We start from the raw sequence: 57671 nt of genomic DNA, 5'->3' as shown, positions 1-57671 counted from the left end.
GCTGGCCAGCGCCACACGCGCCTGCACTTCACCCGTGGCCGGGTTGAACACGTTGCTGAACCGTTCGCTGGCGCTTTCTTGCACCTGACCGTCGATGTAATGACCTAAAACCGGGGCGTTGCTCATTGTTATTATTCTCCGTGCAAAGGTTGAAATTCAGATATCCAGAAGCCAGCTGTGCTGCGGATCGTTATGGAACTGCCAGACACGTTTCGGGCCAGCCATCACGTTCAGGTACCAGGACTCGTAGCCGTACGGCACGCTGACAGGGTGGTAACCCTTGGGCACCACGACCAGGTCGCTGTTTTCTACGGCCATGGCCTGATCGATGCTGCGGTCGTCGGTGTAGACCCGCTGGAACACAAAGCCCTGGGGTGGGCTGATCTGGTGGTAATAGGTTTCTTCGAGAAAGCTCTGGTGCGGCAGATCGTCGGTGTCGTGCTTGTGCGGCGGGTAGCTCGACGAATGCCCGGAGGGCGTGCGTACCTCAACCACGAGCAGCGAATGCGCGGGCTCGGTGTCCGGCAAAATATCGCAGACATAGCGGGTGTTGGCCCCCTTGCCGCGCACGCTGCGCTTCATGTTTTCGGGTTTGATCAGCCGCGGGCCAAGGTTGGCGGTGCTGGAGCCGGGCGCGGCACACACTGCGATTTGCACATCGCTAAGGGCAACCACCTGCGCCTGGCTGCCGGGAGGGAGATAAGCGGCAAACGGCGATTTGTCTTCGAACACCGACTGCCGGTCACCGATGTTGTCCCAGTCGAACGCACCCTGCCCCGGCGCTTCGCCCTTGATGCTGACGCGGCCGCTGAGCAGCACCAGACACAGCTCCTTGTCACCCGCCGACACCGGCAACGTTTCGCCCAGGCTCAAGCGATAAGCTGCAAAACCGACGTATTCCAATTCATCTTTGCCCAGTTCGACCATGGTCCGGCCGCAAGCATTGCTTTTGACTAGCAGGCTCATCACTTAGTCCTCTCGTCGAGTAGCGTACGCAGGGTTTCGTAGCCTTTTTTGGCGAAGATATAGCTCGGTGCGACGGCGGGATCCTGCTCGGCTTCGACCACCAGCCAGCCGTGGTAATCGGCGGCCAGCAGCACGTCGAGCAAGGCGCCAAAGTCGATATCACCATCGCCCGGCACGGTGAAGGTGCCGTTGATGATGCAATCCGGGAAGCTCCACAGGTTATTGCGTGACAGCTGCACCACCGGTTTACGCACGTCCTTGAAATGCACGTGGCAGATCCGCTCGATGTGCTTGCGCAACACCTGCAACGGTTCGCCGCCGCCCATGTAGCAATGCCCCGAATCGAACAGCAGGCCGACCTCGCTGCCGGTCAGGGCCATCAACGTGTCGATATCGGCTGGCGATTCAACGTAAGCCCCCATGTGGTGGTGATAGGCCAGGCGCACGCCCTTGGATAGGGTAAAACGCGCCAGCTCGGTGAGTTTGTCGGCGTATTCCTGCCAGGCTTGCGGGGTGTGGAAGCGCGGGCGCTCGACCAGCGGGATGCGCTGACCCTGAATGGAATCCGCGACTTCACCATAAACCAGCACCTTGGCACCGTTGTTGGCCAGCAGCTCAAGGTGGCTGCCGATGGCGTCGATCTCTTCGGCCACCGAACGGCGGGCCAGACGACTGGAATACCAGCCGGAGACGAGCGCCAGCTCGTACGGCCGCAGCACGTCAGCGACGCCTTTGGCATCTTTGGGGAATTTACCGTTGAGTTCAAAACCTTCATAGCCGATCTCCTTGCCTTCGCTTAGCGCGGTGCTCAGCGGCGTTTCGCCACCGAGGGCCGGGAGGTCGTCGTTGCTCCAGGAGATCGGGTTGATGCCAATTCGGATAGCGGGCATGGCTGCACCTTTTATTGTTGTCTGAATGTCCGTTGCGGCTCAGGCGGCCTGCGCGGTCTCACGTCACGCCCGGGCTGTGCGCCAGGCGTTGATCAGTTCGACAAACGTGGCCTGCACTTGGCGGATCAGGGTTTCATCATCGATTTCACCGGCCATCCAGGCGCGGCTCGGCTCTTGGAAAATCGTCCGCCCCACAGCAAACCCGCGGCAGGTCTGGCTCTCGCGCGCTTGCTGAAAGCCTTCGGCCAGGGCTGCTGCCGGGGCGTTCAGGCCCAACAGCACCACCCCACGGCAGTACGGGTCACGTTCCTGGATCAGCTCGTCGAGCTGTTTCCATTGCTCGGCACTTTGCGCTTCGATCTTCCACCACGCAGGGTAGATACCCAGGTTATAAAGGCGTTTGAGCGAGCGATACAGCACGTCCGGGTAGGTCGAGGGGTGATCCTTGGGCGGGATGATTTCCAGCAGCAATTCGTGACCGCTGATTTGCGACGCCTGGTACAACCCCTTGATCTGCGCCTCCTGCTCCAGCCGCAACAGAGGCTCGTCGTCCGGGTGAAATTGCACCAGGCACTTGATGATGTGCTCTTGCGGCCAGGCAATCAGGTTACTGCCCGCCGAGCGGCCATGCTCGAAGGCCAGCGGACGCGACCCCTGGACCTCCACCGGCCGCGCTATCCACCAGCCGCGGCCGGTGGCGGCGTTGAGCGAGTCCTGACCAAAGCGCTGGTCGGCCAGCAGCCCGACATCCGCCTTGATGCCCTGAGTGCGTAAATCTGCTTCGACCCGCTCAACCGCCTTGATAAAGAGCTGCTTGAGCTCACTGATGGCGCTCAGCTCGCGGCCGCTCTTGTGCGCCAGCTCGACCAATTGCCCGCGATGATCAAAGGCGAAGACGAACAGTTGCTTCCACTGTTTACGCGGCACGCTGACCTGATGCAGGCGTTGCAAAGTGACATCCTGATCCGGCCGGGTAATGGGCACCGGGCTGCTAAAGAGATACTCGAGTTCAGCACGGGTCGGCATCGCCGGGGCGCAGGCATGGCGTGACACCACAAGGCCGCCGCAGGCATTGGCCAACTGGCAGCAACGCTCGTCGCTGGCGTCTTCCAGCCAACCGGCAAGGAAGCCCGACATGAAGGCATCACCGGCACCCAGCACGTTGAGCACTTCCACCTGTACGCCAGGGTAAATCGCGCCGTCTTCGAGCCGTACCGGAATATCCCCATGAATCACTGTGCAACCCTGCGGCCCCAGCTTGACCACCAGGGTCGCCGCGCTCACACGCCTTACTTTACGCAAAGCCGTAAGCAAATCTTCGGAGCCGCCAGCAATCAAAAACTCTTCTTCAGTGCCGACGATCAAATCGAAACGCGGCAAGATTGTCTGCACATGCAGGCTGACGTTCTGGTCGGCAACAAAACGGGTTTCGCCGTCGGCCTTATTAGCAAGGCCCCAGAGCACCGGACGATAGTCGATGTCCAGAACGCGCTTGACGTTGTGCTTCGCGGCATAGTCCAGCGCCTGGATGCTTGCCTTGTAGACCCCGTCAGTGGAGAAATGGGTGCCGGTGATCAGCAAGGCTTTACTGGAGGCAATAAAGGTTTCGCTGATGTCTTCTGCCCGCAACGCCATGTCGGCGCAGTTCTCGCGGTAGAACACCAACGGAAAGGTCTCGCGGTCCTTGAGCCCCAGCAGGACCATCGCCGTCAGGCGTTCGGAATCGACTTTGATAGCGCTGACATCGCAACCTTCGCGGGCCAGGGATTCGAGCAGAAAACGCCCCATGTGGTCGCCCCCCACCCGGCTCAGCATCGCCGACTTGAGGCCTAGCCGTGCGGTGCCGAACGCGATATTGGCGGAAGAACCGCCGAGGTATTTGGCGAAGCTTGAGACATCTTCCAACCGTGCGCCGACTTGCTGCGCATAGAGGTCGACGCCAAGGCGTCCCAGGCAAATCAGATCCAATTGACGTCCACTGGCAAAACGAGTCTGGCCCATGCTGGCTCCTATTATTTTTATCAGCCTGCGTTCGACACGATGGAGGTGCCGAACACTCTTGGTGGGCACAGACTAAAACGTCTCGGACCGAACAATCAATATTTATTCTATAAAATATTTACGTGGAATATTTTTTCTAGAATGCTTCGTACGAGTGTTCCAGATAGAGTGCATCGTGCAGCAGGGCACACCGCAATGCGCTGCCGAGGATTTTATCCCGGCCTACCCTGTAGACTGCGCACAGCCATCTATTGTCAAGGGATGAGCGATTCGTCATTCCTGCAAGAACAAGCCAGAAGGATTTCTTATGTCCCGCACCGATCAGCCGGCTACGACCGAGAGCACGCCGGAGAGCGACCTCCAGAGCCCACCGATCAATGCCGAGCGTTTGCTGCAATTGATCACTGACGAATACGAAAGCCTGCCGCGCCAGCTCAAACGCATCGCCAGCTACATGAGCCAGCAGAGCGACCGGATCATGGTTGACCGCATCAGCGACATCGCCAGCGAATGCGAAGTGCATCCCTCGGCCATCGTGCGCTTCTCCCAGCGCTTCGGCTTCAGTGGTTTCAGCGAAATGCAGGCGTTGTTCCGCGAGGCCTACACGCACAAGACCACACCGGTGCAGAACTACCAGCAGCGCATCCGCAGCATGATCGCCAACAAGTCGCAGAAGGCCAGCGGCGGCGACCTGGCGCGCGAATGCATCAACGCGACCCTGTCGGGTATCGAACGGCTCGGCATGGAACTCGACGACGAAGCATTCGACAAGGCTGTGGATCTGGTCGTCAATGCAGACAACATCTACGTGGTCGGCGTCCGCCGCTCGTTCGCGGTGGCCGATTACCTGGTCTACAACCTGCAGCACACCAACAAACGCATCCATCTCGTTTCAGGTCTGGGCGGCAGCTATCGCGAGCAAATGCGCAGCGTGCGTGCGAATGACCTGGTGATCGCAATCAGTTTCACGCCCTACGGCAAGGAAACTCAACACTGCCTGCGCATTGCCCAGCACCATCAGGCGAAAACCCTGATCATCACCGACAGCAACCTCTCGCCGCTGGCCAAACGTGCCAGCACTGTACTGCTGGTCAATGAAGGCAGCTCGTTTGCCTTCCGCTCATTGAGTGCGACCCTGTGCCTGTGCCAGGCGCTGTTTATCGCCGTGGCCTATCGACTGGAATTGAAGGTCGATGAAATTCACGAGCAGGTCGGGTTCGACGATTGAACGCAGTACCAGCGGTGCTCCGTGCGCCATTTTAAATATTTATTCCGAAAAATTACTAAAAAGAATTTTTATTCTATAAACTGGATTTCCTAAAACAAGAACGTCAAGGATCCTTTCATGCGTGAACTCGGAATCGGACTTATCGGCACGGGTTTCATGGGCCGTGCCCATGCCCTGGCCTTTCGCAACGCCAGTGCGGTATTTGAACTGCCCTTCACGCTGCGCCTTGCCGCACTGGCCGACGCCGACCCGGTGCGGGCCCAGGCCTGCGCTACCGCCTGGGGCTTTGAGCAGGCCCATACTGACTGGCAACAATTGATCGACGACCCCAGCGTCAACCTGATCGCCATCACCACCCCCAACCACCTGCACTACCCGATGGCCATGGCCGCTATTGCCGCAGGCAAGCCGGTGTACTGCGAAAAACCGCTGGCGGTGAGCCTTGCAGAGGCCAGCGCCATGCACCTGGCCGCCAGAGACGCGGGCGTGGTTACGCGTGTGGGTTATAACTACCAGCACAACCCGATCATCGGCCTGGCGCGTGAGCTGATCCTGAAGGGCGAACTCGGTGAGATCATCAGCTTTCAAGGTGAATTCAGCGAAGACTTTATGGCCAATCCTGCGTCCCCCTGGTCGTGGCGCTGCGAGACCGAACACGCCGGTGGGGCGCTGGCGGATCTGGGCAGCCACTTACTCTCAATGGCGCGTTACCTGCTCGGCAATGTCGAAGCCGTGTGCGCTGATGTCCAGACCGTGCATCGCCAACGTCCGGCCACCGCTGGCAACACAGAACTGCGCCACATTGCGGTCGACGATCAGACCCACGCCTTGCTGCGCTTCTCCAGCGGCGCACGGGGCACCTTCAGCAGCAGTTGGCTCAAGCACGGTTACAAGAACCATCTGAGCTTCGAAATCAGCGGCACCCAAGGCACCCTGATATTCGATCAAGAGCGCTTGAATGAACTACGCCTGTGCCGCGCTGGGCAAGACGGTTTCCAGCGTTTATTGGCCGGGCCGAATTTGCCGGGTTACGCAGCCTTCAGTCCCGCAGCCGGGCATCAGTTGGGCTACAACGAACTCAAGACCCTGGAAGTGCATGAACTGATCATGGCCCTGGCTGGGGAAGGACAGACCGGCACTGATTTCGAGCAAGCCTTTGAAGTCGAGCGCTTGGCCACGGCCATTCGCCTGGCGGCACGGGAACAGCGCTGGGTTAATGTCAACGAGGTGTGATCGCTTACTGAGCGCACGGCACACCGCGCCGGGCTTCGATGCTGCCCGGCGTGGTTTATCCCTCTCAAAGCTCAGGGCCCGAGCGAAACACGTCGGCACTCAACCCAAACCGATTCATTTTGTTGTATAGCCCGCCACGGGACACATGCAACTGCTTGGCGGCCAGGCGAATATTGCCGTGGGTCGCCTTGAGTGCGGTGATAATCGCGTTCATTTCTTGGGTACCAAGGTCCGGCGCGGCCTGGAGCTCAGGCACGCCTCCTGGCGCCGAAGGTCGCAGCCTTTGCCTGATTTCGAGCGGTAGATCCACAAGCTGGATTCGCTCGGTCATAGCCAGATTGGTTGCGCGCTCAATAATGTTTTCCAGCTCTCGAACATTGCCGGGCCAGTGGTAAGCGCAGAGAACATCCAGTGCCTCCGGCGAGATGCCCTGCACCGACTTGCGCAGCGAGCGAGCGCAACGGCCCAGAAAATGCTGCGCCAGTAGCGGAACATCTTCGCGGCGCATTCTGAGCGGTGGAACCGTCAAACTCAGTACTTTGAGCCGATAGTAAAGATCCTCACGGAACGCCCCGTCAGCCACTGCCTGACTCAGGTTGCGGTGGGTGGCTGCGATGATGCGGACATTCACTTGCCGGTTTTTTTTTGCCCCTACCCGTGTCACTTCACCTTCTTGCAAGACACGTAACAGGCTGACCTGGGCATCAAAAGACATGTCACCGATTTCGTCGAGAAAGATCGTGCCGCCATCGGCCAATTCGAACTTGCCGGCCGAACCACCGCGGGCCGATCCGGTGAACGCGCCTTCAACATGACCGAATAATTCGCTCTGCACTAAATCTCGCGGAATGGCCCCGCAATTGACCGCCACAAACGGACCTTCGCAACGGTCACTGGCGTTATGAATCGCTTGGGCGAACAACTCCTTGCCGGTGCCGCTTTCGCCCAGGATCAGTGTGGTCGAGTCACTGCGACTGGCGATTCGCGCCAGGTGCAACGCATCCTGAATCGCCCGGGAACTGCCCTGAATGGTTTCAAAGGTGTAGCTGGCCTGACTACCAATGATGCGCCGGGTAATTTCCCGGATACGCCGGTTCTCGCGCAGCGAAACAATACACCCGCCCTGCGCCAGTGAGCATACGGACACCAGGCACGCCAGATGGCTACGGTCATGCAGTTCAAACGTGCAATCCAGATCGCGCAGCCCTTCCCCGCCGCGCAGCAGAATTTCATCCGTGAGTTCGCTCTGGCCCAGGCGCTGGAACGGGCTGCCCAGCAGGTCGCGGCCCACGCGAAACAATTGCCGGGCATAGCGGTTGAGGGCCTTGATACAGCCGCGTTCATCCAACACCACCAGCCCTTCGTTGAGCACTTCAAGCACGGTCTGCTGCTCTTCCAGCAAGGCCTGCAACGCCATCTGTCGCGAAACCGCTTCTGCAGCGGCCTGCACAGTGCCCAGCGTGTGGAAATGAAACCAGCCAGGCTCGGCGGTCAGGGTCAGCATGGCCAGTGTCCGGCCCTGGGCATCGCGGATAGGTGCGGCCGCGCAATGCATGCGACGCTGACGCAGGTCGCTGCCAAAATTTTCCTCGGCCAGCACATACACTAACCGGTCTTCGGCCAATGCCAGCCCGGTGCAATTGGTGCCCTGTACCGACTCCAGCAAGCGGCTGCCAACGGGTGTGAGATCGAGCCCACAGAAATACAGCGTCGTGCCTTCGGCATCGGTCAGGTTGATATGGCCCCTGGGGTTGTACGCCAGCAGGCCTCGCATGACCTCCGCCGCTGCGCCGATCAAGACTCGATTGGCCGCCAGCGTTGCAGCCAAATCAGTTGGCGCAACAAAGCGGTACTCACCGTCTTTAGGGTCTAGCCCTGCGCTGACGCTGCGTCGCCAGGAATCCCAAATCACCTGTCGCACCCCGGCAGGTTGATCGGTACGCCCGCTCAGGCACGCCAGCCAGGCGTTCTCCAGCGCCACAATCGGCCCTTCGCTCAACGACGCCGGGCCGAGTGCCGTAAGGTAATCAAGGTCTTGCACTCTGAAAGCCATTGGCTGTGGGTTCACTGGCCGCACCTATGTTCATATTTTTGACATGTCAGTATAGACATGTCATTAGAATGAACACTTAATTTGGAATTTTTTTATTAATCTCTTTATTATCAACAAGTTAAAAATTGGCACAGGCTTTGCTCCCTTCGTTATAGCAGTGGAAACGCTTCTACTGAACAACAATAAAAGGGAGTCATTTCATGAATACATCCAAGACCCTGCGCCTCGGCCTGATCGGCGCTGGCCGTATGGGCAGCTTCCACGGCCAGACTGCCGCCCTGCACATCCCCGGTGCCTGCCTGGCCGCGATCGCCGACCCGACACCTGGACAGGCCGCTCGACTCGCCGCTGAGCTGGGTGTCGAGCGGGTTTACGCCGATGCACAGCAATTGCTCGATGACCCGGATATCGACGGCGTACTCATTGCCGCCCCCGCCCGCAGTCACGCCGATTTAGTGATTAGTGCGGCGCGTGCGGGCAAAGGCGTGTTTTGCGAAAAACCCATGGCCATTACCCTGGACGAAGCCGACCGCGCTATCGCAGCCGCTGCCGACGCGCAGGTGGCGCTACAAGTCGGCTTCAACCGTCGCTTTGCCAAAAGCTTTCGCACTGCCCACCTGGACGTGGTCGCCGGGCGTATCGGTACACCACAACTGCTGCGTTCGCTGACCCGCGATCCGGCCTTGAACAATCCCGCTGCCTCGCCGCAGTGGGTGATCTTCCTCGAAACCCTGATCCACGATTTCGATACCCTGCGCTACCTTAATCCCGGTGCCGAAGCCGTCGAAGTGTTCGTGATGGCCGATGCCCTGATTGCACCGGACTACAAAAGCAAAGGCTTTCTCGACACTGCGGTGGTCACGATCCGCTTCGACAACGGCGCTATCGCCACGGCCGAAGCGAATTTCCAGGCGGTCTATGGCTACGATGTTCGAGGCGAAGTGTTCGGCAGCGCAGGCATGCTGACCATGGGCAGCGTCAATGACTCAGACCTGGTCCGCTATCTGGCCAATGGCATCCAGGGCGATACCCAGCGCCTGGACACGGACCTGCTGCGTGATGCTTATGTGGCCGAACTGAACCACTTTACAGACTGCCTGCGTACAGGCGCAAAACCACTCGCCAGCGGCGAAGATGCCCGGGCGGCGCTGGCAATTGCCCGTGCGTGTATCGAGTCGTTCCAGCAAGGTAAAGCGGTGCGCGTCGAAGGAGGCCGGTCATGAGCTTCACGCCGTTCAAACTGGCCGTCAGTGCCGAAATGGTCTTTCTCGAATTGCCCTTCATCGAGCGGGTCAAACGCATTCATGCACTCGGCTTCAGCGCCGAAATCTGGGGCTGGACAACCAAGGACATTGCCGCACTCGCCGCCACCGGCGCGGACTTCACCTCGATGACCGGCTACATCTCGGGCAACCTGACCGACCCCGACGGCATTCAGCAATTGCTCGACAGCGCTCGGGAATCACTGGCCGTCGCCACGCAACTGAATTGCCCAAGCCTAAACCTGCACGGCACCGGCCTGGACGACCAGGGCTTGCCGGTCAAACCCGTGGCCCATGCCACTGGCCGCATGTGGTTGAGCGCCTGCAAGACCCTGGAAAAAATCGCCCGCCTGGGCGAAGACGCCGGTCGCGTGTTCCTGCTGGAAAACCTCAATACCGAGGTGGACCATCCCGGCACGCCGTTCGCTAGCGCCGACGATACGTTGGCGCTGATCGAGGCCGTCGACAGCCCTTATCTCAAGATGAATCTGGATCTTTACCATGCGCAGATTGGCGAAGGAAACCTGATCGAGTTGATCCAGCGTGCGGGCAGCGCCATCGGCGAAATCCAGGTGGCTGACGTTCCCGGACGCATGGAACCGGGCACCGGTGAAATCCACTACCCGGCCATTGCCAAAAAGTTGTTCAGCATGGGATATAGCGGTGTCGTCGGGCTCGAAGGCTGGGCCAGCAGCGACAGCGAAGCAGCACTTGAACGTTTTCGACAAGCCTTCACGCTGAATTGAGGACCAATGGCGCGCCGGGACGTTGCTCCAAAACGCGCCAGCGGCCCTCAGGTTTTTTCTTGATCAGTTTCATCTCATAACAATAAAAGGAAAACTATCATGCGTCGCTGCACACTGCTTTTTGCCACCCTGCTACTTGTCTTCAGCCAATGGGCCACCGCCAGCTATCGCATCGGCGTGAGTATTGCCAAAGTCGACGATAACTTCATGACCTACGTGCGCAGCGGCCTGGAGGACGCTGCCAAAAAGGAAAACGTACAGATCCAGTTCGAGGACGCCCAGGGCGACGTGGTGCGCCAGCTCAATCAGGTCCAGGGCTTTCTCAATCAGAAGGTCGACGCAATCATCGTCCTGCCCGTGGACACCGCCGCCACCGCCAACCTGACCCGCGCCGCCGTCGAGGCGAAGACGCCGCTGGTCTACGTCAACCGCCATCCGGACGAACGCGTGCAGCCTAAAGGCGTCGTCACCGTGGCGTCCAATGACATCGAGGCCGGGCAACTGCAAATGCGCTACCTGGCGGAAAAGCTCGGCGGCAAAGGCACCCTCGCCATTATCATGGGCGACCTTGCGCAAAACGCCACGCACGACCGCACTGAAGGCGTCAAACAGGTGCTCAAGGATTATCCCGGTATCAAGATCGTCGAACAACAAAGCGCCGAATGGCAACGCAACAAAGGCATGGACCTGACCAGCAACTGGCTGCTGGCAGGCACCAAGTTTGATGCCATCGTCGCCAACAACGACGAGATGGCCATCGGCGCCGCCATGGCTCTGCAGCAAGCTGGCAAAACCAAGGGCGAAATTGCCATTGTCGGCATTGACGGCCTGCCCGACGGCCTGAACGCGATCAAGCGCGGCATGCTAGTCGCCTCAGTCTTCCAGGACCCAAAAGCGCAAGCCAACGCCGCCGTACAAGCAGCCGTAAAAATGATCAACGGCGAGCCCGTCGAAACGGATGTGTGGGTGCCCTTTGAACTAATCACCCCAGAGAAAGTTGCGGCGTACGAGCAGCATTATAAGTAGTCGCCAACGCTAACCAGCGGCATGCCGGGAGCAGATACGGCGGCGCATGCAGGGCAAGCATGCGCCGATATATGTCAAGCCAGTCTGGAAGATACCGCTGAGAATGGGTGCTCCGGCAGCACCGCATGGTCGCTTCGACGGACCTGCATCTTCATCGGTTCCCAACGACCCGTATCTGGTGAAAGCACGCAAGGTGACTTGGCTGCACGCTTACTTAGCAGTCCTGTGACTGAAAACCGGGCTGGGTAGGTGACGTCACTGGACGCATACGATTTACTGCCTGCTGCCACTAGCCGTGGGTTCTGACTGACCGAAGCAGCTTGCATGCCGGGAAGCTGATGAGGGCGGCCAATTCCTCACCCAAGCATGGGGCGAAGAAAACTTCTTTCGTAGCTCACGATAAACTTCAACGCCGTCGCCTCTTCCACCAGGCGCACACACTCCTCATCCTGCGCAGCCTGGTCGCGATACCGTTCGTAATCCGCGAGAGTAGCAAAACTGAACAAGCAATAGGCGATGTTGTTGGCACCCTCGGCGGGCAGAAAGTAGCCGTGGTGCTCGCCTCCCAGACGGGTCACCAGACAGATCCACTGGCGCGAATAGCGTTCGAATGCAGCGAGCTGGTAAGGATCGATGACGTATTTGACGTGACAGGTAATCATGCAATCAGTCCTTTGAGTTCAGGGCTGATCATTCTACCTGCCTGATCAGCACCTGTCCGAATACCACCCTGCCACCCCGCCACCCTGTACAGGTTGTCACTCTCGCATCCTGGCATCAAAGCGCAATCACGCAAGGTGTGCTGGGCGGATGCTTACCAACTACTGGAGGAGTTGCTGGGGCATTGTGTGGGCGCAGAAGGCTTCGTTGGCATCATTCATCCAACCTGAAGCCAGGGCCAACTTAAATCAACTCATTGTTCACACTGCTCGCTTATCACTGCGGAGCGGCCTTCACCCCTTCCTGGAGACCCGTGTCGAAACGGAACGAGGCGCCATAAGCCGAAGCGGGTAAATGACTTGAACCATCCGCTCTTAACCGCGAACGGAAGGTACCGCTTTGTGGTTTGGTGCGGTATAGGCCACGCTTTTGCAATTCCGGGATGACCAGCTCGACGAAGTCTTCAATACTGCCAGGGCTGATCAGGGGATTAAGCATGTAGCCGCTGGTGCCAGAAATACGTGCGTGTTCCTCAATGCGTTCGGCCACTTGTTGCGGGGTACCCACAAGGATAAGGTCGCTTCCTCGAGTTACATTGGCAAAGCGCTGTTTCACGTCACCGGCGGTCAAGGGTTTGCCACTGCCATCAGGACGCATCACATAGGAAGTCATGCCTTCTGTGTGAGTAGACAGCGCATCACTGTCGGCATAGCGGCTGATATCGATACCAGTGTCACCGGCGTAGCTCACCAATTGTGCCTGCAAGTGATAGTTGCTTTGCAGCTCATCATATTTGCGCTGAGCTTCGATTTCAGTTTTGGCCGTGACAATACGCAGCACCGTTAGAGACTTCACGTCCTCAGGCTGACGGCCACGCGAATGGGCTTGGGCCCAGATTTCTTCAAGCCCTTGACGAATTTCCAGTGGGTTGGATTTCGCAATGAAGATCAGTTCAGCGTGCTTGGCCGCGAACTCCCGGCCACGCCCTGACCAGCCCGCCTGGATCAATAAGGGTGTGCGCTGGGGCGATGGAGAGGTCAGGTGCGGTCCGGCTACCCGGTAGTGTTCGCCAACATGGTTGATTGGTCGCACACGATCACCCCGCGCGTAGAGCTGGCGAGTCTTGTCCGCGACCACAGCGTCGTTGGCCCAACTGCCTTCCCAGAGTTTGTAGACCACATTGAGAAATTCTTCAGCACGCTCGTAGCGATCATCGTGCTTGATCATCTGCTCAAGACCGAAGTTGCGGGCGGCGCTGGACAGGTATGAGGTGACGATGTTCCAGCCCACCCTGCCATTGGTAAGGTGATCCAGCGTGCTGAAGCGTCGGGCATGGGTAAAAGGATGTTCGTAGCTGGTAGTCACCGTGACGCCAAAGGCCAGGTTTTCCGTCACGGCTGCCAATGCCGGAATGATCATCAGCGGGTCATTGGCCGGTGCTTCCACTGCCCACTTTATCGCCGCATCGGCGTTGCCACCGAACACGTCGTAGAAGCCCAGGACATCACCAAAAAAAAGCATGTCGAGGTGAGCCTGGTCGGCAATGCGCGCCAGGTTCGACCAATAACCCAGAGAATTGATGGCCAATCGTTCGTCAGCCGGGTGCGTCCAAAGGCTTGGCGCGCCGCCACAGCCCACACTGGCTTGTTCATAGAGCGCAAATAAAAGAGGTTTTGGATCGGACATCGTAGTTCCTGCAAATAAGTCATTAAACAGGGCGGATCACCGCTGATTCTTGAAACCTTTGCCGTAGTGGCGTTCAAGTCGGTGCTGTATCAATTCAAGCCCGATGGACAACAACCAATAGATGACGGCTGCGGTAGTGAGCATTTCGATGTAGCGATAAGACGAGCGGCCATAGGACTGCGCCAGGAACATCACCTCCCAGACTCCCATCACCGAAATCAGCGATGAGTCCTTGAGCATTGAAATGAACTGACTGGTTGTCGGGGGAATGATCGTGCGCATGGCTTGCGGCAAAATAATGTGCATAAAGGTCGCCGTCGGCCTAAGGCCCAGAGCCATCGCTGCTTGACGCTGACCGGAAGCCACAGCCAGGATGCCAGCGCGAAAGATCTCACTGAGATAGGCACCATAATTGAGCGAGAGCGCAATGATTCCGGCGCTGATAGCGCCAGGCACAACACCCAGCTGCGGCAACCCCAAATAGATCAGCAGGATCTGGATTAGCAACGGAGTACCGCGAAAAAAAGACGCATAAAAACTGGCGATACCAAAAGCCACTGCGCTGCGTGACAGACGCGCAAGTGCTGTCACGAAGCCTAGGAGCAATGACAACCAGATCGAACAGAAGCACAGAAACAATGTCAGCGCAGCGCCTTGCAGGAAACCGTTGGGCCCTAGATGCAGGCCGACCAGATTCGGCCATTTCTCCAGAATGATCGAGAATTTCAGATCAAAACTCATGAAAAACATGACGCACAATCCGAGCAACCCTAACCACGTTAAATACAATCGAGTGCGAAAGCCAAAGAGCTGGCTCAATCGACGTGGCTCGGTTTCGGGTCTGACAACCGCCTTGGCCGAGTGTGGGGTGAGGTCTGTCATTGGCTGATATCAGAGCCGATCCACTTCTGCGAAATCTTGCTAAGCGTACCGTCAGTCTTAAGCTGCGTGATGACCTCGGTGACTTTGGCATTCCATTGCGGATCGCCCTTTTCAATCGCCACTACGTTCGGTTCGGCATAGAGCGTGTCGCCGGCAATTTTGAAGCGAGGATCCTGAGCAATACGGTCGCGGGCAGTGATGAGGTTGGTAACCATGGCATCAAGACGCACGCCCGTACCCAGTGCCAAATCCTGAAAAGCCACTGTTTCGTTGTCGTAAGGCGCGACTTGAACATTATCGAATGGATAACTCAAAGGCTTGTCCTCGGCGCCCTCGATCACAAGATTTTTGTTCAAGTAAGCTTCGTAAGTCGACGCACTGATCACGCCAACTTTTTTTCCGGACAAGTCTTTGCCTGCCGTAATGTCGTTGTCCTTGGCATTCACCACGATGACCGCTGGTGACTGGTAATACTCGACGGGGAAATCGAACACTTCGGCGCGGGCCTTGCTGGGAGTCATCGAGCAGACGCAGATGTCATAACGTCCACTCCAACGGCCAGCAGCGATCACATCCCAGGACGGTGTCTCCAATTTGAGTTTCACCCCAAGCCGTTGCGCGACGGCCTTCGCCACATCCACATCAAAACCGTCCAGTTGGTTTTGCTCATTCAAAAAAGAGAATGGCGGATAGTTTTCCATCAACACGCCAGTCAATTCCCCTTTCTTCGTCACCCGATCCAGCGTGGGCCCAGCGAAAGCCGTTGAGCAGGTCGCCAGTATCGCCATGCCAACAGGTAGAAGCGCCGTAATTTTCAAAACCAAGTACTCCAATCAATTCAAAAGCCTTCAAATGGAACAGCTGCTACCACCATGCTTTTCCAGATGACGTTGCTGTTCTTCATCCGCTCGTTGAAACTTGACCAACGGCGCAATTACCGTGACTACGGGCTGCCCCCACTGCCCCGACGCATCTAGCCGCTGTTTCGCCACAAGCGCTAACCGGGCCTACCGGGCAGAGTTGAAAAATATTGAAGATCATTCATGTTCCAGCAACCTCTGCGCGCGGTAATAAATGCAGGTGTAATTTCGCGATATGTTCTGGCCCAATACCGCAGCAGCCGCCAACGATACTGGCGCCTGCCGCAACCCAGGCTCTGGACCACTGGAGGTAAGACTCAGGGCCCAGATCGCGACGAATCTCCAGCAACGTGCTATTAGCCTTGGCCTCTGTGCTGACGGGAGGAAATGCGTTGGCGTAAACCCCCAGCTCAATGTTTTGGCCAAGGTCCTGAATGACATGCCGAGCTTCGGCCAGTGCCGCGGCCATGACTTCCGGCTGACTGCAATTGAACAGGACCGCTTTTGCTCCCAACTCAGCCGCTACCCGTACCGCATCGGCAACCGCCTCAGTGGAGCGCAGCCGTGGTTGCCCGCTGGCTTCATCAAGGAGCGTAAACGACACCCAAAGCGGCTTGGGGTCCGCGTCCAGAGCCTCGACGACGGCCCGGACTTCTGCAATGGAACTTTGGGTTTCCGCCAACCAGACATCTACATGCGCCTGTAGCCCGGCGATCAACGCTCGATGGATCGCCACCGAGCGCTGGTGATCGAACAGATCCGGTCGATAGGAGCCCAAGGCTGGCGGCAGCGAGGCGGCCACCGTGACGAGTTCGGTGCAGGCAGATGCGGCTTGACGCGCGAGCTGTCCCGCGCGCTCGGCCAATGATCGTCCCTGGTCGGCAAAGCGCACATCGCCAATATGAAAAGGCACTACCGCATAACTGTTGGTGGTGATGATTCGGGCACCCGCCGCAATGAACGCCTGATGCGCCTGAAGCACATAATCAGGTGCGTCGATCAACGCGAGCGCTGACCATTCAGGCTGACGAAACGGCGCCCCGATACGCTGCAATTCGCGGCCCATGCCGCCATCGAGCAGGCGCAAGGAAGCATGGTTCATTGGCTTGAACTCACTTTCGGCGCCGACGCGGCGAGCCACTGATCAACCGTGGCGCTGTTCGCCTGGACCCATTCCTTGGCGGCGACGTCAGCTGGGATTTTTTCCTTCTCGATCTTCAGGATCAGCCCGTTGAGCTGCGCAGGGTCAATGGCGACGTTGCGCAGGAACTCAGCAATTTTCGGTGCCCGGCTCTGCAACGCAATCGAGGCCAGGACATGGACCTTGGCATCCGGGAATGCGCAGGTAATCTGGCTCTTGTTCAGCCAATCCGGATCGACTGTCGGACTGATGAATTTCCAGCAGCCATCGGCCTTGTAAAGCGGGTCGTCCTTTTTGTTGTCCTGGGCATAACCGTCGAACGCAGGCTCTTCCAGGCGACGCAGGTCAAAGGCTGAGAAAATCCAGTCCGGGGTATAGGCATAAAACACGACGCCGCGTTGTGCCTTGTATGCGGCTGACAGTTTGGCGTAAGTCACGGACGCCTCGGTGGACACCGCCTCGAATTTATCGGCAAATCCGTAATCCTTAGCCTTGATCTGGCCAATGTAGGTTGACTCCCAGCCTGCAGGACCTACCAGCAACTGAGCCTTGCCGCCACCCAGCGGTTCGAAAAGCTTGGCGACTTCAGGTTTTTTAAGATCGTAGATGGATTTGACCCCGTACTTGTCTTGCAGATACCCCGGAATATAAAAGCCTTGTTCGCCCGCATAAGGGGTGACGTTCGGGACCAATGACCGGGTGCCGCCAGTGACGTATCTGGCCCAGGCTGCCGACTGGTTTGGTAGCCAGATGTCGGTCAGTACATCGACCGAGCCATCGCCCTTTGCGGCGGCACTGAACAACACCGGGACATCTCCAGCCAGATACGACACGTCGCCATCCAATCGGCTTTTGATCACTTCCCCGAGGATGTGTTGGATGGCGATAGCCCCCGTCCAGTTCTGCTCACCAATGACAATTTTGTCTTTGGCGAATACGGTTGCCGGGAGAATCAAGGACGCCAGCAAGGCGGCCGCACCCAAGGTACGCGACAGATGTGTCTTCACGATAAGTCTCACAGTTATTAGTTGTGCAGGTGATATTGCTTGCGCAAGCTCGATTGAATGATTCGGTCAGGGATCAGCGCGCACAGGACGATGGCCACTCCGGCAAGCATGCCCTCGCCGCCTTTGATATTGCGCAGCGCCGTCATCACGTCATAACCCAGGCCGCCGGCACCAATCAGGGCGGCCACGACGACCATCGACAAACTCATGACGATGGTTTGGTTGATCCCTAGCAATAGCGAGCGACGAGCGAGCGGTAGCTGTACCTTGAGCAGGGTTTGCCATGGGCTGGCCCCGTGTGCGACTGCCGCCTCTACGGCATCTTTTGGCACTTCCTGTATACCCAGCGACGTCAGGCGGATCATTGGAGCCAGCGCGAATATCACCGTTGCGATCACGGCAGGCGTCTTGCCGACGGAGAAGAACGCCACGGCAGGTATCAGGTAAACAAATGTCGGCAGCGTCTGCATGACATCCAGCAAAGGCGTGATCACCTTCCGCACCAGCGGACGCTTCGCCAGCAAAATTCCGCTGGGCACGCCAATGATGAGGGCGATCAGTACCGACGAGCCAACCAGCGCCAGGGTGGCAATGGTTCGCTCCCAAAAGCCGAACAATCCGATATACAACAATGCAGCGCTGCTAGTCAGCGCCAACCCCAGGCCAGCCGAACGCCAGGCCAACAACACCAGCGCCAACGCGCAGACGGACCAGGGCAGCCAGCCCAGTATGTTTTCGATGCCTTCGATGACCGTTCGAACGGCAACAATCACACCGACAAATGCCCCTTCTAACGTCACTTGCGACCAGCCAATAAATTGGTCGATACTTTCCGCGGCCAGCAGCAGGGCTTGTCGATTCGCCGGAAACTGCAGCAGTGCATTGCCGGTGTCTGGCGTTATGACTCGCCAAATCACCAAGGCGTGACTGACCATTAGCACTGCCAGCGGCAGCACCCAACCCAATGCGTTTTGCCGCAAGGGTTGACGACTGAGAGAGAGTGCAGTGAGTCGGCTGGCAGCAATCACAGCCACTGCCACTAATATCGCCAGCCACGAAGAATTGGCAATGCCCTGACCCAGAGTGGCCACTGCCCCTAATTCACTGGCAAACGTCAGCCAGAATAAACCGTCCTTCCCTCGGGCCGCCAAGGCTGCTGGTCCGAGCAGAAGCACTTGCCAACCGCGCAAACCGGAGGTGATGGACTGCTCACGCGGTTGCCGACCGGGCACAGCAAAACTGACACTGTCGGCACTGCGCAATAGGGAGGGCGTTGGGCTGCATTCGCGAAAGAAGTCCGCCACTTCAGCGTCAGCGGGATATTCAAGCAACTGTTCTGGTGTGCCCACCTGTACCAGCCGGCCATTGCGCAGCACGGCAATTCGGTCAGCCAGACGTATAGCTTCGGCCGGATCATGGGTAACCAGCAAGGTACTGATTCCACGCTCGCGAACCAGAGCCAGGAAATGACTTTGCAGGTCGCGGCGGATGGTCGGGTCCAGCGCACTGAACGGCTCGTCCATTAGCAAAATGTCGGGCTCCGTCACCAGCGCTCGTGCCAAACCGATACGTTGCTGCATGCCACCGGAAAGTTCATGGGGGTAATGTTCACCCCATCCGTCCAGCCCTACCGCTTGTAACTGCGATGTGGCTGCCGCATGACGAATCGGCTCGGGTACGCCGCGTAATTCCAACGGCAACGCGACGTTATCCAGCACCGTGCGATGAGGTAGCAGGCCAAAATGTTGAAACACCATGCCGACACGTCGCGACCGCAAGGTACGCAACGCCTTGGGATTCAACCCACTGATGGCTTGGCCTTCAATCAGTACTTCGCCACTCGTAGGCTCGATCAAGCGGTTGATATGCCGCAGCAACGTAGACTTGCCGCTCCCGGAAGTCCCCATCAGGCACAGAACTTCACCGCGGCGCACCTTCAAGCTGACATCGCTGACGGCGGGCAGAATCGATGAATCTTTGCGCAAATAAGCCTTGGTGACATTTCGCAGCTCCAGCATCACATCACCGTCTTCTGCGGGATCGCCGCCAGGGTGCGCAAATCCTTGAGGAGCATCGATGCGGGCAGTCGCCAAAGAGGTTTGAATGATTGTCACAGCAGCTCCGGCAATTGGCTAAGCCCCAGGCCATCACGTGAACATGCTTAGCCTGACGCAAAAAAAAGCACCCCGCTTGAAGCGCAGCACTTCCTGTCGACATAAAGCTAAACGATCTTAAAAACTATAAATAAATACTTTTTAGGAATTAGCTTAAACCCTTGGGCAACATCTTCTAACAGCCGATCACATCGCTTCATTCGTGACTTCAACGCTGTGCACCGCACATTGATTGCGTTGCACCTAAGGAACCAAGGGAAATTACCTATCAGCTGATTTTTTTGCGCTTGCGTGGATGATTTTCCTGCGAGGCCACTGTGAGCGGAAACTCGCCGACAACGTGCTCTTCGTTCATCAGCCAGCGTTTGTCGACGATTTGAGAGCCCATGCTCCGCCGATTATTTCCTTGGCTTAGGTATCCCCAAACCTACTAGGTCTACGAACAGTGCCTAATTGACGCTAGGTTTATTATTGATACCTTGTCAACTGTCCTCACTTGAGGGAATCGGCCCTTCGTTCGCGACTCTTGCCGGCGGGTTGCCGCCAGCCAATCGAGCAACCGACAGCAAGCATTTCTCTGGTCAAGCCACACTCGAGAAATCGTTAAGCGCGGGGGACATTCAATGAAATTTATTCTGAGGAAAATATGCAAAATTCTAAGCTTCTAACCCCCTTGAGCAACGAAGAACTCACTTTCAAGAATCGGGTGTTCATGGCGCCGATGACAAGAGGTCGATCCAAGGATCAGGTGGCCAATAAATTGACTGCGACGTATTACGCACAGCGCGCATCGGCCGGCCTTATTTTTACCGAAGGCACCCAGATCAGCGCCCAGGCTGTCGGCTGGACGAATACCCCCGGAATCTATACCCCTGAACAGATTGCGGGCTGGAAGACGGTAACCCAGGCAGTTCATGAAGCCGGTGGTCTCATTTTCGCCCAGCTCTGGCACACCGGGAGAGCGTCTCATCCTGATTTTCACGGTGGAGAACTTCCGGTTGCGCCATCGTCAGTTCCCTTCAATAGCCAGGCGTTCACGCCAGAAGGCATCAAGCCCTCGGTGACCCCACGCGAAATGACCATTGATGAAATCAAATCCACCATTGCAGACTACGAAAAAGCTGCACAGGCCGCGAAAGATGCGGGTTTTGACGGTGTAGAGGTGCACGGTGCCAATGGTTACCTGCCCGCGCAGTTTCTAGAAGACGGCTCAAACAAACGCACCGACGAGTATGGCGGAACGATTGAGAAGCGGGCGCGGTTCCTGCTTGAAGCCACTGACGCGGCAATCAAGGTCTTCGGACCAGCCCGTACCTCGGTCAGACTGTCGCCACGCATTCCGTACAATGACATGGGCGACTCCAATCTCGAGCAGACCTACATGTACGCGGTAGAAGCGCTGGAAAAGAAAAATGTTGGAATTCTGCATTTCATGGAGCCGGCGACCCTGCCGGAAGGCGTGAAACCCTTGGCACCCGGCGCTCGCAAGCGGTTCTCAGGGATTTTCCTGTTGAATGTTGGTTACGATCAGAAGTCTGCGGAACAGGCCCTGCAAACCGGTCTGGCCGATGCAGTCACATTTGGCACGCTGTTCATCAGCAACCCTGATCTGCCGGAACGCTTCTTCCTCGACGCGCCGCTGGCCACTGCGGATACCTCCACTTTTTACAGTGGTTCGGAAGAGGGCTATACCGACTATCCGCCGCTGGCCTAAGGGGGCGACGAGATTTAGCTGAGCCATGGCATTGAACCATCTGATCGATACCGAGCATGGCGCGATCATGGATGTCGAACCAACGCAGGCTCAGCGACCGGCCGAGTTGGCCGGCTTGGGCTATTACGACTGTATTCGCTCCAAGCGGCGGTCCTGGCACACTGCTGGGGCGGTTCAGGTGCCAGCTCGCTTGAGGAGCCGGTCCAGAGACAACGCCGCTCGGGACGACACGAACAAAAAGCCGCGATTGACCGCACTGCGCTCATATTCCAGAAGACACTCATAGTCGGCCTCACTGGCCCGCAGGACTTCCTTGATCGCGAGGTTACGGGAAACCGTTCATTGCTTTCCTGATTGAATCTGCATCCGCAACCGTTTGCCCCATCGCGGTGATGTAAGGCAAGCAGGGACTGCGCACACTTCGCCCCAGGATCCGGAGGACTTCGACCACGTCACTGTTATCTCTTGCAAGATAGTCGTAGGTGACGCTGTCGATGGAAGCCAAATCCCCCTCGCCCTCTTTCAGCCTTCGCATGCTCTCCCGGTGTGATCCGGTAAAAGTAACCTCTGAGAAAAAACCGCGGTCGCTGATCCCGGCCAGCGTGTGGCGAAACAAGTTCATTCCAGAGTTGGAATCCCCAGCCAAGCGGCACTCGCCCAGAATCTCCAGGATGCGCTCAAGCCAAGGGTTCTGCGCCTGTAAAACCCTGGCGGGAGCGAGGTACATGGATAGATCGCTGCTCATATGAAACCCTCTCGCAAGGTTGTAATTGACGCTTATCACAGCGAAAAGCGGTTGGCCGGCGTCTTCAAGCCCAAGCGGTCCCTTAGTGTCCCGGGTTCATATTCCTGGCGGAACACCCCTCTGGCTTGCAGCAGAGGCACCACGCCACGGGTGAATGATTCAAAGTCAGAGGGCAAAAAAGGAAACATGAGATTGTAGCCATCGACGGCATTCGACTCGTATAACGCTGAAAGCTTGTCGGCAATATGCTCCGCCGTTCCAATCAGTAGCCAGGTACTGGAGCTCTTGACCAACCGGCGTCCTATTTCGCGAATGGACAGGGAGGTGTCGTACTTCTTGAGCAACGCCAGCTCAGTTCGAATGCCATCAAACTCAGACTCATCCGGCAATGCCGGCAATGGGCTGTCCGGCGATAGCCCTGTCAAGTCCAGACGGGTGTAGCTGGAGACCAGATCAATCGCCACGGCATCGATAATGAGGCTGTCCTCAAGTTGCCGACGTCGCTCCTCCTCAGTCTCATCCTCAAGCACCACCGGAAGTACGCCGGTGATGATTTTCAGATCACTGGAATGCCTGCCCTTCAGCTCGAGTCGGCGATTCAAATCCGCCCTGTACGCCAGCCCCTCTTCTACTGAATTGATAAAACAGAAGTGCACGTCCGCATGGGCGGCGGCCAGATTCTTGCCCGCTTCAGAGGACCCCGCCTGGGCAAGGACCGGGTGGCCCTGAGGTGGACGCGGCACGTTAAGCGGCCCACGTACGCTGAAATGTGCACCTTTGTGATTGATCGGGTGAATTTTCGATGGATCGGCAAAGTCGCCGGTGTTCTTGTCAAACTCAAGCGCCCCCTCCTCCCAGGAGTCCCAAAGTTGCTTGACGACATGGATGAATTCCTCGGCCCGCAGATAACGATCGCCGTGTTTCGCCACGCCTGACAATCCGAAATTCGAAGCCTCTTCTTCCAGCCAGGAAGTCACGATATTCCAGCTGGCTCGCCCAGCGCTGAGGTAGTCCAGCGAAGCAAAATATCGCGCGAGGTTGAAGGGCTCGTTATAGGAGGTTGAAGCCGTGCCCATCAGCCCGATGTGCTCGGTAACCGCAGCCAATGCGGACAACAGCGTAATCGGTTCAAGGCGGGCGTTAGCATAGTGCCTCAACCCGCTGGCCACGGAGTCCCAGACTGCGACGTGATCCGCGACAAAAACCGCATCAAATTTTGCCGCCTCGGCCGCCTGCACCAGTTTTACGTAGTAACTCAGCGTCAATATCTCCTTGGTCGGTGACAACGGGTGACGCCAGGAAAAACGATGATCCCCCTGGGGGTTAAAAAAGAACAAATTCAAAATCATACTTTTATTCGACATAACGCCTCCGCGACCTTACCAAGGTCGCATTCATTTTCACTGAGCCGTCTTGACGGTATGTTCGGCAACCCACTGCGCCGCGACTTTCGCGGGATCCTTATGATCGATGTCAACAAGGCGATTGAGGTGCTTGAGGTCGCCATCGGTCAGTTTTGCAGAGACCTCGTTGAGCACCTGGGTGACTTCCGGGGTTAGCAACGCCTTACGCCCCAGTGGTGTGATGTTTTGCAGGGGCTGTTGGTGCTTGTCATCCTCGAGGACAACCCAAGGCTCTTTCGCCAGAATGCCTTGCGTGGAGACCACCGTGGCCACGTCGATAGCGCCGGAGTTCAACGCCAGCCGCGACAAGGGGCCGCCCATGTCCAGCGACTTGACGCTCTTGAAGTTGATGCCGTAGACCGCCTTCAATCCGGGCAGGCCTAGCGCAGCCGTGGCAACTTCAGGAGGCCCGCCCAGGGTGAAATCACCCGCGACAGGGGCCAGGTCGGACAAGGTGCGCAAGTTGTACTTTTCTGCAGTTTTTTTGGTGACGGCCCAAGCGGTAATGGAGCCCGCGGACGAAGGCTCAATCAGCTGGAGGTCCGCCGGCAACTTCTGTTGCAAAGCGCTGAGGATCTCCTTTTGGGTGGTTAGGGCGGTCTTGTCGTCATAGAAACTCAACAGTGACCCCAGGTATTCGGGTACGACGTCTATATCGCCGTTTTCCAGGGCCTGGGCGATGATCTGGCGGTTGCCCAGATTGAGTCGGGTCTTGACGTCTATCCCTTGATTTTTCAAGGCTGACGCGTAGATGTTCGCGAGAATCGTCTGCTCGGAAAAATTGGCCCCTCCAATGGTGATGGACTGAGCACTGGCAAACGTGCTGCCAACCACCAAGCCTAACCCCAGCAACAATGAAACCGAGTGCGCTGAGCGAGCCTTCGAACGTTGTTTGTTTTTCATGTGGGTTTGCACCTCTGCAGAGTTAATACACACTTTCAAATGCCTCATGTCATGCAGCGCTTAGTTCGATTTTCCCCGCACGCCATTTTCTAACCATGAATGTTTCTATCATTGAACAAACCCACTCACTGACAATCGCCAGTGCCGACACCATCAGTGCGCCGCCAATAATTTGCGGCGTATCATTTCGGCCCAGTCCATCAATAAGAAACCTGCCTAGCCCACCGAAGCCTGCATATGCGGCGATGGTGGCTGTTGCGATAAGTTGCACCAGGGCTGATCGGAGCCCTGAAAAGATCAGCGCAAAAGCCAGCGGTAACTCGAGCTGAAAAAACATCTGCCCTCTGCGCATGCCCATCGATCTTGCAGCCTGCTTCAGAGATGAATCCACCTGATCGATTCCAACATAGGTATTGGTTAATATCGGCGGTATGCTCATGGTCACCAATGCGATAATCACCGTGCTGGTTTCATAGCCAATAAGCATGATTGCAAGTATCACAATACCCAGAGAGGGTAATGCTCGCCCAATATTGAACAGCGCTATCGCCACCTGCGCGCCTTTGCGGTAGTTAGCCAAAAGTACGCCAAGCGGCATCGCTATTACGCAAGCAATAAGCAGACTCAAAGACACATAATAAATATGCTCTGCCAGCCGAGTCAGTATTCCGTTTTCACCCAACCAATTATCAGGAAGAGAAAACCAAAGGTAGACACCCGCGATCATGTTCATCAGCGCACCCAAGGCACCAGCCATTTATTGATTGAATAAAACAGAAAATCAAAACATAACGCCAACATCACGGTCAGAACCAGGCTGACTGCCACAGGTGTAGTGAAACTTTGAGCCAGCCCGGTAATGAACAGCTGGCCCAGTCCACCTTGGCCAATCAAGGCAGTCACCGTCACCAGCCCCACCAAAGTTACCGAGGTTGTTCGCATGCCCGCCAGTAACGCAGGCAGCGCCAGTGGAAGTTCAACCCCGAGGAATCTCTGCATGCGCGTATACCCGAGCGCACGGGCTTCCTCCAATACGTCCGCAGGGTTACTCGCAAGCCCCGCCAAGGTATTCTGTAGCACGATAAGCAAGGAATACAGGCTCAAACCAATGACCGCCGTGGTCTTGGATAACCCGGTAAAAGGCATTATCAAAATAAACAGTGCCAGGGACGGAATGGTAAAGAGTATGCCGCAGACATAAATCATAGGCCGCGCCAAACCCGGCTGCCACAACGTCAAGAGCACCATTGCGCCCGCTAACAGCACGCCTATGCACAAGCCCAGGGTCACCAACTGAATATGATCAAATAATAGCTGGCCAATCTGCTGCCAGTTTTCAACGATCCAGGACCAGTCAATCATTGCGCATTTCCGAAGCGACGCTCATTGAGCGCGCTGTGAAGGCTGGCAATCGAGAGGCAACCTTCGTAACCGCCCGCCTCGTCTACGCGAACAACCACACCAATCGGCGCCGTCAGAATTTTAACCAGTGCGTGATGCAGCGAGTCGTTACTCGACACCGTTGTCAGTTCCGGAACAGGCACGTCTGATTCACTGACCCACTTCAACGGGTTGGACTTGTCATCCAGCAGCAGTTTGAACTCACAACTGACCTCATCCGCCGGAAGATCAGAAACCTTCATCAACGAAAGCCTTTTTAATAGCGGATCTTTGCCGATAAAGTTCTTCACAAACTCGCTGGCAGGATGGGCAAGGATTGTGTGAGGTGTATCGAACTGAGCAAGCCTTCCTTCGCCCTCGAAGATGGCAATCCGATCGCCAATCTTGATGGCCTCCTCCATATCATGGGTCACCAAAATAATGGTTTTATGCAAACGTCTCTGAAGCGCAACCAGTTCATCCTGCAGTCGCTCACGTATCACCGGATCAAGCGCGGCAAAGGGTTCGTCCATCAATACAACCGGCGGGTCCGAGGCCAACGCCCTCGCCAGAGCGACACGACTTTGCTGCCCGCCCGACAGCTGATTAGGGTAGCGCTGAAGAAATTCTGGCTGAAGCCCAACCAGGGAGATGAGCTCGCTCACGCGCTGGCGGATTTTATGTTTGCTCCAGCCCAGGAGTCGCGGTACTGCGCCAATATTTTCGGCAACCGTCTGGTGGGGAAATAAGGCCGCGCTCTGCATCATGAACCCAATGCCACGGCGTAACGTAACGACGTCAAGCTCATCGGTTGCCACGCCGTTGACAAAGATGCGGCCACTGTCCTGGGTATCCAGCCTGTTGATCATTCGCAAAATGGTGGTTTTGCCACACCCACTAGGCCCGACAAATACACAGATCTCACCCTCCCGGACGTGAAGCGTTAAATCGCTCACGGCAGTTCGCGGGCTGCCTTTATGAGTTTTCTTTATGGCTTCAAAACGTATCATTTTCCGACGCTCAGATTAGCTTGCATATTTCAGTGCTCGACTGGATAGCGAGGACAGTCCACCGGACTGACCAGATGTTTCTTCAATAACGAGAAGTAGCCATCAATGACATAGCCATCGTTTCGCGCAATCCATTGCTCACGCCTGGCTCTATACACCCGGGGCAAGTAAAACCAGGGCAGACCGGGAAGATCGTGATGAACCAAGTGAAGATTGAGGTTAAGAAACAGCCAACTCAACAACCCTGACGATTCATTGATAACCGTGCGGTGTTCCGGAAGCGTTGACGGACGATGTTCGTAAAATGACCTTATCATGGCAATCGACAAGGCCGGCAGCGAAACCAGGAATACGTACTGTATGGCACTGATGGCGCTGTATTGCTCAACCAAGGCCAGCACTACGCCAACACTTAGTAGATGAGCAACCCACATCCGCCAAGCGATTCGCCCGGTGAGAAATAGCCCTCCGATCTCACTGCCCACGAGGGTTATCACCGCCAACGGCGCGCCCATAAGCAAACGACCACCCACGGTCTTGTTTACCCACAACATCGTTCTGACACACCGAGGCGATCGCAACCAAAAAGCACCAGTGACATAACGACTTTCAGGATCTTGACCCGGCACCGTCAACACCTCGTCGTGGTGATGCGCCAAGTGTGTGTCCCTATAAATGTCGTAGGGGTACCACACGGCAAATGGCAGAAATCCCAAGGCTTTATTTATGCCGGGCCAGCGTGTTGGATGACCGTGGATAAGCTCATGCTGAATCGACATCCAGAGCACAACCAGTGGAATCAACAGGACAAGGCTGAATACATCGCCAAGTAAGTCCCCATGAAAAATAATAAACGTCCAGGACAGATAGAACCCGACCAACAAAAGCCAGGTGGGCCATTCAGTTTTACTGGTTACGGTAGTGCTCAGCTTAACGATTTCAGCTCGATGAGCTTCATCCAAATAGTTTGGCATGGTTGTCAGTCGTGATAGATCTTGCTCGGAACAGGCGCCCAATCACTCACACTTCAAGCTGCAACCCCATACACCGGGAATTACCTGAAGATGATTGGCTGGACTAACGGTATGGAAGCGCCAACAGTGATGATTCACATGGCGTAGAGAAGAAACGCCAAGCCTTCGCTGATTGCACTGCAGGCTTCGCTGTTGGCCTGACAAGGGAGAGGTTTGCCGGTAACGAATGGAGCGGCAGCTGAGGAAAAAGGACTGATATGGATATTGCCGGCGTGAGAAATCGCTGCTTGGGCGCCGTCATGCGACAGAGCCTCAAGGCTGATTTGGAAGATTCGGGCGCCGGACATAGTCGTACCATAACTAATAGGATTGAACATATCCGGCGGTCCGGTGACAGGAATGTAGCATGGTGATTAATATGATCAAGGAATATATTTCATTATGCTTATTCCATAAATGAATAAGCATAAACGTGTATCCACTCCTTTCTCGGCTACTTAAGCGGCAAGCCTTTCCCTTTCTCCATGGGCGCGTAGATTTCCCATTACCGGTCGCCACCCGGCCTGCGGGCATCTACGATTCGCACGTAGACGCCCGCACCCCACTGTAATTCAGTCCAACTCCGAGGGATGTCGAGTTGTCGTAACAGAGCAGTCGTTGAAACAGTGAGAGCTGCGATCAACAACCGATTACGACTCAAGCTCGCAAAATCCGAGACTCGCCCTCTGATTCCTTCAGGTTAAAACCTTCGTGGCACAACACTCCCCACTCAGGCGAAAAGGCTCAAACCAATTCGGCTAAAGATGCTGGATTGAAGCCCTTCAGATGCGCGTAATCGCCGTTTTCCACTTTGGCGACCCAATCCTGGTCACTCAGCAGAACGTGCCCAACCGAACCGACGCTAATGGTTGTGGCTCCAGTCACCTTCTTGGCCCAGCCCGCCCCTCTGCCCGCCGCCGATAATAGGCGGCGCTTCCTTCGCCAGGAATGCCCTCGGGCGAAAATTGCCTGGTCATCGGCGCCATGACAATCCGGTTTTTCAGTTCAAGCGACCGGAGGGAAAAGGACGAAATAAAATGCTGGTATCAGGGTTTGCCATTGAATGGACTCCATTTGCTTTCGGAGGCTATATAAGTATATTTTGTAGACCAAATGTAAATTAGGCACCTAGAGTCGCCTAGGTATACGTGAGGAAACTTCGATGCTGGAATTAAAGCCGCAATGTTTTTCGTCGGACTGTCCTAGCCGGGCGCTGTTTGACCAAATCGCAGATAAGTGGTCGATGATGGTTCTGGCAGTGCTTGACGACGGGCCGCATCGCTTTAACGCCATCAGACGCCGCCTTCAGGGTGTCACTCAAAAGGCACTTACACAGTGCCTGAGGCGACTGGAACGAAATGGTCTGGTCTCGCGCCAGGTCATCTCGTTCTCGCCCGTGGCAGTCCAGTATGAGATCACGCAACTTGGTCGAACACTGCAGCAGCCATTTCGCGAATTGCATAGATGGACGCTGGATAAATTGCCCGAGGTTGAAGCGTCCCGGTTGAAGTTTGACGAGGCTGCACAAGTAAACCTGACGGAATGATTTTTTATTCATTGGCCGCCACTGGGCACCTGCAACGCATCCTTGCAAAGCGGATGAAAGGTCTTGACGGTCAAAATGCAGCGCTAACATCGGCATAAAAATAAGGAATCAACAATATGGACACTTCCACCAAAACCGCCTTCGCGTCTACTGCAATTTTGGGGGCCGGCCTGATGGGGGTTGGAATAGCGCTGCACCTTGCCCGTCACGGGCACCAGGTCAGGTTATACGACCCGCAAGTTGAGCGGTTGGCGGAGATTGCGACGGTAGCCAGCGTCATCCTCAGCGAATTGGTAGCTGCCGACCAATTCGACGAAGCTCAAAGGGACGTAACCTTGTCGCGTCTTATACCAGTCAGCACGCTGACGGCATTGGCAGATGTGGATCTACTCATCGAGGCGGTACCCGAGCGTCTACCACTCAAGCAATCCCTTTATCGGGAGCTGGAAGGCATCGTCCGCGCGGACTGTGTGTTCGCCAGTAATACCAGCGGTTTTCCGCCGGACAGTCTTGCAGAAGGTTTGAAGCATCCGGAGCGGCTGTTCATCGCGCACTTCTGGAATCCTCCGCATTTTATTCCGTTAGTGGAATTGGTGCCCGGTACAGCTACCGATCCGCACCTTGTCGAAAAAGTGCGTGTGATGCTTGAGGCGATGGATCTGGAAGCTGTCGTACTGGAGAGAGCGGCGCCGGGCTTTATTGGAAATCGTCTTCAATTTGCCCTGTTGAGGGAAGCACTGCATATCGTCCAGAGTGGTATCGCCGATGCGGATACAGTGGATCGGGTCATGCGGGCGTCACTGGGCCGGCGCTACGCAATGGTTGGCCCGCTAGAGGCTGCCGATATGGCCGGACTGGATACCTTCGTAGACATATCTACCCACCTGATGCCGCAATTAGCCCAAGGTACCGAAGTCATCGAGCTGCTCAGGGAAAAAGTGGCCGCGGGCAATACCGGTCTGCGCAGCGGGCAAGGGTTCTATCACTGGGGTGAAGAGCGCCGCGAACGGCTGCTGAACCGGCGCGGACACCAGCTACGGCATGCTCTCAAACCCTGAACCTATCGAGCAGCAGCATCACTGCGAAACAAGCCCGGCTAACCGATTGCATGTTACCCGCAGCACCAATGGCCCAAGACCGAATTCATGAGAAATCGCCTGGGTATTTCCTACTCCACTATTACTCGCACTCTTGCCAGATTCCCGACCCGCGTAAACTCCGTCGTGGCGTCCCCCTCACGCTGGACGGTAGCGCGGAGCACGGGATAGTAGGTACCAGGTTCCGAGTAAATGAGTGTCTTATGTACCGCGAGCGTTTCTGACGGCTGATGAGGAAGTGGAGCGTCTAGAAAATCATCGCTACCCGTCTGGCTCCATTCTGTTTTCACAATTTTGCCGGCAGATGCCGGGACGGTAATGTCACCAAGCAGCGTGACGGGCTCTCCGACTTTGGCAATGACTCTCTCACCGCTCCTGGACGTGAGCTTCACGACAGGCTGGATGCCTTGCCTTGCTGATGCGTCTGCGGGTAATGAGACCTGGCCGTTATTGAGCGCATACTGAGTGGAGCGAGGCGGCGCTATACCGTCTTCCACCCAGGCACTTACGTCCCTGACGGCTTGTTCGAGGATGCCGTTGTAATCGATGAGTCTCACAAACTGATTGTCAGCCGCGCCCGAGGCAACAACGCTGCCATCCAGATGGTCTGCATTATCGTTCAACCAGATCCGCACCTTCGCGTCGTACTGATTCCCCTCTCCTGCCTTCAATCGCTGGCCATACCAGTCGGCATCCCAAGGGTAGGCGTCGACATCAAGTGCGTTGGCTATGAGTATCATCTTGCTGTTTATCTTGCCGGTGAAGCTACCACCTCCGCTGACACCTGCGCTGATTATTGAGCCTACGTCTCGGGGGCGTTGCGGGTAGCGCGGTGAACCGTCTGCATTGCGAAACTGATCCCACACAGCAAATCCACCAGAAACCGGTATCTGGTGCCGATGGTAGGAGGTCAACGCAATTGCCCAGCGATTATCGACACGAACCTGGGTTCCATTTTTCAGAGTGTTGAGCATATCGGCTTGGTTTTGCGCGGACAGCGTAATGACTCCGTGGCCAGCATCCAACGACCCTAGCAATTTTCGATTGCCCCCCTCTGCTCCTTCGAGGGTAAAGTCCAACCAAGAGCTGTTTTTCACGTGCGACAGCCCGGCCAGGTGCAAGCGTAATGGCTTACCAGCTGAGTCACGATCTATCTGTTGAACCGACACTACGCGATCAATTTTCGCCCTTCGGACAAGATTGCCCAGAGTGGATTGCTCAGTACCCAGGTAGCCAGGTTTGCTCCAGAAGTCATCTGCATAACCGGGATCAATGCCTTTGACCGAACTGGCAAATCCCAGTAAACCCTGCGGGTCGTTGAGACCCAGGATGTACGGGTAATTATCCCAACCGCGCAGGGGCACACCCATTGCCGTGACCTCCGCAAGAATCGAAGCCTGCGTGGCGTCAAGTGCTGCAAAAGGATCGCCGCTACCTCCTGGTCGCATAGCGTCGGCAATGTGTGACGCCTTATCCTCGAGTACAAGACGTGCGAAAGCACGTACAAAAAAATTGGTTGGAATCGATGTTGGAACGCCAATGACGAATGGGACGGCACCATCCCATACCCCCGACGAGTTCTCAGCCGCAGCGATGGTCAGATAAGACCCGCCGCTGCCACCATAGATATAGCCGTGGATCTGAGAAGCGGACAATCCATAGTATTCCCCGGCAATCACCTTCGAGAACTTTGCAGCCGCAGCGTTGGCTCGATAGCCAGAGGGCGAAACAGTATCCACGGTATACGCACCGCTTTCGGCACCAAATTTGATTACCCGGTCCGGAACGCTACCGTCTCCCAAAGGATAAACCTTGTGGAAGAAACGCCCCTTCCATTGGGCTTTCGGCGGGAAGAAAAAGCTGAACTTTACATCAGTGCCTTCGAAGTGCCCGGAAACGCGATGCGTCAGAACAGGGCTTTTCAAATCTTCCTGGCTATCTATTACCGGGCGGTCGAACTGCGGATCGACGCAGTCTTGAGTAATGAACATTATCCCGCCCGGTGGCGTTTCACATGACGGGGATTGAGACGCGGCCGAAGCTATAGTCGCCAGCCCACCAAGCGACACCGCAAGTACCAGGCATCTGCAAGCAACGAACTTCTTATTGAAACCGTGACCGCGATGGAAATCTGTGCCAGGTGGAGCAGCCACTAGAGTCAGTTTTTTAGCGTTGTTCATAATGGCTGTGAAATTCCTTGAGGAGCTTCAATGGCGGCAGACCGACACTGCTGGGTAAGTTTTTGAGTCGCTTGAAGGGTGAGATTGCTTCGGTTGGGGCTCTCATTTCCAGCTTGAGAAGCGTGACTTGCTCTACCAGACGCTCACCTGCGCCTGGACAGAGCCTTAGTACCTTCCAGTTTTGATATGTTCAATGATCCCGGCAGAATTCAGCCGCGCACTAGACTTGAGTGGCATCTCATTGTTTTTTAGAAGCTGCCAAGTGGCAAATTATTTTACCAAAAATACCTTACATACCCTCGCCAAGCGCTAAAAATTATGCGCAACCATAATTTAATTTATGTCACTGAGACCACGTCAACATTGCAACGTCAATGAGGCGGTCAAGTGTCTCGCCAGTCGCACCGACCGAAGGCAAATTTACGATAGCCTGCAATACGCCAAAGTAATACCAGGCCATTAGATCCAAATCGACATGTTGCTCGATCTCACTATCCATTTGCCCACGCGTCAAAATATCCAAAAACACCTGCCGCTGCTGGCAAGCGGCCGCGTTTGCTGCGCTCTTGCCTTCGGCAGTAAGGTCTTCTTGCTCAACGTTGCTACGGGATATCAGGCAACCCGAAGGGCGCTTTGCGTCAGATGCCTTAGGAAGAAACTCCCGTAGCAGTGCTTCTATGCTCGCCTTGGAGGTCTGTGCTCGGGTCGATCTCATTCGCGTTAATACACGGTCGGTATATAGCTGAAGAGACTCGTTGAAGAGCCCGTCCTTATCATGGAACCGCTGGTATAGGCTTGATCGAGACAACCCCGTTGCTTCGGTCAGATCGCTAACCGATGCATTTGCATACCCATGACGCCAGAAAACAGCCATCGCCGCCTTTAGGACTGCACTTTCGTCATATTGCGGTTTACCGCTCATAAATCCTCCGTTGACAACATGGAACGATCAGACCAAGATTGTTGGACCGATCGTTCCATCGTATAGGAAAATTTTTTAATGCTCAATCAATCTGCTAATCGGACGCAACCGCTGAGCATCGCCGTTGCCGGCTCCACAGGCCGCGTAGGCAGGCGATTGATCAGTCAGTTAGCGCAAGACCCGGTCACCGTACTGGCGCTCACACGACAAAAATCATCCATGGCCCTTGCGCAAGGGGTGGCCTGCGCCGAGTTGGATTTTGATCAGCCGTCAACGCTCAGAAAAGCGCTTGTGGGTGTGGAGAAACTGTTCATTGCTCACGGTACTTCACCACAACAGGTCGCCAACGAGATTGCCCTCATTGACGCTGCCGTAGAGACGGGCGTGCGGCACATCGTAAAGCTTTCGGTTATGGGACCATCGACCCCTATCAATCCATTTGCCTGGCATTCAGTGATAGAAGCACATCTGGGTCAACAGCCTATAGCCTCTACCGTATTGAGACCTACCACGTTCATGGACGTACTCAAGCGTGCTGGCAACGCTGTTGCAGCGGGCACTTGGGCTGGCTGCGCAGGCGATGGACGTGTAAATCTGATAGACAGTCGAGATGTAGCGGACTCGGCGCGCATGGCACTACTGGAGGAGGTAGCGGAAGGCTCACAACGTGCGTATCACCTGACAGGGCCGCGAAACTGGACAATGCCGCAAGTTGCCGAAGAATTATCCACTCTGTTAGGCCATACAGTCGCCTATACCCACCGGTCTCCAGTCGCACAGTATTCAGCGTTAGTTGCCGATGGACTCTCCCCGTTTGTAGCTGAGATTCTCATGGGGCTTGATCGCATCATCCATAATTCCATACTGACAGAACGAACCTTTACCGTGGAGGATCTAACCGGTACTCCACCGCGTTCGCTGTCCGCCTGGCTCCGTGACAACCTTGATGTCTTCAAGAAATAGGAGTTGCCGATCATTGGAAGCCAACCATTGCCCGCTCTCGCAAGCCCATACTATTTAATAGAGCAACTGTAATCGAAGTACTGATGTAGCAGACGCACAACTTTTAGACCTTAAACTATAGGTTGCTATTCATGAGAGCATTCAAACATCCGGAAGCCAGGGAGTTCGTTCTTGAGCGTGTTCTCTATGCGTTAAGCGACCCTGTGCGCATGGAGATCATTCACCATCTTGCTGGGGTGACTGAAGCAACCTGTGGGGAGTTAGACGGCGGCCGACCTAAATCAAGCGCTTCTCACCACTTCAGAGTTCTACGTGATGCGGGCTTGATGCGCACGCGCAGCGTTGGTGCAACCCATATGAACTCTCTTCGTAAAGACGAGCTTGAAGTCCGCTTTCCAGGGCTGCTTGACTCCATACTCAGTCATTTCCCTTCGCCGGGCTTATAGCTTGCGATAGCCACTCTGTGAGCTACAAAGACGCCCCTTCGAAAGATGACACAGCGCAGATGAAGGCGGTTAGCTTCGCACTGGCCATTTCTCAGCGAAAATTAGCTGCCTGCAGAACGCGCGCAGGCGAACGGTGCCCCCTTAGTATACTTAAACCTATCAAGGTCGCTTTGAGTGCCTGATCGATAATAGTTTTTTTCGCTATATCATTTTGTCGTTAAAAATTGAAAGCATCACCTTACGTCTTGGCACGACTCCTGGCGACTGACGAAAACAGCCTTATTCAATTCGTTGTTGGCTAGCGCAACCGCAGCAGACGTGTCGGCTGCTCCAGCAGCCGACAAACCGCACTAGCCAACTCAGGTAAAAGGCGAACAGTTCCAGCGCTTTTAAGCCTGAAGTACAGCTCTGGATAAGGTTGATGTCAGAAAAGCGAGAGAGGATAATTGATAATCAAACGGTTCTCATTGAAACGGGTATTAGTCCCCCAATCCCGACGCAACGTTGAATTGCGCCATCTGATGTTCAACTCTCGGAGTGCGCCGGATTGAAACACATAGGCAAGCTCACTCTCACGCCCCCGCTCCTGGGCGTCAGTCAGAGTATCAACATGGACATCGCTGCCCTTGATAAACCGGTTCATAAGGGTCAGACCAGGCACGCCCAATACTACGAAGTTATAGTCATGCCGAAGTTGCCAAGAGCGTTCATTGGCATTCTCATAGCTTGAGTTGTAACTATCATTGGCCAGCGTGCCACCCGACGTACCATTGACTTTCATCCAGCCGTCTTGCCCCGATACTTTTTGCAAGCCGACGTAGAAGGTGTGAGCGCCATACTTGGCAGAAAATAGGCCAGACCATGTTCGATTATCAAGATCTCCACTCAGAGAGCGACCTTCATCCTTACCGATGAATCCCATTATATTGGCAACGAGTGTCCAATCGCCTACGGGTTGGCTGTGGATGAGTTGTACCAGTTGCTGGCGATATATATCTTTCAGCTCAGCGTTCCACGTGCCGAGCATCGTACGCTTGTCATTGAAAGTGTATTCGCCTCCAACGAAATTGAACCGGTCAGAGGTGACGCCTGGTTTCTGTGCAAGGAACATTTCTTCCATGCTCGCGTCATTTCGCGGACTGTTGCCACGCAATTGCCCGCCATACAAGGTCACGTTTTCAATTTCGCGAGAGGTAATCTGCGCCCCGCGGAAGGTCTGAGGTAACGAACGACCGTCATCGGACCGCAGAATAGGCAGAGTGGGCATCCACTCACCCACTTTGAGCTCCGTAGCAGAAAGGCGCGCCTTGCCAGCAATGGCCAGACGGCCGAAATCATCCGCAGGGCGGCCGTCGTCATGCACGGGGAGCAGTTGTGTTCCGCGTGTGCCGCGCCCACCATCAAGCTTCAGGGCGTACATACCAATGGCGTCAACACCAAAACCCACCGGTCCTTGGGTAAAGCCTGACTTGTAATTCAGAATGAAAGCCTGGCTCCACTCCTCCGCTTTACCTTGAGTGGCTTTATCACTGACATAATTTCGATTGATATAAAAATTACGCAGCGTCAACGCAGCAGTAGAGTCTTCGATAAAACCAGCATCAGCTGCCTGCGCGCCAATTGCTGTACTGAGCAATGGCAACACGAAACACAGCGTTGAGTGATTGCAAACATTTTCGGATGCGCGGATTCTCATTGTTATTATTCTCATCACAGACAGTTTATATGAGCGCAGCCCTGCGGACTGAAACTCACGGGGGTGGTTCAGAACAAAACTTCCATATATGAATTACTCCCTTGGAACAGAAGGCTTTGAAATAGTCAAAATATAGCGTCAAGGTATGCGACGCCTTGGATATATAGTTGTTTCCCTCAGGACTATGGTTACTGCACTACCAGGCCCCGGACGCCCCTTCGTTCAGGGCGCGCGTTCCTGAAACAGTGCGCGGATCAGGGCTGGCGCGCGGTTACTGCAACCTCCAACAGACCCCGGTGGCCGAGGCTCTCGATCAATGAACGCAAACCAAACTCCCACTGAGGTGCCTGATCGCTGGTGGTCACGCGGTTGCACAGAGTACCCAGCAGAGGGTTACTGATGCTGACTACATCGCCCAGCTTATGGGTAAAGCCGTTGCCGGGCTGGTCGCGATCCTGGTTGGGGGCGAACAGGGTACCGAGGAACAGCACAAGTCCGTCTGGGTATTGATGATTTTCGTTGATAGTTTGCTGCACCAGGTCCTGAGGGTCACGGCTGATCTGGCGCATGGAGCTGCGGCCGGAGAGAATGAAACCGTCCTCGCCCTCAACCCTCAGGTCCACCTCCGCGCTGCGTACATCCTGAAGGCTAAAGCTTTCGTCGAACAAGCGCAGCAACGGACCTAACGCGGTGGACGCGTTATTGTCCTTGGCCTTCGACAACAGCAAGGCGCTACGACCTTCGAAGTCACGCAGGTTGACGTCGTTGCCGAGCATGGCGCCCTTGATACGGCCATCGCTCGACACTGCCAACACCACTTCCGGCTCTGGGTTGTTCCAGCTCGACTTGGGATGCAGACCGATGTCTGCGCCATAACCAACCGCCGACAGCGGCTGGGCTTTGGTGAACACCTCGGCATCCGGGCCAATACCAACTTCCAGGTACTGGGACCACAACCCCTGCTCTACCAGAACTTTACGCAGCGCTTCAGCCTGGGCTGAGCCCGGTACGATCTGCGATAGATCCGCACCAATGCGACTGGCCAGTGACTCACGGACAGCATCGGCTTTGGCGGGGTCGCCCTTGGCCTGCTCTTCCACCACACGCTCCAGCAGACTGGTAGCAAAGGTCACACCGGCGGCCTTCACTGCTTGGAGATCAATGGGGGCTAGTAGCCACGGTTGGCGCGGGTCACGCTGAGCCGGATCACTGTTGTCCAACAACGTTGGCAGCCCGATCAACGGCTCGCCCAACGGCAAACCCCGCAGGTAGGCCACTGGATCAGCCACTTCCAACAGGGCCGAAATGGTCGCCACATGGGTGCTGATATCGTGTACGGCGCCGGCCTTCGCCATTACCACCGCAGGACCCAGGTCCGGCAGCCAGACCCGCCCTACCCAGCTGCCAGCGTCGAATACGCTGGCATCGTAGTTCAATTGCAGCGGTGGGTTGGTGTTCGATCGTTCAGTCATCTGTGTACCCTTACTGTCATTCATTTGAGAAATGCTGGCGATTGCGTTTGCCCGGCGAGAGACCGGCGGCTACCAGCGTCGCGGTACAGCCCGACGGGGCCGGGGCCATACTCACATCAGTCAGCTCAACGCTGCTGTGCCGGGGATACCGTCGATCAAACGCTGGATACCCAGTGGGTTGGAATCCTTCAACGCATCGGGCAGCAGAGCGTCGGGTACGTTCTGGTAGCACACTGGGCGTAGGAAACGGTCGATGGCCAGGGTGCCAACCGATGTGCCGCGCGCATCGGAGGTAGCCGGGTACGGGCCGCCATGCACCATCGCATCGCACACCTCGACACCGGTCGGGTACCCGTTGACCAGCACCCGACCGACCTTCTCTTCCAGCACCCTGAACAGCTGGGCGAAGGTCGGCAGGTCCCGCTCATCGGCCAGCAACGTCGCCGTCAGCTGGCCGCGCAAGGCACTCACCGCGCGCAGCAGCTCGGCTTCGTCCGCTACCTGGATCACGATGGTGCACGGGCCGAACACTTCTTCCTGCAGCAGTTCGTCTTGCTCCAGAAGCAGGCTCACATCGGCGCCGAACAGTTGCGGTTGCGCCTGGTTGCCAGCCTGGGCCTGGCCGCTCAGGTGCTGGATACCAGGGTGCGCAAGCAACGCTTGCAGCCCTTTGCTGTAACTGGTCAGAGTACCGGCGTTGAGCATCGTCTGTGGTGCATGTTCGGCCAAGTGTCCGCCCAGTTGCTCGATGAACGCACTGAAGGCGGCCGAACGAATGCCCAGCACCAGGCCCGGGTTGGTGCAGAACTGACCGCAACCTTGTACCACCGACCCGGCCAGTTCCCTGGCGATTTGCGCGCCACGCGTGGCCAGTGCCTGCGGCAGTACCAGCACCGGGTTGATGCTCGACATCTCGGCGAACACCGGAATCGGTTGTGGCCGGGCGGCGGCCATGTCGCACAGGGCCCGTCCGCCCTTGAGCGAACCGGTGAAGCCGACCGCCTGGATACCGGGGTGCTTGACCAGCGCTTCGCCGACACCGGCACCAAAGATCATGTTGAACACGCCGGTCGGCATGCCGGTTTTTTCTGCGGCGCGGTGCAGGGCTTCAGCCACTTTTTCCGCCGTGCCCATGTGCCCGCTATGGGCCTTGAACACCACCGGACAACCGGCGGCCAGGGCCGCAGCGGTGTCGCCACCAGCAGTGGAAAATGCCAGCGGGAAGTTGCTGGCGCCAAACACGGCCACCGGCCCTACGCCAATACGGTACTGACGCAGGTCCGGACGCGGCAGCGGCGTGCGCGCTGGCAGTGACCGATCGATGCGCGCCCCATAAAAGTCACCCCGGCGCAATACCTTGGCGAACAGGCGCATCTGCCCGCTGGTACGGCCGCGCTCGCCCTGGATACGCGCACTCGGCAACGCCGTTTCCTGACAGGTCAAGGCGACGAACGCGTCGCCCAGGCCGTCCAGCTCGTCGGCGATGGCTTCGAGAAACTCGGCACGGCGTACCGCAGACAGATTTCTGAATATCGGGAAGGCCGCGACCGCAGCGTTCACGGCCTGGTCAACCTCGGCCAACGTCGCTTGATGAAAACCGCCCGGCAAGCGTTCCCCGGTGTGTGCATCGACGCTATAGACCAGGGTGTCGCCCAAGGCGCTGCGCTGGCCTGCAATAAAGTTGTGTCCAGAAAATGGCATGTGCATATTGCCTCGAAAGGGGTGAGAAGATTCGATCAGGTCACGGCGCCGATTTGCCAAGGCACGAACTCGTTCTGCCCATAGCCGTGTTGTTCGCTCTTACTGCGCTCGCCCGAGGCGATGCGCAGCATCTGTTCAAATATGTAGGCACCGCATTGCTCGATGCTGATGCTGCCGTCGGCGATGCCACCGCAGTTCACATCCATGTCTTCACACTGATGCTCGAACACGCGGTTATTGGTGGCCAGCTTGATCGACGGGGCCGGCGCACAGCCGTAGGCGGAACCGCGACCGGTGGTGAAGGCGATCAGGTTGGCGCCGCCGGCGACCTGGCCGGTTGCCGAGACCGGGTCGTAGCCGGGGGTGTCCATGAACACCAGCCCCTTGGCCGTGACCGACTGGGCGTATTCGTATACCTCCACCAGATTGCTGGAGCCGGCCTTGGCCACGGCGCCCAACGACTTTTCCAGGATTGTGGTAAGGCCACCGGCCTTGTTGCCCGCCGAGGGGTTGTTGTTCAACTCGGCGTTCATGCGCTGGCAGTAGGCCTCCCACCAGTGGATGCGGGCGATGAGTTTTTCACCCACCGCCTGGCTGACCGCACGGCGTGTCAGCAGGTGCTCGGCCCCGTAGATTTCCGGAGTTTCGGACAGGATCGCGGTGCCACCCGCCGCTACCAGGCGGTCCACCGCATTGCCCAGTGCCGGGTTGGCAGTGATACCCGAGTAACCGTCGGAGCCGCCGCATTGCAGACCGACGACAAGATGCCGCGCGCTGACCGTCTCGCGCTGCACCTGGTTGGCCTGGGCCAGCAGAGTCCTGACCTGCTCGATCCCTGCCGCGATAGTCTTGGAGGTGCCTCCCACTTCCTGGATGCTGAAGGTGCGCAACTGGGCGCTTGCGGTGAGGCCCTGGGTTTTCAGCAGGCCCTCGATCTGATTGGTCTCACACCCCAGGCCGATGATCAGCACCGCCGCAAAGTTGGGATGCACGGCGTAACCACCAAGGGTACGGCGCAACAGGCCCAGTGACTCGCCGGCCGGGTCGACCGCGCAACCGGCGCCATGGGTCAGTGCAACCACGCCATCCACGTTCGGGAAGGCAGCGAGCGCTTCAGGGTGGATGTCACGGCGGAAATAGTCGGCTACGGCGCGAGCAACCGTGGCCGAGCAGTTCACCGAGGTGAGAATGCCAATATAGTTGCGCGTGGCAACCCGCCCATCGGTACGCACAATGCCCTGAAATACCGCTTCGCTGCTCGGCGTTCTGCGGACATCGACGCCAAAGGCGTAGTCGCGGGCGAAATCACCCATCTGTACATTATGCACATGCACATGGTCACCGGCCTCGATGGCCTGTGAAGCAAAACCGATGATCTGCCCATAACGGCGCAAGGGCTGGCCCTGCTCCACCCGTTCTGTGGCGATTTTATGGCCCGAGGGGATCGGCTGGCGCACGGTAATCGCCTCGCCATCCAGGCGCAGCCCTTGCTGCAAGGCCTGGCGGGCGATGAGAACGTTGTCCAGCGGATTGAGACGGATAACGGCAGGGTCGCCGGTTTTGGCAATCAGTTGCATAGGACCTCTCAGGGCGGCGCGGCTGACTTATTGTTATTGAATGGCCCGTACGGTGACGGCCGAAGTTATGTCTACTGTAAGAACTCTTAAGCAACATTCCCAATGATATAATTCGATCGTGCGATAACCTTGATGTATTAAAAGGAGCAAGGGCAGTTTCCGCCCCCGACAAATCTCATCGCTCGCCAATATAATAAGCACGCATTATCGGAGTGGTTACACACCCCTAAATGCAATCCTGCAAGACCTCAATTGACAATCAATCACGAACACCGGCCACGAGGAAACCGGAAATGATCATAGCGACAAATTTTATTCGGCTGCAGACACTTATATACACCTTTCGCTTATTATCGATATTGACGCCCGATCATCGATAACCTGACAGACTTTGCTCTTCGCGCCGAGCCCAAACGCTCTCCAGTAAAATATCCACGAAGTCTCGAGCTGAAGCGCTCAGAGGCTCGTCCTTGCGGGTGACCACACCATACTCCAACGCCGGAAGATACAAGGGGCTGCGCAAAACCTTGAGTTGACCGTTGGCCAGTTGGGTAGCGACCATAGAACGCGGCAACATGGCGATCATCGGTGCCGATTGCAGCAGCTGCACAAACATCGGCATCGAGATAGTTTCTACACTATTGGCGGGCGTGGTGATCCCGGCGACCCGGAACGCCTGCTCAAGGCGGTCACGGATCGGGGTACCCATCGGGTACAGTACCCATGGCCAATCGCCCAGCGCCGACAGTGGCGCACTGACCAGTTTGCTCAATGGGTGATCACTACTTACCACCAGACTGAAAGGTTCCGGTTCTAGTGGCTGGTAGTTGAATATCTGACTGAAGCGTTCTTCAGTAAAACGGCCAATCATAATATCGAGCCTGTTCTGCTCCAGCATGCTCAGCAGGTGATCGCTGGAGTGTTCCACCACTTCGATCGACAGCAACGGACTGCGGGTCTTGATGGCAGCGATGGCCCGCGGCAGCAACAACGCGGTAGCCGCAAAAATTCCGCCGACACGTATAAAGCCGTGCCCGCCCTTGCGCAGGCGGTTGACCTGATCAACGAACTGTTGTGACTCTACCAGTACCCGCTGGGCGTAACGGACCACATAGTCGCCCAACTCGGTGGGCGGCATACTGCGTGTCAGGCGCTCGAAAAGAGGGAAACCGAACTGATCCTCAAGGTCTCGCAGCATTTTGCTCAACGCTGGCTGACTGAGGCTCATGCACGCGGCAGCGGTGTGCATGTTGCGGGTGCGCGCCAAGGTGTCGATCAGCACCAGGTGCTTGTAGCGAATCCCGTTGCAAAAATTGGAATGGGTAATGTCCGGTGACATCAGCTACAGGCCTCAGGCGAATGAAAAGGCGGGTGATTCTGTGCCGACAGATTGCGCGTCGGCCGGAAAAAATAACGTTACTTGCGGTCGAGAAAAGCAAGCGCGCCAAAAGCCAGACTTGTGACACTTGGCAAAGCGCGCCCGCCTGAGAAAAACGCTCAGGCACTGCCTGCGGTTATCACTGCAGGTCAGCACTCATCAACCCGCGCTGACAGATGTCTTGCAGCGGGTGTATTCCAGTTGATAAAGCGTGGTGCCAACCTGCTGCGCCGGGTTATCCAGCAGGTTGCCGAGATCCGCCAGCAAGCGCTCTCGTACATGTGCTACATAATCGGCGGCGCAGCCTTCGATCATGATGACCCAGGACGGAATTTCAGTACCCTCTGATCGGGCCTTTTTCTCTGCAGTCTCGACCTTGCTGACGGCTTCATCGGCTGTGCCGAAATGGACACCGGTGATTCCCTGCGCATCGACCAGCGGCGGCAGAACTCGATCACGCAACGCCTGCAGAACGTCCGTGCAGCGCTCGGCGGCGACATCAAAACGGATGGTCAACAGGTAAGCGCCATGACCCACGCCAGCGCTATAGTGCACGTCGCAAATCGACCGGGCGACATTGCGGTATGACTGCACGACTTTCTGCGTCCATGGTGTTGGCGCATTGAGGCGAGCAAGATAATCGGCTCCCCCTAACACCTGCACAGAATCGGCCTCGTACAGATTGAAGTAGACTGGCCCTGCATTCAGCGCGATGTACCGCCGTCCGCGCTGAAAGCCTGGAATACCCAAGCGTTCGGGCATGTGTTCACGGTTATGCCACTCATAGAACTCATCCCGAGCTTCAGGGAGAAGATCATGCCAAATTGCAACGACACCCGTTCCTGCAAAACTCATACGTCTTCCTCCAGTCGGCATCAATCAACGTTAGGGTAACGACCAGCAGCCCAGGCTGCGCCCATTTCCGGAACATAGGGCACTACCGTCTGAGACTGTTCGCCCAGCCCTGTGCCCCCGACGCGCATGACGTCCCCTGCCTTGAGAAACACATGCGGTTTCTGACCCAACCCGACTCCCGGCGGCGTCCCGGTGATGATCACGTCGCCTGGCATGAGCGGCATGAAACGGCTCAGATAAGAGACGATGTGCGCAACGCTGAAAATCATCGTCCGGGTGTTACCGTTCTGGAAACGCTTGCCGTTTACCTCGAGCCAGAGATCGAGATTCTGCGGATCGGCAATTTCATCACGGGTCACCAGCCAGGGACCCAGCGGAGCAAAGGAAAAGCTGCTCTTGCCCTTGGTCCACTGACCTTCGTACTCAAGCTGATAGGCCCTTTCGGAGACATCGTTGGCCAGGCAGTAACCGGCAACGTGTTCCAGCGCCTTGCTTTGCTCGATGTGCCAGGCAGGAGAGCCGATCACGATGGCGAGTTCGACTTCCCAGTCGAGTTTCTTGGCATCGCTTGGCAGGATCACCGGGTCGTTGGCACCACTGATGGACCCAGTGTGCTTGTTGAACACCACGGGCTGACTCGGTATGGGCGTATCGGTTTCGGCGGCGTGGTCAGAATAGTTGAGGCCGATACAGATCAGGTTCGGGACATTGCCTACGCATGGACCCAGACGTGTTCCAGGCGGCAGCAGTGGCAGGCGCTCAACATCGATGCCACGCAGTTTCTCGATGCTGGACGGCGACAGCGCTGCCGCGTCTATATCATCGACGATTCCAGAGAGATCCCTGATCCCTCCTTGAGCATCCAAAATTCCAGGCAGTTCTTGTCCTGGCAGACCGAAACGAACCAAGCGCATATGTTACTCCTCAAGAGTTGAGAAAAAGACAGGTAGTGACCCTGCCTCGCCGAACTGAATATCCAGCGGCTGGTGAGTGGGAACTTCTAGAACACCTGCATAGGAGCCGGTGATAACGACCTGACCTGCTTGCAGATCGATTCCACGTACGGATAGAAAATTTGCCAGCCAGACGATTGGCGATACGGGGTCATGATCAGGATGAGCGCCGGAAATGCTTACAGGCTCGACACCGGGGTACCTGAGCGTCACATCGAGATGAACGGGCAGATTGTTTGAGCACAACGAAGTAGCTTCAGGCCCCAGAACAAGGCCATGATTGAAGAGCCCGTCAGCCAGTAGTTGCTCGAACGCCACCTTTTGAGGATCGGTATATCGACAGTCGATTACCTCCAGCGAAAGGTATACCTGACTGATCGAACGGTGGATGTCGTCAGCCGTGTAAGGCGCCGGGCGAGCAGGCAAGTCCACCCCTAGAACGCACGCAAGCTCAGGTTCAATTCGGACGGTGGACGCCGCAAAGTTCAGCGAGTAGTGGCTGGACCGCACAATATCGTCAGAGTAGATCGGCGCGACTATCCATTTGCCAGGCTTGGGCAGTGCACATTTCCAGCCGCCCACTTTCTTTCCAGCCAGCACGCCGACCTGTTGCTGTATCTCAAAGCCTTGCTCCAGGCTCAATGACAAGTCGTCACATGGCAGAGCATCTAACCGACAGTTCGTTCGACGCGCACGCACTAGTTCAGCGGCGGCCTGCAAGATGGTTGATTCAGCCATATCAACGAATGAGGCGTGATCCATCACAGTCATACCGGCACGCTAGCTTGACGAGGCCATACCGTGCCGAGCTTGTTCGCAGCATCTTCTAGCAGTGCGTGCAATTCGGCGTAACGGTCCGGATGCATGCGCAAGACTGGCCCGGCAATGCTCATCGTTCCGACCACGGCGCCGGACGAAATCAATTTCACTGGCACCGCAATCGCCCATACACCAGCCTCGGCCTCTTCCACGACCAGCCCATAACCGCGCTCCCTGGTCGCCGCAAGCTCAGGCAGCAGGCGTTCAATGCTGCTGATAGCCCGAGGACCTTTTCCGATTCCATGGTCTTTACCCAAGCCATTGCGTATAGCAATTTCGACAGCCTGCTCATCAGGCATTGATGCAAGCCAGACCTTGCCGTTGGCAGTGGTGTAGAGATTGATGGGCTGATCCATGGCTGGCGAATACATTAACCCTGGCGCAGCGCCTTGGGCCGAGGCAAGCCATGCCAGACCGTTTTCGCAAACTACGGTCAGACGCACCAACTCGTGAGATATGGCGGCTACGTTTTCAATGATGGGCTGAACCAGTTCAGGCAAGCCTATGCCATTCAGATAACGTTGCCCCAGAAGCGCCAGCTTGAGTGTCAGACGGTACTGGGACGTTGCTTCATCCTGCTCGGCCCACCCCTGCTCTACCAACTGAGCAAGCACACGGTGGGCTGGCCCTTTCTCCATGCCCAGTTCAGTTGCGATATCAGACATTCGCATCCAGCGGGCTTCCCGGGCCAGCAGCTCAATGGCCTCCAGGCAGCGGTCAACTGCACCTTTAACGACTCTCATGGAATTTTTCTCGACTGGTAATCAGCAGCACCATGCTTTGGTTACGCTGTTCTATTTGGAACACAGTTACAATAGTAAGCACTCCGCGCTTGCCAAGTCAACGCAAGCACTACCAAATACTGCCATCTCACTGCGGGCTGACTAATGGCGGGATCAACCAAGCCTGCAGATGGCCGTGAGCTGTGCGCGTCGCGGCGAGCTAAACAATGCAGACTAAATATTCGACGGCCTCTGCATCTCTTTACATAGCGGGTGCCCTCCGTCCTGCCGGGCCGCCGCCCGGGCCTTACCCCTTGACAAAGCTCATTAACCGGGAACAACATTACAACTGGAACGTCGTTACAATAATAAAATTCGGAGACCTCTTATGAGCCAAAGCATTCAGGCCGATTCAAATTTCAACCGTCAGTCAAGGAAGGCCGCAGCGAGCGGCTGGATCGGCTCGGCGTTGGAGTACTACGATTTTTTCATCTATGCCACCGCAGCGGCCTTGCTTTTCCCACAGCTGTTTTTCCCGACAGACAATCCGACCGTTGGCATCATCGTTTCGTTGGCAAGCTTCGGCGTCGGATACATCGCTCGCCCAATCGGAGCCGTGGTATTAGGGCACCTGGGTGACCGGCATGGACGCAAGACCGTACTGGTCTACTGCATGTTCTTGATGGGCTTCTCGACCGTGTGCATCGGACTGCTGCCTACGTACCAACAGATCGGTGTCTGGGCGCCTGCACTACTGATCGTTTTGCGTCTGATTCAAGGATTTGCTGTTGCTGGAGAGGTGTCATGCGCCAGCTCCATGACCTTGGAGCACGCGCCTGATGGACGTCGAGGTTATTTCGCAAGCTTTACGCTTCAAGGCGTCCAAGCCGGGCAACTTCTAGCCGCAGCGGTTTTCCTGCCGCTCGCCCAGTTCATGCCGGCTGATCAATTTGCTGCCTGGGGCTGGCGAATTCCATTTCTGCTCAGCGCCCTGGTACTTGTCGCCGGGTGGATCATCCGGCGTGAAGTTCATGAAGCCCCGGTATTCACCGAGACGCAAACTCATGCCGAGCCCCGCAAATTACCTGTGGTTGAAGTGATCACGCAGAACTGGCGAGATGTGTTACGAGTGATCGCCATGGCGCTGTCTGCGGTTCTTGCAATCGTCGCCTCCGTATTCGGCGCAACCTATGCAGTCCAACCCGCCTACGGTATCGGCTTTCCTTCCGGCGTATTCATGTGGATACCGGTGTTAGGCAATTTGTGCGCCGTAATACTGATTCCCTTCGTGGGTAAGCTCTCTGACAGGATTGGCCGCCGACCTCCGGTGATTGTGGGTGTTCTTTGCGGCGGACTCTTGTCATTTGCCTATCTCTATGCGATCAGTATCCACAACCTATGGCTTTCATTGATTCTCTCGCTCCTCATGTGGGGTGTGGCTTACCAAGGTTTTAATGGTGTATTCCCAAGCTTGTTCCCGGAACTGTTTCGTACACGCGTACGTGTTACCGGCATGGCTATTGGTCAGAATATTGGGGTGGCATGCACAGCGTTTCTGCCAGCCCTGTTCGTATCGATTGCGCCCCCCGGGACGGAGAATATCCCTCTGAAAATCGGAGCATTGACTTTTGGTATCTGCGCAATCTCTGCGATTGCTGCTTTTACTACCCGCGAAACATACCGGATTCGCCTGAAGGACCTCGGAGACCCTAATGCGGTCCCGATGTCCAAAGAGGAATACGAACGGGTGCAGGAACAGTCCACTTCCAGACCGCAGGTCAATGCCGTCCAATCAGTTCCAGCGACACGCTCCTGACAGCCTGTCCTATACCACCACCGCGCCGTTCAATTTCTCTGCACAGCGCTTAGAGTAATACGGCAGTGAATATGCACACGTTGTCAGTAGTGGGGTCCGACATCCCACTACTGACAATTGGCGCGCCACTGCCAACGCCACAGTAGGTTGACATGCATCCACGTATTACCGGCAGCACTCGTATATATGGATTAATTGGCACTCCTCTCAAGAGCGCCAAGTCCCCGATGCTGCTGAACAAGTTGTTTGCCGAAGCTCAGTCTGACGCCATCTGTATTCCAATGGAGGTCGGTACGGGAGACCTGGCTGAGCTTGTCAGAGGCATGCGAGTTATGAGCAACCTTGCCGGGCTTCTGGTCACCATGCCGCACAAGCAGAGCATGCTTGACGTTGTGGACGTTCTTCACCCTACGGCGCGTCAGATCGGCGCAATCAATGTCATTCGTTGTGATAACGACGGACGCTGGGTGGGTGCCGTCTTCGACGGGCTTGGCTGCGTGCTGGGCATGCAGCGCGAAGGCATTACCCTGCTGGGAAAATCCGTTCTGCTCATTGGTGCGGGCGGCTCGGGAAGGGCAATCGCGTTTGCGGTTGCCGCTGCTGGCGCCCGATCGCTGATCATCTCAGACCTGGATGCAAACCGCGCACTGGACCTGGCGCAATGCGTCGCCAAAGACAGTCCGTGCGCTGTGCATGCAGGCCCGGCAGATCCTGCAGGCCATGACATCGTGATCAATGCTACCCCGCTCGGCATGAACCCTGATGACCCGATGCCGATAGACGCAAAGCATCTGGCCTCAACCACGGTGGTGGTCGACATCATTACCAGGTCCGAGCCGACCGCCTTGCTCCTGGAAGCGCAGTCGCGTGGCTGCCGAACCCTTGATGGCCACCCTATGCACGTAGGCCAAGCCCTGCTGGCTTTAGGCTTTCTTGGTTTCGAAGATATAGAGCGTCGCTACTCGAGTGGGCTGTAAGAATCCCATATCACCCGCCCAGATTGTCACCCCGCCCCATCTCTTCATACCTCTAATGAACCAGGTAAAAATGTGCACATGCCCCTGCATGTGCACACTTTTGTGTGGTCGTTGAATTGGCTCTCAACCAAGTCGAAACACACCACCTCCAAGCAAAATGAAATCGACTTCCGTTCGTAATCAGCTCGTGATAGCCTGCTGAACAACCTCGCAATCGTGGCTCGCGCACTGTTACTTTCTGTACTTGACCCGCAATCCCGAGGCATCGGCAAGCTAGTCAGACACTCTTGTTTATAAGGAATGAATGTTGAAAGTCGTTCTTCTGGAAGTAAGCCACTGGCACACCCCGCTCTACCTTGACGCCCTTGAGCGTTTGCCTGATGTGACCGTCACGGCGGTATCTGATGCCACGGGATCGCGTGGTCCAGCCCTTGCTCAACGCTTCGGAGCGCAGCCGTACGATCACTGGAAAAACCTGCTGGATAACGAAGAGGCTGATTTTGCGTTCGCCTTTGGTCCGCACGATGAGCTGTATGCCATGGGCATAGCATTGATCGAACGCAATATTCCGTTCGCGATGGAGAAGCCTTGCGGGCTGACCCGGGACGAAGTTCTGGATCTGTATCGACGTGCTGAAGCCGCAGATCTGTTCGTGGCGGTACCATTGGTTTGGAGACACAGTGAATTACTGAGCCGTCTCAAACAAGCGGCGCTTGAGAGCGGTGCAAAATGGAGGACCCAGTCGTTTCGATTCAACGCCGGGCCGCCTGAACGCTACCTGACGAACAGTTGCTCCTGGATGCTTGACCCGAAACGCTCGGGGGGCGGTTGCACGATCAACCTGGCCGCTCATTTCATCGATCTGGTTCAGGAGATTTCCGGAGAGCGCATACGCAGCGTGTCCGCAGTCATGTATCGCGACCCGCAGCTGACCGCTGTGGAGATTGGCTCAATGATGACCCTGGTGACCGAGAGCGGCTGCATCTGCACCATCGAGACTGGGTACAACTACCCCGGAAATACCCCCGAGCAACGGGAGTACTCCTTTTCATTGTCAACCGATCAGTTCTACGCGCGCTCGACCCCGGATGGCATGCGCCTGACCGACGCTGCCGGCCAGCCAAGTGACCTTCACATGAGCCTGAACTCCGACGTGTATTACGACAACTTCGTAACCGACGTCTTGGCACCTGGCCGAGACACGGCGTATACAGGTGCCGGACTTGCAACGATGCACAGCGTCATGAGTATCATCGAGGCTGCCTATGAGTCAGATCGCCTAGGTGGCGCTCCCATCACGCTCTAGCACCCACGACGCGAGGTTGCTGGCCATGGCCAGCAACAATGAGGATTGAAAATTGTCACATATTGGCCGCTACTTCAACACTCTGGAACTGCTGCTTTCCCATCCAGGCGGTCTCGCACTGTCCGAAATCAGCGAGCAGACCCAAGTCGCCATGGCCACGGCCCACCGCATATTGAGCGCGCTTCGAGAACGAGGCTACGTCTACCAGGACGAACAGGACCACTACCGTCTGACGCTGAAAATCCCCAGCATGGGCGTGAGCTACATCGCTGAAACGGGCTTCGCCAAGATTATGCAACCCTTACTGAACGATCTGGCCAGCGAAACCGGCGAGCACGTTCGGTTGGCGGAGGTTGCTGAGGATCATCTGACCTGGGTACTGCAGGCCACGAAAAATACCAAAGGTCTTCAGTACCGACGCGCCCTGGATGAAAAAATCATTCCTCACACAACTGCGGCAGGCAAAGCGTGGCTTTCCACCATGCGCGATGAGCGTGCCATGCGAATTCTTGCCGCGTGGGACATCGAGAACACCCGAGACTACGCGGGGCCCAATGCGCGCGTTTCGATTCGCGACATCTTTGATGACATCGCCTTGATCCGCAAAGAGGGGTACGCAGTAGTTCGCGAGGAAGGTGAAGTGGGCGTGTGTGTCGTGGCGGCAGCTGTATTCGACACCTCGCGACCAGACAGCTCGGCCCCGGTGGGCACCCTGAGCATCGCCGGCCCAATCGCACGCATGAGAGAGGAAACCCTGGGCGCTCATATAGAAAGCTTGAAGCGGGCGGCCATCAAGGTGGGCGAGCACTGGGCGCTATGGACCTCGGTCAATGGGAATGACTCACTGCCTGGGCGGTAGTGCGCCGCGCATACTGCGGCGATCATGAAAAGCTCCGGCAGGCCCTGTCCCGCAGAACGTTTTATGATCGCGCACGCGCATGTTGCTGGTAACAATGCTGTCGCTTGAACCTGGGGCCTGGTACAGGCCTCAGGGCTACTAGAGCAATCAGGTCACAGGGCCGTAACGACAAGCGACCGAAAGGCGATTACGGAATTTTCCAGCCCTTGGCACGCAGATCCTGCACCCCCTTGTTCAGCTCATGTAGCGCGTTTTCTTCGCGGATGATTTCGAGCACGCAATTTTCAATACCGCAGGTCGCGTGAACGGCCTCGCCCAATCCCACAAAGTCCACGACACCGGTGCCAACCGGATCATGACCCCACACATCCATACCGGTGTCGGACACATGCACAAAGTCGATGGCGGCATGGTACGCCAGCAGACTCGCGACAGGGTCCTCACCGATGTAAGCGGCATTAGCAATGTCGTAGACAACCTTGACCACATCGTCATTGAGGGTGCCTACAACCTCTGCCAGTTCCGGCATGGTGGGGGTAAAGCAATACGGGGTATTTTCCAGCAGCAAGCGTACACCAGCCTGTTTCGCCATGGGAATCAGGACTGCCAGGCTCTCGTACATCCAGTCGTAGGTCTTTTCGAGTGGCGGGGAAATCATGGGACGCCTGGTACCGGGAGATATCACCACTTCCTGAGTACCCCAAGCTGCAGCCAGGTCAATCACCGATTTGATGTGCTCGATGCTCTTCTGACGCATATTTGCGGCGGGACTGGCCAGATTAACGTCATAGCCGCCGGCGTTGAGGGACCTGATCTTTGTGTCGTACTCACGAAGACGCACGCTCGCGGTAGAACGTTCTGCCGTCGAGAGTTCTACCGGCCAGCAATGTGGCGAGCTGACGGGTACCTCAAACACGCGATGCCCGTGCTCGGCCAGCTGCGCAATTGCATCAATTGCCGTGGAGGACCATAGATAGGAGAACGTGCTGATGATCATGTCGAAACATCCTTTCAGTTGAGTATTCGCTGGAGGAAACGGCCATTCGTATTATGGATTTTGTACCTGGACCACTATCGCTGGAGGGAAGACGCGACGATTGGATCTGGGTAGCGGTAGCCACTGCTTTGGCAGGGTAACCAACTACGTAAAAAACGATATCGGAATCGAATTCCATTGTCAATTTGATTGCAAAGAGGAATCTATTTTCGTATTTTACAGATCTCTTTTACCTCAATGTCTAACTATAAGAAGGAGTGCCTAATGAGAGTTTTGGTCAGTGGCGGTAGTAGCGGTATCGGTGCGTCTACATGCCTGAGGATCGCGGAGGCGGCGCTTGCCCGGGGCTCGCAGCCGAAAATTGCGGTATGCGGGCACACACTCACTACTACGCAGGAAGAGGTCGTTCAATCCATCAAGGCTATGGGCGGTATCGCCATCGCATTGTCCGGAGACCTCGGCAATCCTGAGGTGCCCAGCCAACTGGTGGCGGCGGCAGTGGCGGAGTTCGGCGGGCTCGACGCGCTGGTGGCGAATGCCGGCATCGCCAGCCCTGGCGCGATCTGTGATTTGTCCATCGAGGACTGGGACGATATGTTCTCGGTCAATCTTCGCGGCGCCTGGCTGCTTGCCAAAGCCAGCTACCCGTATTTACGCGAGAGCAGAGGCGCGGCATGCTTTACCTCGTCGATGTCTGGCCAGCTTCCGCATGCCGGTTCAGGCGCGTACAGCCCCACCAAAGCGGCACTGACAATGCTTGCTCAGACACTCGCGCTGGAATGGGCACCTGATGGAATCCGTGTGAACGTGGTGTCCCCGGGCATGACCCACACGCCGATGTCCGAAAAAATGTACGCCGATCCCCAGATCAAGAAAGCACGGGAAGCAATCATTCCGTTGGCGAGAATCGGCGAACCCGTGGATATCGCGAACGTGATCGAATTTCTCGTCAGCCCCTTATCCGGATATGTCACAGGACAGGATATCTGTGTCGATGGGGGCTTCTCCAAATCGATACTGAGCCATATTCCGGGCCGACCAAGCTCCAAATCCTAGGCTCGATTGCTTCACTGTGAGTTCAGTACTCAGGTCGGGAGGTGTGTCGGTGATACAGCGAAAGACACACTGCCTTGAGTGTAGGCGGGGCCGTACAGGCCTGTTGTTACGTACGGCGTCGACCTGCATTGTGTCCTTACGCGTTATTACTGGAGTTCATACCCGAAATACATGTAGTCACTGCCATTCGCACCTCGAATCATCCAAGAACAGCCGAATAGCTTCGCCCCTCTTCTACAGACGCTCCATCGCTTTGCTGCACCGGTGCGACTATCGTGCAGGACACCGGTGTTGCCCCCCACAGGTTGGCGGAGGTCGATCAGCAACGCCAGGCTCGCGCCTTTATAGCCACCAATCGGACTCAGACTGCCGGCCATTGCCGCATCGGCATCGGTAGTCGGCTGCCCGTCGGCATCCAATGCCCAACCTGTCGGTAGCGCTACGCTACGGCGCTGCGCGTCGATCACCGCGACCTTGGCTACCACACTTGAAGATTGATCAATCACCAACGGCGGACGCCCTTCGCGCGGGGTAGCAAAGGCCAAGGGGTTAGTGCCGAAAAACGCAGTTTTGCCGCCATGGGGGGCAATCGACGGCGAGGCATTGGCGACCATCAGGGCGACCAGCCCTTGCTCCGCCAGCTCTTCCACAAAATAACCCAGAGAGCCACACGCGTAGGACTGCCCCACCATCAGAGCGGCCATGCCTTGGCGACGCGCGGCCGCCACCAGCAAAGGTAAACCCGACGCCAACGCAGGCTGGGCGAAACCGCTGCGCGCATCGACACGGATCAATGACGGCGCCAGCACTTGAGCGCTCGGCTGCGCGGCGCCATCGACCTTGCCGCACGCAGCGTGGTCGTAATAAGTCGGCAGATAGGACAGGCCGACAATCTGCTGGCCATCGCGTTCGGCAAACGCAATCGAACGCGCTACGGCCCGGGCATTTTCGGGGCTGACATGGCTGCCTATCAGTGCGGTTGTGGCACGGTTTTCGATCTCGGACAGGCTGACAATAAGAGTGGCGGTCATGCGGCGGTCTCCCGATGAATGAGGTGGGTACTAGCCAGCGGTGCCAGCTCGGCAAGCAACTGATCGGCGTACCAGCGGATGAAGTCGCGGGTGCCGCCTTCGATCAGTTCCGAATACGGGCCTGGGCGATAGGCGCTGCCGCGAATCCCCAGCTTGTGGGCGCCTGACCACGATGTGCAACAGCCTGCGCAGCGCTGGCCAGGTGCTGACCCTGCGCACGCCACCGACCCTGGCGACGCGTTGATTACTGCCGCTGTTGCCGTGATTGCGCACGGTGACGCCGGACATGGACGTGCGGGTGACGACCTACGATGCGTGGGAGCCGCGGTTTGAAGACAGCGACGTGGACGCCGCGATCATTCAGGGCCGAGGGGACTGGAAGGACGTCGAGGCGATTCCGTTGATGCCGGAACGCCTGACACCAGTGTGTTCGCCAGCACTGGCCAAGCAACTCAGCGAACCGGCCGACCTGAAGCATGTACCGTTACTGCATTGTTTTCCGGTGCAGGCTTGGAGCCGTTGGCTGGAAGCAGCCGGTGTCGAGGGCGTTGTCGCGCATCGGGGCCAGTCGTTCGATACGCTGGATCTCGCGCTGTCGGCCACAACGCGCGGGCATGGCGTCGCGTTGGGCGACTTGAATCTGGTGCGCGAAAGCCTGAACGATGGCGTTCTTGTCGCGCCGTTCGACATTGAACTCCATCAGGGCATTTCTTACTTTTTGATTTATCCGTCGCAACGGGCGCAGTTGCCGAAAATCCGCGCGCTGAGGGAATGGCTACTGTCCGCTGTCGAGGGCTGATGAGGCACTCTTATTACTTCCGGCGAAGGTCCTTCAGCCACTCCTGGCCAAATCTTGCACAAGATTGCCCAGGCGGCTCGTTCAGTAATGGATGAGCGGCCCCATTGTTCTTTACCTCGTTCATATATACCTGTCTCATGCGAGGCGCGGTTAATCGAGTCGTCCACCATTTTCCCGGGCGTGCTTGATGTCTCTCGAAGGTGGTGCTCCGAAGCGCCGGGAATATTCGCGACTGAATTGAGCGACGCTTTCATAGCCAACCCGCAATGCGGCTGTGTTCACGTCTACCCGCTCGGTTAACATAAGGCTGCGCGCAGCTTGCAGCCGTAGCGATTTTTGATACTGAATCGGGCTGGTGCCTGTCAGCTTGCGAAAGCGGTGATGCAGCGTAGAGCTGGCCATTCCTGATCGCTCGGCAAGGTCGGCGACTTGCAACGGCTTATCGTAGTGATATTTTAGCCATTCAACGGCTCTTACGATGCCCTTGTCTCGGTAACCATCACGAGTGACGCTGCGCAACAAATGCCCCGCTTCACTGAGCAGGAGCCTGCCATATATCTCACGCTTGATAAGGCCCGCCATCAGGCCGGCTTCAAGCGGCCGTTCGATCAGTGTGGCGAGTCGAACGAACGCATCGAGCATCTCACTCGTCGCCACACCGGATACGAAGCCCCGCGCCTCAGTAGCCATTTCCTGCTTTGGGGGTTCCAGGGTCAGGATCACCTCATTGAGCATGGAAAAATCGAGCTTCAACACAACGGATAAATAAGGGATTTGCTCGCTAGCCGCGTTGACGCGAGCCAGGGTGGGTATATCGACCGAAGTGACGAAAAACGCCCCTTGCCTGAACGCACAGGCTTCCTCACCGAACGTGATCTCCTTGGCGCCCTGCAGAATGATGGCCACGCAAGGCTCATAAATGCAGTACTTGGGCGTACCCAGCTCGGCCACACGATAAAAGGCCAGGCCTGGAATCGACGTCTCGCAAGCCTCGGCCAAGCCAATCTGCAGAGTGACTTTTTCGATAAGCCGTGTGAGTGCCTGGAGGCGTTCATTGGGCTGAGCGGCTTCGCGCAAGCTCAGGGAATGCACAAGGCCGAGACCGAACTGGGAGAAGGAACCGCTGGTCATGACATGCGCCCTGGTAACGGAATGTTCGAGTCTGCTGAGAATGCACAGTCAGCACAAGCGTATCGGCAGGATTATGCAAAAAATACGGCGTATTAGGGTCACCTGCCTACCCCTCGTTGCTCTAACTTCCAGTACGAATACCGGCTTCGATGAGCCGGTGAAACCTGAGTCTCGAAAGGAATGCCGGATGGACAGACGAGATTTTCTTACCTATTCGGCGGCTGGTGCCGTTGCAGCCGCTTTGCTGCCGGCGTCGAGCGTCGCAAGTACGGCGGCTACAGCCCCAGCGTCCTCTTCGCTGACAGAGCGCGGGAGCGTGATGCGTACAGAAGGACGGCTCGTGCGCGCAGACCTGCCCCTCAATTTACCCTCACATACAATGAGATACATGACGCCTCAACGCTTCGGTATGGGCGGGACGCAAATCGGCAATATCTTTGCGCCGATCAGCGACGAGCAGGCGGATTTGGTTCTGCAGGCTGCATGGAGTGCAGGCGTAAGACTTTACGACACATCGCCGTTCTACGGGTTTGGCCTGAGTGAATACCGTCTGGGCCGCTTCCTGCGCGGCAAAGATCCTGCCGACTATACGATCTCCACGAAGGTCGGCCGCGTATTGACGGCCGCTGGTGGCCAGCGCGCGGATCATGCCATCTGGAAGTCACCGGCGCCCTTCAACTACCGTTATGACTACACCGCAGCAGGTACGCGCCGCTCCGTGGAAGACAGCCTGCAGCGCCTGGGGTTACCACGTATCGATGTTGTTTATATCCATGACATCTCTCCAGACAACACCGAACTGGAAGGCGGGTGGGAAGCGGCGTACCGAATTGCCCGCACAGGAGCGATGGTTGAGCTTGAAAAAATGCGAGATGAAGGACTCATCAAGGCATGGGGCTTCGGAGTCAATACGCCCAATGCTGTGGTTCAGGCACTGACCAGTAATGACCCGACTCCCGACATCGTGTTGCTTGCCTGCCAGTATTCCCTCCTTGACCACGGCGATGCGTTGCACAACACCTTGCCGGCATTGAGAAGCAAGGGCACCAGCGTCGCGGTTGGAACACCACTGAATGATGGATTTCTGGGAGGTCGAAGCCGATATAACTTCAGCCTGGATCTACCTGCCGGAGCGGTGAAAAAGCGCGCGCAAATCATGGCGGTCGCCCGCCGACATGGCATTGACATTCATACTGCTGCCTTGCAGTTCGCAGCCGCTCACCCACAAGTGTCAGCGATCATTTCGGGGGCACGTTCGCCGGAGCAGATAGTTTCCAATGTGCAGGCGATGAAAGTCGGTATTCCGGCGGCGTTTTGGCAGGAACTGAAAAACCAGGGCCTGATCGATACTCAAGCACCGGTACCCTCCTGACTCGGGGCACGCCCTTGCTATCTGCTGACGTGAAGCAACTTCGACAGTTTATTTATTCCGTGGCGGGGCTCAAATTT

At 56.6% G+C, this 57671-nt stretch carries 51 protein-coding genes and 1 pseudogene (1 of these 52 cut by a window edge); 17 read left to right on the top strand and 35 right to left on the bottom strand.

All coding sequences use genetic code 11. The annotated features are described in order from the left end of the window. The 4 genes from ACCD02_RS09055 to ACCD02_RS09040 all read right to left on the bottom strand — a co-directional run. Positions 1–126, bottom strand: the 5' portion of a protein-coding gene (locus ACCD02_RS09055) for a CoA-acylating methylmalonate-semialdehyde dehydrogenase (RefSeq protein ID WP_413300542.1). The gene continues 1377 nt to the left of window position 1, outside the view; only the first 126 of its 1503 coding nucleotides appear in the window; the start codon lies at positions 124–126; the stop codon falls past the left edge of the window. A 30-nt stretch (positions 127–156) separates the two neighbouring features. Next, positions 157–966 (bottom strand): 5-deoxy-glucuronate isomerase, encoded by an 810-nt coding sequence (iolB, locus tag ACCD02_RS09050; protein WP_413300540.1) that lies wholly within the window; start codon positions 964–966, stop codon positions 157–159. Then, positions 966–1856 (bottom strand): myo-inosose-2 dehydratase, encoded by an 891-nt coding sequence (gene iolE, locus ACCD02_RS09045; protein WP_413300538.1) that lies wholly within the window; start codon positions 1854–1856, stop codon positions 966–968. The genes iolB and iolE overlap by 1 nt, the downstream gene beginning before the upstream one ends. A 63-nt stretch (positions 1857–1919) precedes the next feature. Next, complete coding sequence (locus ACCD02_RS09040) at positions 1920–3857, bottom strand: bifunctional 5-dehydro-2-deoxygluconokinase/5-dehydro-2-deoxyphosphogluconate aldolase (protein WP_413300536.1); 1938 nt, start codon at positions 3855–3857, stop codon at positions 1920–1922. Between the two features lie 307 nt (positions 3858–4164). On the opposite strand from ACCD02_RS09040, the gene ACCD02_RS09035 reads away from it, so the two are divergent. Together ACCD02_RS09035 and ACCD02_RS09030 are read left to right on the top strand one after the other, a co-directional pair. Next, positions 4165–5085 (top strand): MurR/RpiR family transcriptional regulator, encoded by a 921-nt coding sequence (locus ACCD02_RS09035; RefSeq protein ID WP_413300534.1) that lies wholly within the window; start codon positions 4165–4167, stop codon positions 5083–5085. Between the two features lie 117 nt (positions 5086–5202). Next, positions 5203–6318 carry a Gfo/Idh/MocA family protein gene (locus tag ACCD02_RS09030; protein ID WP_413300532.1) on the top strand — a complete coding sequence of 372 codons (1116 nt, stop codon included), beginning with the start codon at positions 5203–5205 and terminating at the stop codon, positions 6316–6318. A 64-nt stretch (positions 6319–6382) separates the two neighbouring features. Here ACCD02_RS09030 and ACCD02_RS09025 read toward each other — a convergent pair whose 3' ends face one another. Continuing rightward, the gene (locus ACCD02_RS09025) at positions 6383–8371 is read right to left on the bottom strand and encodes a sigma-54-dependent Fis family transcriptional regulator (RefSeq protein ID WP_413300836.1); all 1989 of its coding nucleotides are present in this window, start codon (positions 8369–8371) and stop codon (positions 6383–6385) included. Between the two features lie 200 nt (positions 8372–8571). Here ACCD02_RS09025 and ACCD02_RS09020 point away from each other — a divergent pair, with 200 nt between their 5' ends. The 3 genes from ACCD02_RS09020 to ACCD02_RS09010 all read left to right on the top strand — a co-directional run bounded on the left by ACCD02_RS09020 (position 8572) and on the right by ACCD02_RS09010 (position 11405). Then, a complete protein-coding gene (locus ACCD02_RS09020; RefSeq protein ID WP_413300530.1) occupies positions 8572–9594 on the top strand; it encodes a Gfo/Idh/MocA family oxidoreductase in 1023 nt (340 codons plus the stop codon). Beyond that, on the top strand, positions 9591–10379 hold the full coding sequence (locus ACCD02_RS09015; RefSeq protein ID WP_413300528.1) for a TIM barrel protein: 789 nt from the start codon (positions 9591–9593) through the stop codon (positions 10377–10379). Before ACCD02_RS09020 ends, ACCD02_RS09015 begins: the two co-directional genes overlap by 4 nt. A 99-nt stretch (positions 10380–10478) precedes the next feature. Then, on the top strand, positions 10479–11405 hold the full coding sequence (locus ACCD02_RS09010; protein ID WP_413300526.1) for a sugar ABC transporter substrate-binding protein: 927 nt from the start codon (positions 10479–10481) through the stop codon (positions 11403–11405). A gap of 356 nt (positions 11406–11761) precedes the next feature. On the opposite strand, the gene ACCD02_RS09005 is transcribed toward ACCD02_RS09010, so the two are convergent. The 7 genes from ACCD02_RS09005 to ACCD02_RS08975 form a co-directional block, all read right to left on the bottom strand. Then, positions 11762–12067: an NIPSNAP family protein gene (locus ACCD02_RS09005; RefSeq protein WP_413300524.1), complete on the bottom strand. Its 306-nt coding sequence runs from the start codon at positions 12065–12067 to the stop codon at positions 11762–11764. Positions 12068–12341: 274 nt separating this feature from the next. Beyond that, positions 12342–13751 (bottom strand): LLM class flavin-dependent oxidoreductase, encoded by a 1410-nt coding sequence (locus ACCD02_RS09000; RefSeq protein WP_413300522.1) that lies wholly within the window; start codon positions 13749–13751, stop codon positions 12342–12344. A 36-nt stretch (positions 13752–13787) separates the two neighbouring features. Further along, positions 13788–14633, bottom strand: a complete 846-nt coding sequence (locus ACCD02_RS08995) for an amino acid ABC transporter permease (RefSeq protein WP_413300520.1) — start codon at positions 14631–14633, stop codon at positions 13788–13790. Continuing rightward, on the bottom strand, positions 14630–15421 hold the full coding sequence (locus tag ACCD02_RS08990; RefSeq protein ID WP_413300834.1) for an ABC transporter substrate-binding protein: 792 nt from the start codon (positions 15419–15421) through the stop codon (positions 14630–14632). Before ACCD02_RS08990 ends, ACCD02_RS08995 begins: the two co-directional genes overlap by 4 nt. Before the next feature lie 253 nt (positions 15422–15674). After that, positions 15675–16595 (bottom strand): homocysteine S-methyltransferase family protein, encoded by a 921-nt coding sequence (locus ACCD02_RS08985; RefSeq protein WP_413300518.1) that lies wholly within the window; start codon positions 16593–16595, stop codon positions 15675–15677. Continuing rightward, complete coding sequence (locus tag ACCD02_RS08980) at positions 16592–17641, bottom strand: glycine betaine ABC transporter substrate-binding protein (RefSeq protein ID WP_413300516.1); 1050 nt, start codon at positions 17639–17641, stop codon at positions 16592–16594. The genes ACCD02_RS08985 and ACCD02_RS08980 overlap by 4 nt, the downstream gene beginning before the upstream one ends. Before the next feature lie 17 nt (positions 17642–17658). Beyond that, positions 17659–19659, bottom strand: coding sequence for an ATP-binding cassette domain-containing protein (locus ACCD02_RS08975; RefSeq protein WP_413300832.1), 2001 nt, complete (start codon positions 19657–19659; stop codon positions 17659–17661). A 742-nt stretch (positions 19660–20401) separates the two neighbouring features. Here ACCD02_RS08975 and ACCD02_RS08970 point away from each other — a divergent pair. Next, on the top strand, positions 20402–21469 hold the full coding sequence (locus ACCD02_RS08970; RefSeq protein WP_413300514.1) for an alkene reductase: 1068 nt from the start codon (positions 20402–20404) through the stop codon (positions 21467–21469). A 325-nt stretch (positions 21470–21794) separates the two neighbouring features. Here the strand turns inward: ACCD02_RS08970 and ACCD02_RS08965 are convergent, their stop codons facing one another. The 9 genes and pseudogenes from ACCD02_RS08965 to ACCD02_RS08925 all read right to left on the bottom strand — a co-directional run. Beyond that, positions 21795–22214 (bottom strand): PhnD/SsuA/transferrin family substrate-binding protein, encoded by a 420-nt coding sequence (locus ACCD02_RS08965; protein WP_413300512.1) that lies wholly within the window; start codon positions 22212–22214, stop codon positions 21795–21797. A gap of 35 nt (positions 22215–22249) precedes the next feature. After that, positions 22250–23578 carry an LLM class flavin-dependent oxidoreductase gene (locus ACCD02_RS08960; protein ID WP_413300510.1) on the bottom strand — a complete coding sequence of 443 codons (1329 nt, stop codon included), beginning with the start codon at positions 23576–23578 and terminating at the stop codon, positions 22250–22252. 36 nt (positions 23579–23614) lie between these two features. Then, positions 23615–24520, bottom strand: coding sequence for an ABC transporter substrate-binding protein (locus ACCD02_RS08955; protein WP_413300508.1), 906 nt, complete (start codon positions 24518–24520; stop codon positions 23615–23617). A gap of 49 nt (positions 24521–24569) precedes the next feature. Further along, the gene (locus ACCD02_RS08950) at positions 24570–25253 is read right to left on the bottom strand and encodes an ABC transporter permease (protein WP_413300506.1); all 684 of its coding nucleotides are present in this window, start codon (positions 25251–25253) and stop codon (positions 24570–24572) included. Next, the gene (locus ACCD02_RS08945; RefSeq protein ID WP_413300504.1) at positions 25253–25882 is read right to left on the bottom strand and encodes an ABC transporter permease; all 630 of its coding nucleotides are present in this window, start codon (positions 25880–25882) and stop codon (positions 25253–25255) included. The genes ACCD02_RS08950 and ACCD02_RS08945 overlap by 1 nt, the downstream gene beginning before the upstream one ends. Continuing rightward, complete coding sequence (locus ACCD02_RS08940) at positions 25879–26856, bottom strand: ABC transporter ATP-binding protein (protein WP_413300502.1); 978 nt, start codon at positions 26854–26856, stop codon at positions 25879–25881. The genes ACCD02_RS08945 and ACCD02_RS08940 overlap by 4 nt, the downstream gene beginning before the upstream one ends. Before the next feature lie 83 nt (positions 26857–26939). Then, on the bottom strand, positions 26940–27884 hold the full coding sequence (locus ACCD02_RS08935) for a fatty acid desaturase (RefSeq protein ID WP_413300500.1): 945 nt from the start codon (positions 27882–27884) through the stop codon (positions 26940–26942). Between the two features lie 134 nt (positions 27885–28018). Then, on the bottom strand, positions 28019–28261 hold the full coding sequence (locus tag ACCD02_RS08930; RefSeq protein WP_413300498.1) for a hypothetical protein: 243 nt from the start codon (positions 28259–28261) through the stop codon (positions 28019–28021). 555 nt (positions 28262–28816) lie between these two features. Further along, positions 28817–28983, bottom strand: a pseudogene (locus ACCD02_RS08925) (12-oxophytodienoate reductase); the annotation flags it as partial. Between the two features lie 102 nt (positions 28984–29085). On the opposite strand from ACCD02_RS08925, the gene ACCD02_RS08920 reads away from it, so the two are divergent. Together ACCD02_RS08920 and ACCD02_RS08915 are read left to right on the top strand one after the other, a co-directional pair. Further along, a complete protein-coding gene (locus ACCD02_RS08920; protein ID WP_413300496.1) occupies positions 29086–29469 on the top strand; it encodes a winged helix-turn-helix transcriptional regulator in 384 nt (127 codons plus the stop codon). 116 nt (positions 29470–29585) lie between these two features. Next, the gene (locus ACCD02_RS08915; RefSeq protein WP_413300494.1) at positions 29586–30527 is read left to right on the top strand and encodes a 3-hydroxyacyl-CoA dehydrogenase family protein; all 942 of its coding nucleotides are present in this window, start codon (positions 29586–29588) and stop codon (positions 30525–30527) included. Positions 30528–30637: 110 nt separating this feature from the next. Here the strand turns inward: ACCD02_RS08915 and ACCD02_RS08910 are convergent, their stop codons facing one another. After that, the gene (locus ACCD02_RS08910; RefSeq protein WP_413300492.1) at positions 30638–32557 is read right to left on the bottom strand and encodes a Tat pathway signal sequence domain protein; all 1920 of its coding nucleotides are present in this window, start codon (positions 32555–32557) and stop codon (positions 30638–30640) included. Positions 32558–33089: 532 nt separating this feature from the next. Further along, positions 33090–33668: a TetR/AcrR family transcriptional regulator gene (locus tag ACCD02_RS08905; RefSeq protein ID WP_413300490.1), complete on the bottom strand. Its 579-nt coding sequence runs from the start codon at positions 33666–33668 to the stop codon at positions 33090–33092. 78 nt (positions 33669–33746) lie between these two features. Here ACCD02_RS08905 and ACCD02_RS08900 point away from each other — a divergent pair, with 78 nt between their 5' ends. Beyond that, positions 33747–34631, top strand: a complete 885-nt coding sequence (locus ACCD02_RS08900; protein WP_413300488.1) for an NmrA family NAD(P)-binding protein — start codon at positions 33747–33749, stop codon at positions 34629–34631. Between the two features lie 131 nt (positions 34632–34762). After that, positions 34763–35077, top strand: a complete 315-nt coding sequence (locus ACCD02_RS08895) for an ArsR/SmtB family transcription factor (RefSeq protein ID WP_413300486.1) — start codon at positions 34763–34765, stop codon at positions 35075–35077. 424 nt (positions 35078–35501) lie between these two features. On the opposite strand, the gene ACCD02_RS08890 is transcribed toward ACCD02_RS08895, so the two are convergent. From ACCD02_RS08890 to ACCD02_RS08850, 9 genes are all read right to left on the bottom strand, one after another. Next, positions 35502–36773 carry an OprD family porin gene (locus tag ACCD02_RS08890; RefSeq protein WP_413300484.1) on the bottom strand — a complete coding sequence of 424 codons (1272 nt, stop codon included), beginning with the start codon at positions 36771–36773 and terminating at the stop codon, positions 35502–35504. A gap of 254 nt (positions 36774–37027) precedes the next feature. After that, positions 37028–38245, bottom strand: a complete 1218-nt coding sequence (locus tag ACCD02_RS08885) for a fumarylacetoacetate hydrolase family protein (RefSeq protein WP_413300482.1) — start codon at positions 38243–38245, stop codon at positions 37028–37030. Between the two features lie 120 nt (positions 38246–38365). Then, positions 38366–39946, bottom strand: a complete 1581-nt coding sequence (locus ACCD02_RS08880; protein ID WP_413300480.1) for an aldehyde dehydrogenase (NADP(+)) — start codon at positions 39944–39946, stop codon at positions 38366–38368. A 35-nt stretch (positions 39947–39981) separates the two neighbouring features. Next, positions 39982–41523 carry a UxaA family hydrolase gene (locus ACCD02_RS08875; RefSeq protein ID WP_413300478.1) on the bottom strand — a complete coding sequence of 514 codons (1542 nt, stop codon included), beginning with the start codon at positions 41521–41523 and terminating at the stop codon, positions 39982–39984. Positions 41524–41893: 370 nt separating this feature from the next. After that, complete coding sequence (locus ACCD02_RS08870) at positions 41894–42862, bottom strand: LysR family transcriptional regulator (RefSeq protein WP_413300476.1); 969 nt, start codon at positions 42860–42862, stop codon at positions 41894–41896. 198 nt (positions 42863–43060) lie between these two features. Beyond that, positions 43061–43756: a hypothetical protein gene (locus tag ACCD02_RS08865; RefSeq protein WP_413300474.1), complete on the bottom strand. Its 696-nt coding sequence runs from the start codon at positions 43754–43756 to the stop codon at positions 43061–43063. Between the two features lie 20 nt (positions 43757–43776). Further along, a complete protein-coding gene (locus ACCD02_RS08860; RefSeq protein WP_413300472.1) occupies positions 43777–44670 on the bottom strand; it encodes a fumarylacetoacetate hydrolase family protein in 894 nt (297 codons plus the stop codon). A gap of 3 nt (positions 44671–44673) precedes the next feature. After that, the gene (locus tag ACCD02_RS08855; RefSeq protein ID WP_413300470.1) at positions 44674–45480 is read right to left on the bottom strand and encodes a fumarylacetoacetate hydrolase family protein; all 807 of its coding nucleotides are present in this window, start codon (positions 45478–45480) and stop codon (positions 44674–44676) included. Further along, complete coding sequence (locus tag ACCD02_RS08850; protein WP_413300468.1) at positions 45477–46271, bottom strand: IclR family transcriptional regulator; 795 nt, start codon at positions 46269–46271, stop codon at positions 45477–45479. The genes ACCD02_RS08855 and ACCD02_RS08850 overlap by 4 nt, the downstream gene beginning before the upstream one ends. Before the next feature lie 367 nt (positions 46272–46638). Between ACCD02_RS08850 and ACCD02_RS08845 the strand changes: the two genes are divergently transcribed. The 4 genes from ACCD02_RS08845 to ACCD02_RS08830 all read left to right on the top strand — a co-directional run bounded on the left by ACCD02_RS08845 (position 46639) and on the right by ACCD02_RS08830 (position 51208). Further along, on the top strand, positions 46639–48066 hold the full coding sequence (locus ACCD02_RS08845) for an MFS transporter (RefSeq protein ID WP_413300466.1): 1428 nt from the start codon (positions 46639–46641) through the stop codon (positions 48064–48066). 152 nt (positions 48067–48218) lie between these two features. After that, complete coding sequence (locus ACCD02_RS08840) at positions 48219–49043, top strand: shikimate dehydrogenase family protein (protein WP_413300464.1); 825 nt, start codon at positions 48219–48221, stop codon at positions 49041–49043. 304 nt (positions 49044–49347) lie between these two features. Then, positions 49348–50349, top strand: coding sequence for a Gfo/Idh/MocA family oxidoreductase (locus ACCD02_RS08835; protein ID WP_413300463.1), 1002 nt, complete (start codon positions 49348–49350; stop codon positions 50347–50349). Positions 50350–50401: 52 nt separating this feature from the next. Continuing rightward, positions 50402–51208, top strand: coding sequence for an IclR family transcriptional regulator (locus ACCD02_RS08830; protein WP_413300461.1), 807 nt, complete (start codon positions 50402–50404; stop codon positions 51206–51208). A 187-nt stretch (positions 51209–51395) separates the two neighbouring features. On the opposite strand, the gene ACCD02_RS08825 is transcribed toward ACCD02_RS08830, so the two are convergent. Beyond that, a complete protein-coding gene (locus ACCD02_RS08825; protein ID WP_413300459.1) occupies positions 51396–52205 on the bottom strand; it encodes a sugar phosphate isomerase/epimerase family protein in 810 nt (269 codons plus the stop codon). Between the two features lie 264 nt (positions 52206–52469). On the opposite strand from ACCD02_RS08825, the gene ACCD02_RS08820 reads away from it, so the two are divergent. After that, positions 52470–53261, top strand: a complete 792-nt coding sequence (locus ACCD02_RS08820; protein ID WP_413300457.1) for an SDR family NAD(P)-dependent oxidoreductase — start codon at positions 52470–52472, stop codon at positions 53259–53261. 146 nt (positions 53262–53407) lie between these two features. On the opposite strand, the gene ACCD02_RS08815 is transcribed toward ACCD02_RS08820, so the two are convergent. Beyond that, on the bottom strand, positions 53408–54292 hold the full coding sequence (locus ACCD02_RS08815; RefSeq protein WP_413300456.1) for an Ldh family oxidoreductase: 885 nt from the start codon (positions 54290–54292) through the stop codon (positions 53408–53410). A 286-nt stretch (positions 54293–54578) separates the two neighbouring features. Here ACCD02_RS08815 and ACCD02_RS08810 point away from each other — a divergent pair, with 286 nt between their 5' ends. Next, a complete protein-coding gene (locus ACCD02_RS08810; RefSeq protein ID WP_413300454.1) occupies positions 54579–55091 on the top strand; it encodes a LysR substrate-binding domain-containing protein in 513 nt (170 codons plus the stop codon). A 150-nt stretch (positions 55092–55241) separates the two neighbouring features. Here ACCD02_RS08810 and ACCD02_RS08805 read toward each other — a convergent pair whose 3' ends face one another. Further along, positions 55242–56222, bottom strand: a complete 981-nt coding sequence (locus ACCD02_RS08805) for an AraC family transcriptional regulator N-terminal domain-containing protein (protein WP_413300452.1) — start codon at positions 56220–56222, stop codon at positions 55242–55244. A gap of 187 nt (positions 56223–56409) precedes the next feature. On the opposite strand from ACCD02_RS08805, the gene ACCD02_RS08800 reads away from it, so the two are divergent. Further along, a complete protein-coding gene (locus ACCD02_RS08800) occupies positions 56410–57594 on the top strand; it encodes an aldo/keto reductase (protein ID WP_413300450.1) in 1185 nt (394 codons plus the stop codon). Positions 57595–57671 lie beyond the last annotated feature (77 nt).

The organism is Pseudomonas sp. Pseusp88, assembly GCF_047303955.1.
Lineage (GTDB): Bacteria > Pseudomonadota > Gammaproteobacteria > Pseudomonadales > Pseudomonadaceae > Aquipseudomonas.
The sequence above is the reverse complement of the archived record's forward strand: the minus strand, read 5'-3'. Positions and strand labels throughout refer to the sequence as shown.

What these genes read in the sequence shown, in the direction of transcription:
- ACCD02_RS08965 (WP_413300512.1), bottom strand. Translation starts at nt 22,214, where the DNA reads ATGAGCAGCGATCTATCCATGTACCTCGCTCCCGCCAGGGTTTTACAG.
- ACCD02_RS08905 (WP_413300490.1), bottom strand. Translation starts at nt 33,668, where the DNA reads ATGAGCGGTAAACCGCAATATGACGAAAGTGCAGTCCTAAAGGCGGCG.
- ACCD02_RS09005 (WP_413300524.1), bottom strand. Translation starts at nt 12,067, where the DNA reads ATGATTACCTGTCACGTCAAATACGTCATCGATCCTTACCAGCTCGCT.
- ACCD02_RS08825 (WP_413300459.1), bottom strand. Translation starts at nt 52,205, where the DNA reads ATGATCATCAGCACGTTCTCCTATCTATGGTCCTCCACGGCAATTGAT.
- iolE (WP_413300538.1), bottom strand. Translation starts at nt 1,856, where the DNA reads ATGCCCGCTATCCGAATTGGCATCAACCCGATCTCCTGGAGCAACGAC.
- ACCD02_RS08805 (WP_413300452.1), bottom strand. Translation starts at nt 56,222, where the DNA reads ATGACCAGCGGTTCCTTCTCCCAGTTCGGTCTCGGCCTTGTGCATTCC.
- ACCD02_RS08890 (WP_413300484.1), bottom strand. Translation starts at nt 36,773, where the DNA reads ATGAGAATCCGCGCATCCGAAAATGTTTGCAATCACTCAACGCTGTGT.
- ACCD02_RS08955 (WP_413300508.1), bottom strand. Translation starts at nt 24,520, where the DNA reads ATGAAAAACAAACAACGTTCGAAGGCTCGCTCAGCGCACTCGGTTTCA.
- iolB (WP_413300540.1), bottom strand. Translation starts at nt 966, where the DNA reads ATGAGCCTGCTAGTCAAAAGCAATGCTTGCGGCCGGACCATGGTCGAA.
- ACCD02_RS08915 (WP_413300494.1), top strand. Translation starts at nt 29,586, where the DNA reads ATGGACACTTCCACCAAAACCGCCTTCGCGTCTACTGCAATTTTGGGG.
- ACCD02_RS08860 (WP_413300472.1), bottom strand. Translation starts at nt 44,670, where the DNA reads ATGCGCTTGGTTCGTTTCGGTCTGCCAGGACAAGAACTGCCTGGAATT.
- ACCD02_RS08820 (WP_413300457.1), top strand. Translation starts at nt 52,470, where the DNA reads ATGAGAGTTTTGGTCAGTGGCGGTAGTAGCGGTATCGGTGCGTCTACA.
- ACCD02_RS08835 (WP_413300463.1), top strand. Translation starts at nt 49,348, where the DNA reads ATGTTGAAAGTCGTTCTTCTGGAAGTAAGCCACTGGCACACCCCGCTC.
- ACCD02_RS09000 (WP_413300522.1), bottom strand. Translation starts at nt 13,751, where the DNA reads ATGTCCGATCCAAAACCTCTTTTATTTGCGCTCTATGAACAAGCCAGT.
- ACCD02_RS09020 (WP_413300530.1), top strand. Translation starts at nt 8,572, where the DNA reads ATGAATACATCCAAGACCCTGCGCCTCGGCCTGATCGGCGCTGGCCGT.
- ACCD02_RS08900 (WP_413300488.1), top strand. Translation starts at nt 33,747, where the DNA reads ATGCTCAATCAATCTGCTAATCGGACGCAACCGCTGAGCATCGCCGTT.
- ACCD02_RS08920 (WP_413300496.1), top strand. Translation starts at nt 29,086, where the DNA reads ATGCTGGAATTAAAGCCGCAATGTTTTTCGTCGGACTGTCCTAGCCGG.
- ACCD02_RS09035 (WP_413300534.1), top strand. Translation starts at nt 4,165, where the DNA reads ATGTCCCGCACCGATCAGCCGGCTACGACCGAGAGCACGCCGGAGAGC.
- ACCD02_RS08970 (WP_413300514.1), top strand. Translation starts at nt 20,402, where the DNA reads ATGCAAAATTCTAAGCTTCTAACCCCCTTGAGCAACGAAGAACTCACT.
- ACCD02_RS08930 (WP_413300498.1), bottom strand. Translation starts at nt 28,261, where the DNA reads ATGTTCAATCCTATTAGTTATGGTACGACTATGTCCGGCGCCCGAATC.
- ACCD02_RS08935 (WP_413300500.1), bottom strand. Translation starts at nt 27,884, where the DNA reads ATGCCAAACTATTTGGATGAAGCTCATCGAGCTGAAATCGTTAAGCTG.
- ACCD02_RS09015 (WP_413300528.1), top strand. Translation starts at nt 9,591, where the DNA reads ATGAGCTTCACGCCGTTCAAACTGGCCGTCAGTGCCGAAATGGTCTTT.
- ACCD02_RS08950 (WP_413300506.1), bottom strand. Translation starts at nt 25,253, where the DNA reads ATGAACATGATCGCGGGTGTCTACCTTTGGTTTTCTCTTCCTGATAAT.
- ACCD02_RS09025 (WP_413300836.1), bottom strand. Translation starts at nt 8,371, where the DNA reads ATGGCTTTCAGAGTGCAAGACCTTGATTACCTTACGGCACTCGGCCCG.
- ACCD02_RS08850 (WP_413300468.1), bottom strand. Translation starts at nt 46,271, where the DNA reads ATGAGAGTCGTTAAAGGTGCAGTTGACCGCTGCCTGGAGGCCATTGAG.
- ACCD02_RS08840 (WP_413300464.1), top strand. Translation starts at nt 48,219, where the DNA reads ATGCATCCACGTATTACCGGCAGCACTCGTATATATGGATTAATTGGC.
- ACCD02_RS08895 (WP_413300486.1), top strand. Translation starts at nt 34,763, where the DNA reads ATGAGAGCATTCAAACATCCGGAAGCCAGGGAGTTCGTTCTTGAGCGT.
- ACCD02_RS09040 (WP_413300536.1), bottom strand. Translation starts at nt 3,857, where the DNA reads ATGGGCCAGACTCGTTTTGCCAGTGGACGTCAATTGGATCTGATTTGC.
- ACCD02_RS08975 (WP_413300832.1), bottom strand. Translation starts at nt 19,659, where the DNA reads ATGCTGGAGCTGCGAAATGTCACCAAGGCTTATTTGCGCAAAGATTCA.
- ACCD02_RS09010 (WP_413300526.1), top strand. Translation starts at nt 10,479, where the DNA reads ATGCGTCGCTGCACACTGCTTTTTGCCACCCTGCTACTTGTCTTCAGC.
- ACCD02_RS08855 (WP_413300470.1), bottom strand. Translation starts at nt 45,480, where the DNA reads ATGACTGTGATGGATCACGCCTCATTCGTTGATATGGCTGAATCAACC.
- ACCD02_RS08945 (WP_413300504.1), bottom strand. Translation starts at nt 25,882, where the DNA reads ATGATTGACTGGTCCTGGATCGTTGAAAACTGGCAGCAGATTGGCCAG.
- ACCD02_RS08985 (WP_413300518.1), bottom strand. Translation starts at nt 16,595, where the DNA reads ATGAACCATGCTTCCTTGCGCCTGCTCGATGGCGGCATGGGCCGCGAA.
- ACCD02_RS08870 (WP_413300476.1), bottom strand. Translation starts at nt 42,862, where the DNA reads ATGTCACCGGACATTACCCATTCCAATTTTTGCAACGGGATTCGCTAC.
- ACCD02_RS08910 (WP_413300492.1), bottom strand. Translation starts at nt 32,557, where the DNA reads ATGTTCATTACTCAAGACTGCGTCGATCCGCAGTTCGACCGCCCGGTA.
- ACCD02_RS08845 (WP_413300466.1), top strand. Translation starts at nt 46,639, where the DNA reads ATGAGCCAAAGCATTCAGGCCGATTCAAATTTCAACCGTCAGTCAAGG.
- ACCD02_RS08885 (WP_413300482.1), bottom strand. Translation starts at nt 38,245, where the DNA reads ATGACTGAACGATCGAACACCAACCCACCGCTGCAATTGAACTACGAT.
- ACCD02_RS08960 (WP_413300510.1), bottom strand. Translation starts at nt 23,578, where the DNA reads ATGTCGAATAAAAGTATGATTTTGAATTTGTTCTTTTTTAACCCCCAG.
- ACCD02_RS08810 (WP_413300454.1), top strand. Translation starts at nt 54,579, where the DNA reads ATGGACGTGCGGGTGACGACCTACGATGCGTGGGAGCCGCGGTTTGAA.
- ACCD02_RS08800 (WP_413300450.1), top strand. Translation starts at nt 56,410, where the DNA reads ATGGACAGACGAGATTTTCTTACCTATTCGGCGGCTGGTGCCGTTGCA.
- ACCD02_RS08995 (WP_413300520.1), bottom strand. Translation starts at nt 14,633, where the DNA reads ATGACAGACCTCACCCCACACTCGGCCAAGGCGGTTGTCAGACCCGAA.
- ACCD02_RS08875 (WP_413300478.1), bottom strand. Translation starts at nt 41,523, where the DNA reads ATGCAACTGATTGCCAAAACCGGCGACCCTGCCGTTATCCGTCTCAAT.
- ACCD02_RS08815 (WP_413300456.1), bottom strand. Translation starts at nt 54,292, where the DNA reads ATGACCGCCACTCTTATTGTCAGCCTGTCCGAGATCGAAAACCGTGCC.
- ACCD02_RS09030 (WP_413300532.1), top strand. Translation starts at nt 5,203, where the DNA reads ATGCGTGAACTCGGAATCGGACTTATCGGCACGGGTTTCATGGGCCGT.
- ACCD02_RS08990 (WP_413300834.1), bottom strand. Translation starts at nt 15,421, where the DNA reads ATGGCGATACTGGCGACCTGCTCAACGGCTTTCGCTGGGCCCACGCTG.
- ACCD02_RS08865 (WP_413300474.1), bottom strand. Translation starts at nt 43,756, where the DNA reads ATGAGTTTTGCAGGAACGGGTGTCGTTGCAATTTGGCATGATCTTCTC.
- ACCD02_RS08880 (WP_413300480.1), bottom strand. Translation starts at nt 39,946, where the DNA reads ATGCCATTTTCTGGACACAACTTTATTGCAGGCCAGCGCAGCGCCTTG.